Consider the following 51786-nt stretch of genomic DNA (forward strand, 5'->3'; position numbering starts at 1 on the left):
ACTGGCTGCGCCTGCATGACCTGCGGCACGCCTGCACGTTCCTGCTCGTCTCCGGTGCCTCGCCCCGGACCGTGATGAAGGTGCTCGGTCACAGCCAGATCGGGCTGACCATGAACACCTACGCCCACGTCCTGCCAGAGATTGAGCGGGCCGCCGTGGACGAGGCCGCGAAGCACCTCTTCGGCTGACTTGGCTGTACGAATGGCTGTACGGGAGCCATGGTGATTGACCGGGCCGGGAGCGACAGGCCGTTGACCTGGGGTGAGGGTGGTGCGCCCGGCAGGATTCGAACCTGCGGCCTTGGGATTAGAAGTCCCCTGCTCTATCCGCTGAGCTACGGGCGCGCGTGGACGTGTCGCGCCAAGAGGGTACCGCCGCCCCCGGGTTCGCCGGGGGAACGGGTGGTCGTCCGCCACTCCGATGCTCAGGGTCGCACGAGGTGTCCCACGCCGGCACCCCGGTTACGCCCCGGTGGCGGGCCGCTCGGCCCGGTTTGTACCCTCTGCGTCGTGCTGCTCGACCAGGAAACCGAGAACGAGATCGTCTACGAGCTGTGTCAGCTGCTCGGGCGTGCCATCCTGCCGGTGAGCCGGTTCGACCGCCCGGGGGCGTCCGCCGGCGGCTTCGGCACCGCCTTCTTCTACACCGAGCTGGTCGGCTCGACCGACGACGGGGAGGTGGTGCACGAGTGGCTGCTGACCGCGGACACGGCCACCCGGGCACCGTACGGGGAGATCGGTCTGCGGCCGAGCGTCACGGAACCGGCGGACGCGGCCTCGGAGCACATCCTGATGCCCGACTTCGCCAACCGGTGGCTGCACCTCCCGGAGGTCGGCGTGGCCGCCATGCCCACCGGCGGGTTGCACGGGTACGCCGAGGACCGGGGCTGGCGGTGGCGTACCCAGCAGGTGACCGACGCGGTGGCGGCGCGGGCCGACGCGATTGCCCGGGTCGGCGCGGACCCGAGCGCGGCGTTCGTGCTGGCGCTCGGCGTGGCCGACGACGGGTCGCGGCCACTGGAGGCGGTGATCGAGCGGGTGGTCCGGGACGGCGACGACCTGCGCGTCACCACCGAACTGCCGGCGGGGTACGTCGGCGCGCCCGTGTTCGGCGTCGAGCCGCCCGCCGAGGGGGAGCTGGCGCTGCACTGCCTCGGCCTGCTGTTGCCCGGTGACGGCGACGGTCACCGGGTCGCGAGGTTCGACCGGATCAGGTCGGCCCTCGCGGCGGCTGTCGCGTCCTGACGGTGCCGATCAACCTGACGGAACGGTGACAGCTGAGCAGGTCGACACGCCGGGGCGACCACAGCTGAGCCGCCAACGATCACGGACCGTGCTCCTCAGCCCTCGGCAGCGGCGCCGGCCGGGTCCTCCACCGGCTGGCGTGCGGACGGCGGGCCGGTCGGGGCCGGGTCGGTCGGCCCGGCGCCGAGGAACGCCTCCGCCCACCGTCCGGCCTCGGCGAAGACCCTCTCCCGCACGGCGGGGCCGGAGAGCGTCAGGTCGTGCAGCCCGCCGTCGAAGCGGGCCAGGGTGACGTGCCGGCCGAGCCGGGGCGCCCAGCGGACCATGTGCTCCACGTCCAGCACCGCGTCGGCGAGGGTGGCCGACTCGTGCCACTTGGTGCCCCGGTAGCTGCGGGTGGAGCAGGCCAGCAGCACCGGCACCGGGATCTCCAGCCCGGCCCGGAGCTGCCGCTGGCCGGTGCGGATCGCGTTGAGCCAGCCGGCCCGGACCGGGAACCCGGCGAGCGGCTTCCAGGCCAGGTCGTACCGCCACTCGCCGCGGTGGTCGGCGTGCAGGCTCTCGCCGTACACGGTGCCGAGCCCGAGCGGGAGAGCACGGTGCGGCGCCCGGCGGCCCAGCCGGGCGACGGCGGCCGCGAGGGGTCGACGGACCAGCCAGGGGGCGTTGAGGTCGAAGAACGGGCTGTTGAGGAAGAGCCCGTCGACCAGGCCGGCCTCCCGACGGGCGTGCGCCCAGAGCGAGATGATCAGGCCGCCGGTGGAGTGACCCATCGCGAGCAGGGTGTCGTGCCCCTCGTCGGTGCGGATGATCTCGGCGGCGGCGTCCAGCTCAGGGTAGTAGTCGCTCAGGTCGCGGCAGAAGTTGGGCGTCTGGTGGGGCAGCAGGCTGCGCCCGTACTTGCGCAGGTCGAGGGCGTAGAAGTCCCAGCCCCGCGCGGCGAAGAAGTCGGCGACGTGGGTCTGGAAGAAGTAGTCGACGAAGCCGTGCACGTAGAGCACGGCCCGGCGGGTCGGGCGCTCGGCCCGCCGGCGGACCAGGGTCGCGACGACCGGACCCTCGTCGTCGACGCCGAGGTCGATCGTCTGCCGCTCGTACGGCGGCCCCAGCACGTCGGGTTCCACGACCGCGACGGTACGCCGCGACGCTACCCGGCGGTAGCCCCCGCCCCCGTCCGGGCGAACCGCCCCGGACGGGGCGGGCCGTGGTCACGCCGGCTCCGCGTCGGCCCGCTGGTCAACCGCCCCGGCCTGGGCCGGTACGCCCTCGGCGTGGTGACCCTCACGCAGGTGCTGTTGTTGCACGGCTCCTGCCGGGTCTTCGCGTCGTTGAGCCGGCGCCGCAGGTCGCCGCCGTAGGGGCTCTGGTCCCTAGCAGACGGGACCTTGATCAGGCGGTTGTCCACAGCCCGGTCCGTCATCCACAGGCGCAGGTGGTGCGGCTGGTCATCGGGCCGCCGCCGGTCGAGGCTCGGTCCCGACAAGCCGAGTCTTCGTGGAGGGGCGATGTTCGACACCTATGTAACGATTGTCGGTAATGTTCTGACCGCGCCGGAGTGGCGCCGCACCACGCAGAGCAACACCCTGGTGGCCAACTTCAAGGTCGCCTCCACGGCGCGCCGTCTCGACCGCGACAGCGGCCGCTGGGTCGACGGCAACAGCCTGCGGGTGCGGGTGAACTGCTGGCGCAAGCTGGCCGAGGGGGTGGCCGCCTCGGTGATGGTCGGCGACCCGGTGGTCGTCGCCGGCCGGCTCTACACCCGCGACTGGACCGACGAAGCCGGCAACCACCGCACCCTCTACGAGCTGGAGGCGGTGGCGGTCGGCCACGACCTGGCCCGGGGCCGGGGTCGCTTCCTGCGCAACCGGCCCAGCACGACCACCAGCAGCGTCGAGGACGCCGAGGCGGAGCGCCGGGTGCACGGCGAGACGACCGAGCCGGTGCCGGTCGCGCAGGCGCCGGCCTCCCTCGACGAGCGGCCGTTCGACGACGAGTTCGAGCCGCCGGAGTTCACCGCCCCGCGTACCGGGTTCGGGCCGGCGGGCGGCCCGGACGGGCCGTCGGGTGACCTGTACCGGCCGGCGGGCGACCTGGACGGGCTGACCGACCCGTTCGACGAGCCGGTGGGCGGCGCCGGTGACGACGACGAGGGGGAGGACGAGCTGACGCCCGCGCCCGACGAGGGGGACGACGAGCTGACGCCCGCGCCCGACGAGGAGGGCGGCGAGGCGACGACCACCGCCGGCGACGTCGGTGGTGTCACCCCGACCGGTCCGGCTCGGCGCGGGCGGCGGCGGACGCCGGTGCCCGCCTGAGCCACCGGTTCGGGTACGGGGGAGCGGGGTGGCGACGCCGACGTGGCCACCCCGCCGTACGCACTAGGCTGACCGGCCGGAGGTGGTGACAGGTGCGGCAGGCGACCGCCATGGCGAACGCGGCGGGGCTGGCGGCGGGCTACGCGCTGGACTCGTGGTTCGGCGATCCCCGGCGGTGGCATCCGGTGGCCGGCTTCGGCCGGGCGGCCGGTGCGCTCGAGCAGCGGATCTACCGGCCGGAGCGGTCGGCGGGTGCGGCGTTCACCGCGCTCGCCGTCGGTGCGCCGGTGCTGCTCGGCGTCGCCGCCACGCTCGCCACCCGGCGTCGACCGCTCGCCCGCGCGGCGCTGGTGGCCACTGGCACCTGGACCGTGCTGGGCGGGCGCACGCTGCGGCACGAGTCGACGGTGATGGCCCGGGCGCTGCGCGACGGTGACCTGCCGGCCGCCCGCCGCCGGCTCAACCATCTCTGCGGGCGGGACCCCTCCGCCCTGGACGAGCCGGAGCTGGCCCGGGCCACCGTCGAGTCGGTTGCCGAGAACACCTCCGACGCGGTCGTCGCACCGCTGGTCTGGGGCGCCGTCGCCGGGCTGCCCGGCCTGCTCGGCTACCGGGCGGCGAACACGCTCGACGCGATGGTCGGGCACCGCTCGCCCCGCCACGCCCGCTTCGGCACACCGGCCGCTCGCCTCGACGACCTGCTCAACCTGGCTCCGGCCCGGCTGACCGGGCTGCTCACCATCGCGGTCGCGCCGGCCGTGCACGGCGACCGGACGGCCGCCTGGCGGATCTGGCGCCGGGACCGCAACGACCACCCGAGCCCGAACGCCGGCCAGTGCGAGGCGGCGATGGCCGGCGCGCTCGGCGTACGGCTCGGTGGGCGCAACGTCTACTTCGGGCGTTCCGAGACGCGGCCGTTCCTCGGCGACGGCCCCCGACCCGAGGCGCGGCACCTCGAGCGGGCCGCCCGGGTCTCCGGTGCGGTCGGCCTGGCCGCGCTCGGTCTCGCCGTGGCCTACCCGCTGACCGCGGGCCGCCTGGTCGACGCCGTTGCCCGGTCCGTCCTGCGCCGGATCGCGGGCAGCGGCATCGTCCGCCGTGCCGTGGGCGGCCCGGCCCGTGCCGTGGCTGGCCCGGTCCGTGCCTTAGCCGGTGGTGCGACGGCCGGTCGGGCCGGGGCGGCCGGCGGTCGGGCGCGACGGGGGAGCGGGCGGTGAGCGGCGGGCTGCTGGTCGCCGGCACCACCTCCGACGCGGGCAAGAGCGTGCTCACCGCCGGCATCTGCCGGTGGCTGCGCCGGCGGGGCGTCCGGGTGGCGCCGTTCAAGGCGCAGAACATGTCCAACAACTCGGCCGTGGTGGTCGGCCCGGACGGGCGCGGCGGTGAGATCGGCCGGGCCCAGGCGATGCAGGCCGCCGCCTGCGGGGTCGCCCCGGACCTGCGCTTCAACCCGGTGCTGCTCAAGCCGGGCAGCGACCACGCCAGCCAGGTCGTGCTGCTCGGCGAGGCCGTCGACACGGTCACCGCCGGCAACTACCGCAGGCTGCGCCCCCGGCTCGCCGAGACCGCGTACGGGGCGCTGGCCGAGCTGCGGGCGGCGTACGACGTGGTGATCTGCGAGGGCGCCGGCAGCCCGGCTGAGATCAACCTGCGGGCCGGCGACTACGTGAACATGGGCCTGGCCCGGCACGCCGGGCTGCCGACCATCGTGGTCGGCGACATCGACCGGGGCGGGGTGTTCGCCTCGATGTTCGGCACCGTGGCCCTGCTCGACCCGGCCGACCAGGCCCTCGTCGCCGGCTTCGTGATCAACAAGTTCCGGGGCGACCTGGGGCTGCTCCAGCCGGGGCTGGACATGCTGCACCAGCTCACCGGCCGGCCCACGTACGGGGTGCTGCCCTGGGAGCTGGACCTGTGGCTGGACGCGGAGGACTCGCTCGCGTACGGCCGGGTGCTCGGCCGACCGGCGGCGCCGCGGGGCACCGACTGGCTCGACGTGGCGGTGGTCCGGCTGCCCCGGATCAGCAACGCCACCGACGTCGAGGCGCTCGCCACCGAGCCGGGGGTGCGGGTGCGGCTGACCATCGAGCCGGCCGAGCTGGCCGCCGCCGACCTGGTGGTGCTGCCCGGCTCCAAGTCGACCGTGGCCGACCTGGCCTGGCTGCGGGAGACCGGGCTGGCCGAGGCCGTCACGGCGCACGCCGCCGCCGGGCGGCCGCTGCTCGGTATCTGCGGCGGGTTCCAGATGCTGGCCCGGTCCATCCACGATCCGGTGGAGAGCGGCCGGGGCAGCGTACCCGGGCTCGGGCTGCTGCCCATCGAGATCACCTTCGATCCGCGGAAGACGGTCCGTCGGGCCACCGGCACCGCCGCCGGTGACGTCCCCGTCGATGGCTACGAAATCCACCACGGGTACGTCTCCGCCGCGGATCCGGGCCTGCCGTCGTTGCTCCGGTACGCCGACGGCACCGGTGAGGGCGCGCGGCTCGGTGCCGTGCACGGCACCCACTGGCACGGGGCCTTCGAGTCCGACGAGTTCCGCCGGCGGTTCCTCACCGAGGTCGCCCGGCTGGCCGGACGGGCCGGCTTCAAGGTCGCCCCGGACACCGCGTTCGCCGCAGCCCGCGAGCGGACCCTGGATCTGCTCGGCGACCTGGTCGAGGAGCATCTGGACACCGACGCGCTCTGGCGGCTGATCGAGTCCGGACCGTCGCCGGCGCTGCCGTTCATACCGCCGGGCGCACCTCAGTAGCGCACGTCGGCGGGGCGGTCGGACATCGGCAGCCCCGACTCCCGCCAGCCCTGCACGCCCCCGACCATGTCGGTGGCCTGGCGCAGGCCGAGCGCCTGCAGGCCGGCCGCGGCCAGGCTCGAGCTGTAGCCCTCGGCGCACACCAGCACGATCTGCCGGTCGTAGCCGGTCGCCTCCGGGATGCGCCAGGCACTGGCCGGGTCCAGCCGCCACTCCAGCACGTTCCGTTCGATGACGATCGCCCCGGGCAGCTCGCCCTGCTGGCGCCGCTGTGCCTCGGGACGTGTGTCGACCAGCAGCGCGCCGCGGCGGACCGCCTCGACGGTCTCGTGCGGGGTGAGCCGGCGTAGCCCGGCCCGGGCCTGTTCCAGCAGGGCGTCGACGCCCGGACTCATCACGTCATGGAGCACCACCCGATGATGCCGGCGGGTACGCCGGCCCGCCCGGCGAACCCGGCTGCCGGGCACCAGGATCAAACGGACGGGGGATACTCGCTGACCAGCGAAGACTTCTACCCGCGGCCCCGCCACCCGACCGGCCCGGGCCGGGGACCGCGACGGTGACGGGTCGGCCGGCAGCGCTAGCGTCTGTCGGGTGACGGTGGCGGTGGTCGAGGCGTACGCCGACCTGGCCCGGCGGGTGCTCGCCGGGCCGGCGCGGCTGGGGCGTACCCGACTGGTGGCGGTGGACGGGCCGAGCGGAGCGGGCAAGAGCGTCTTCGCGACGCGCCTCGCGGACGCCTTCGCGGCGCTGCCCGGCGGCGACCGGCCACCGGTGGTCCGCACCGACGACCTGCTGGACGGCTGGGACGACCAGCTCACCTTCTGGACCCGGCTGGAGCGGTGGGTGCTCGACCCGGTTCGCGCGGGCCGGCCCGGCGGGTACCACCGGTACAGCTGGGTGCGGCACTGCTTCCTGGACCGGGAGGTGCCGGTTCCGGCCGGGCCGGTGCTGATCGTGGAGGGGGTGAGCGCCGCGCGTGCCACGATCCGGCCGGAGCTGACCCGGTCGGTCTTCGTCACCGCGCCGGCCGAGCTGCGACTGTCCCGGGCGCTCGCCCGCGACGGCGCGGAGATCCTGCCCGAGCTGCGCCGTTGGCACGCCGGCGAGCGGGCGCACTTCGCGGCCGACGACACCGAGGCCGCGGCGGACCTGGTGGTCGACGGCGCCGCCGCGCCCGCGGATCCTGAGCGCTACTACGTCCGCTGCCGCTGACGGCGGGGCGGCCCTGGGCGGGTGGCCTGCGGTAAGGCCGGCATACGATGCCGGTCATGACCACACCGATCATGTCCGAGTCCGAGGTGCGGGCCGCCGTCGAGCGTGAGCTGCCCGGAGTCCGTGCCGACCTGGAACGCCTCGTCCGTATCCCGGGCATCGCCTTCGAGGGCTTCGACCACTCGCACGTGGAGCGCTCCGCCGAGGCGGTGGCGGAGCTGCTGCGCGGCTGCGGCCTCGACACCAAGATCGTGCGCGCCGGCGGGCAGCCGGCGGTGATCGGAAAGAAGCCGGCCCCGCCCGGCGCGCCCACCGTCATGATGTACGCCCACCACGACGTGCAGCCGGTCGGCGACCTGTCGCTGTGGGAGTCCGACCCGTTCGAGCCGGTGGAGCGGGACGGCCGCCTCTACGCCCGGGGCGCCGCCGACGACAAGGCCGGCATCATGGCGCACCTCGCCGCGCTGCGCGCGTTCGGCGACCAGCTCCCGGTCGGCGTGGTCCTCTTCATCGAGGGCGAGGAGGAGTACGGCTCGGACTCGCTGGAGCGGCTGCTCGCCGAGCACCGCGAGGAACTGGCCTCGGACGTCATCGTGATCGCCGACTCGACCAACTGGGACGTCGGCGTGCCCGCCCTGACCACCTCGCTGCGCGGCATCGTCAACTGCTTCGTGGAGGTGCGCACCCTCGACCACGCCGTGCACAGCGGCATGTTCGGCGGCGCCGTGCCGGACGCCCTCACCGCGCTGGTCAAGCTGCTCGCCACCCTGCACGACGACGCCGGCAACGTGACCGTCGAGGGCCTCGTCGGCCGGGAGGGCGCGACCGTCGACTACCCGGAGGACCGGTTCCGCGCCGAGGCCGGCCTGGTCGAGGGGGGCCAGCTCTTCGGCACCGGCCGGATCACCGACCGGCTCTGGACCAAGCCGGCCCTGGCGATCCTCGGCATCGACGCCCCGGCCACCGCCGAGGCGCCGAACGCGCTCGTCCCGTCGGCGAAGGCGAAGCTGAGCGTACGGCTGGCGCCGGGCGACGACCCGAAGAAGGCGTACGCCGCGTTGATCACCCACCTGGAGAAGCACGCGCCGTGGGGTGCGCAGGTGACGGTGAGCTTCGAGCACGACGGTTCCCCCTGCGTCATCGACGCCACCGGGCCGATGTTCGCGGCGGCGCGGGCGGCCTTCCGGGCCGCCTGGGAGGGCACCGACCCGGTCGACATCGGCGTGGGCGGCTCCATCCCGTTCATCGCCACCTTCCAGGAGATGTTCCCGGAGGCGGCAATCCTGGTGACCGGCGTGGAGGACCCGCACGCCCGGGCGCACGGGCCGAACGAGAGCCTGCACCTGGGCGAGTTCGCCCGGGTCTGCCTGGCCGAGGCGTTGCTGCTGGCCAAGGTCGCCGAGGCGGGCGCGAAGTCGGAGTGAGGGTGTCGAAACCGTAACTCCGGGGCCGTTGCCGCAGTTTGCGGTGTGTCGGGCGCAACAGTGTTATAGCCTCTCGAACATGCGTACGAATGAGGAGATGGTGCGGCTCCAGGCCGCCGTCAGCGCACTGGGAGACTTCGACGTCTCCGCGTGGCCCGAGGACACGCTCAAGGATCAGCTCGGCCAGCTCTCCGCCGCGCTGGTGGCGCTCGACGCGCTGCTCACCCGGGTCGCCGACGACGTTCGCGCCCGCGGCCTGCGGATCGAGGAGCCGGTCTCGGCCTGACCGCCCGCTGCACGGAGCGCTCTGCGCGGCGGGCGGCGCCGCCGGCTTCCGGCCCGCGCGGTGATCCACTCGGGTTGTGGTATGTGGGCGGGGCCGGCGCTCGTCGGAATGCCGCGGCCTGCCGCAACTGGAGTGGATCACCCGTCGAGATGTGCCGCCGTGTCGGGGGCGGCTGGCAGGATGGGAATCGTGCGGTTCCTCGACCTGGCGGCCACCTCCGCCGCGGTGGGCGCCACCAGCGGCCGGCGGGCCAAGGTGGAGCTGCTCGCCGCCGCGCTGCGCTCGCTCGACCCGGACGAGGTCCCGGCGGGGGCCGGCTACCTCGCCGGTGAGCTGCGCCAACGGCAGACCGGCGTGGGCTGGGCCAGCCTGCGCGAGCTGCCGCCGCCGGCCGCCGAGCCGACGCTGACCGTGGCCGGGGTCGACGCGGCCGTCGACGAGATCGCCGCGGTACGCGGCCCCGGCTCGCAGGCCCGCCGCCGTGAGCTGCTGCACCGGCTCTTCGCCGCGGCCACGGCCGACGAGCAACGGCTGCTGGTCGGCCTGTTCCGCGGCGAGCTGCGCCAGGGCGCCCAGGCCGGCCTGCTCGCCGACGCCGTGGCCCGGGCCGCCGAGGTGCCGGTGACGGCGGTCCGCCGGGCCCTGCTGCTCGCCGGCGACCTGCGGACGGTGGCGGTGGCGGCGCTCTCCGGCGGTGCGGCGGCGCTGGCCGGGTTCGGCCTCCAGGTGGGCCGCCCGCTGGCACCGATGCTGGCGCAGAGCGCCTCGTCGGTCGACGAGGCGCTCACCGCCACCGGCGTCCCGGCGGTGGTCGACGTGAAGCTCGACGGCATCCGGATCCAGGTGCACCGGTCCGGCCAGGAGATCGCGGTCTTCACCCGTAGCCTGGACGACATCACCAGCCGGCTGCCCGAGGTGGTGGCCGCCGTCCGCGCCCTGCCGGCCCGGGAGTTGGTGCTCGACGGCGAGGCGATCGGGCTGGACGCCTCCGGCCGTCCCCTGCCCTTCCAGGAGACCTCCAGCCGGGCGGCCCGGCGCACCACGCCCAGCACCACCGGAGGTACGCCGGTGGCGCCGGCGGTGCTCGCCGCCGCCGAGCGCACCGGCGAGACGGTGCTGACGCCGTACTTCTTCGACCTGCTGCACCTCGACGGCGCCGACCTGATCGACCTGCCCGGCCGGGAGCGGTGGGCCGCGCTGGCCGGCGCGGTCGACGCGACGCTGCTGGTCGGCCGGCTGGAGGTGGACGGCCCGGAGCAGGCCGGGGCCGCCTTCGCGGCGGCGATCGAGGCGGGCCAGGAGGGGGTGGTGGTCAAGGACCCGGCCGCCCCCTACGACGCCGGCCGGCGGGGCTCGGCCTGGGTCAAGGTCAAGCCCCGGCACACCCTCGACCTGGTGGTGCTGGCGGTCGAATGGGGCAGCGGTCGGCGGCAGGGTTGGCTGTCCAACCTGCACCTCGGGGCCCGCGATCCACGTACCGGCGAGTTCGTCATGCTGGGCAAGACGTTCAAGGGGCTCAGCGACGAGTTGCTGCGCTGGCAGACCGAGCGGTTTCTCGACCTGGCCGTGGAGCGGGGCGACTGGGTGGTGCGGGTCCGCCCGGAGCAGGTCGTCGAGGTCGCCTTCGACGGGGTGCAGGCGAGCAGCCGCTACCCGGGCGGGATGGCGCTGCGCTTCGCCCGGGTGGTCCGCTACCGGGACGACAAGACCGCCGCGGAGGCCGACACCATCGACACGGTCCGCGCCATCCACGTCGGCCGGCCCACCGGCTAGCCTAGGGGACGGTCAGGGGCCAGCACCTTCGCCAACAGCTCGGACAACTGGCGCTGCTCCTGTTCGGTCAGCAGCCCAAGCCGCTCGGATGGGAATTCGAACGCCTGCCGGACGGTGCGGCGCACGCGACGCCCCGCCGTGGTGATCGACACGCGCTTGATCCGCCGGTCGGTCGGGTCGGGCACCCGGGCTACCAGGCCGCGGGCCTCCAGCCGGGACACGAGCTGGGTGACGTTCGAGGCGTCACACAGCAGTTCCTCGGCGAGATCCCCCATGGCACGGCCGTCTCCGGCCAGGTGTTCGAGCAGACATGCCTGCGCGGCGCTGAGCCCGGCGGTCTGCGCCGCACGGTCATACGCTGCGTCGTGGGCGTATACGAAGTCCCACACCTGCTGGGCAAGGGCGTCCGTCACCTCGGTCATGGTCTGAGATTAGTTGACTCACTCAGGTATAGGCGCTTAGCGTGGAGCGCGAAACTTTAGTCACTCAACCAAAGGGCGGTTCGACGTGAAGAGTTCGAGCTCCGCCGGGGCCGGTACGACCCGCGTGCTGGTGACCGGGGTCCGTGGCAAGACCGGGGTGCCGCTGGCAAAGCTGCTCCTCGCGCGGCAGGGCGTTGACGTGCTCGGCGGCAGCAGCAGTCCGAGCAAGGTAGGGATCGACGGCGTCCGCCCGACACCCTTCTCGTGGGACGACCCAGCCAAATGGTCAGCGGCGACCGACGGCGTGGATGCCGTGTACATCGTCCGACCGGATCGTGCGGACGCGCCGGACCTCATCGGCGCGCTGCTGACCGAGACGCCGCCCCAGGCCCGGATCGTTCTGCTGTCCGAGCAGGATGCAGATTACATGGGAGCCGACGGATGGGCGCCGCGCGCTGAGCGAGCAGTACGCGACAGTGGGCGTGCCTGGACGATTCTGCGGCCCAGCTGGTTCATGCAGGTCTTCACCGACCCGCGCTTCTACCGCGACCAGATCGCCGGTGGGGAGCTGCCGTTCTCCAGCGGTGGCGCCAGTGTGGCCTGGATCGATGCCCGGGACATCGCGGCCGTAGCCGAGCGGGCGCTGCTTGACGAGAGGCATGCCGGCCAGGTGTACGAGCTGACGGGCCCGGAGGCGCTCTCGCTGCCACGCACCGCAGAGCTGCTCTCCGCTGCGGCAGGACGTCCCGTGACCCTCCGAGAGATGACCATCGACGAGGCCGTGGCCGGGACCACGGGCTTCGAACGAGAGCTTTTCGCGCTGACCTTCGAGCGCGTGCAGGCGGGCAGCTTCGCGGAGGTGACCGACACCGTCGAGCGGGTGACCGGACGGCCGGCGCGGACACTGCGGGCCTTCCTTGCCGACGCCGAGCCGCCCTTGGGGCGGGCGGCCTGACAGCGAGGTGCCCCGGTCGCGTGCAGGCGCCGGAGGCGGTCGGTGGCCGCCTCCGGCGCCGCACCGGTCAGCCGACCGACAGCGAGCGGGCGTAGTTGACCTGGTTGTTGATGTGCTGCACCTGGCCCTGGTCGACCACCGGGATCCGGGCCACGTACTGGCGGCCGCCACTGGTCACCGTCACCTGCACGGTCCCGTGGTGCTTCGTCTCCTTGATCAAGAGGAAGAGGAGGCTGAAGATGGTCAGGCAGAAGAATCCGACGATGGCGCAGACCAGCGCCCAGGTCGCGATCTTCTCCTCCTTCTGCCAGTAGTCCATCACGTGCCAGGAGGCGCCGGCGAGCGGCAGCACGCCGGCCGGCGTACTGATCACCGGCGGGGTCACCATGATCTCGCCGATCTGCACGGCCACCACCGGCTGCGCGGGCGGCAGCGGTCCGGCCGGCGGGTACGGCCCGGGTCGGGGCACCAGTTCCCCGTACTGCGGCACTGGCGGCGCGGAGACGGCCGGCGGCGCGGAGAACTGCGCCGCGGCGGGTGGCGCGGAGAACTGCGCCGTGGGGGGTGGCGCGGCGACGGGCGGTGCGGCGGGCGGTGGCGCGGCGGGTGGTGGCGCGGCGACGGGCGGCGGTGCGGCGACGGGCGGCGGTGCGGCGGGTGGCATGCCGGCCCACGGGTCGTACGCCGGGTACGCCTGGGTCGGCGGGTCGGCGGGCGCCGGAGGCATCGTGGGATCAGAGGTCACCGGGACCCCTCACGGTTGCTGATCATGGTCGGACCCTACCCGCGATCCCGGTGCGCCGGGTGCCCGCCGAACGGCGGGCCACCGCTGGCCGGGGCGGTCAGGTCGAGGCGCTGGAGGCGGGTTCGGCGGCCCGGTCGACGGGCGTACGGGGCTGGTCCAGGCCGGCCGCGCGCCGGGCCTCCCGGCGCGCCACCCAGGCGTAGCCGACGAGGCTCATGCCGGCGAAGAGCCACCACTGCACCACGTACCCGAAGTTCTGCCAGTTGTTGGCGTGCCCGATCGGCACCGCCTGGAACGCCGGGTCGGCGGCGGGCGTCTGCTGATCCAGCAGCAGGTAGCCGCCGGCCACCGGGTACGGCAACTGGCTGGCGATCCGGGCGATGCTGATCCGCCGGGTCTCCAGCTTGCCGTTCCGCCGGTCGACCGTGCCCCCGCCGCTCTCGCTCGGCACCACCCGGCCGGTCACCGTCACGTCACCGGCCGGCGCGGCGGGCACCGGCGGCTGCGCGGTGGCGCCGCCGCCGGGCACCGGCGGGATCCAGCCCCGGTCGACCAGCACGGCGGTGCCGTCGGCGAGGACCAGCGGGGTGAGCACCTCGTAGCCGACCTCGCGGTCGACCGTCCGGCCGCGGACCAGGACGATGTTGGCGGCGTCGTACCGGCCGGTGGCGGTCGCCTTGCTCCAGGTGACCTGCTCGGCTGGGGCCGGGCCGGTGCTGCCGGGGCCGCCGGTCGGGGCCGGCAGGGCCTCGCGCAGCGGCACGGGGGCCATGCTGGCGCCGGCGTCGATCCGCTCGTTGACCGCCGTGCGACCGCGGTAGCGGTCCAGCTGCCAGTTGCCGAGGAACACCATCAGCGCGGCGGCGACCAGGGTCAGCGCGAGATAGCCCAGCCAGCGCGGGGTCAGCAGGAACCGGTACACGTTTGGAAAGGCTACCCGTACGGCGGGCGCCGCTGACCTGGGCCGGCCGGAACCGTCCGGCCGGCGGCCGTCGGGCGTCGGGCTGGACGGGTATGGTCACGCGGGCGGAAACCACCCCGGACCAGGAGTCGATGATGATGGTCGTGCCGCGCGTCGTGCTCGGCGCGCCCTCCTCGGGGCACGGCACCGGTGCCCTCGCCCTCGGACTGCTCGCCGCCCCCGCCGAACCGGGGCTGGCGGTGGCGGCCGGGGCGCCGGCGGAGGTCCCGGCGTGATCGGGCAGGTGGCGGTGCGCCGTTTCCCGTCGCTGACCGTGTCGACGCCGCGCACCGAGGTACGCCCGCTGCTGGCGAGGGACGCCGAGGCGGTCGACGAGGTGTTCGCGGACCGGCAGACCCAGCGCTGGCTGCCGCTGGCCGACGCGTCCGGGCAGATCGACGGGGCGGCGTGGTGCACCGAGCTGGCCCGGCAGCGGCGGGACAGCGGCGACGGCGACCACTACGGGGTGGTCCGCCGCGAGGACGAGCGGGTGGTCGGCTGCCTCTGGACCCGGCGGACCGACTGGGGTGCCCGGCTAACCGAGACCGTGGTCCTTCGTCGCCGCCGACCTCCACTGAGCCCGTGAAGCGATCAAGAGGTTCGCGGCAGCCGCCGCAAACCTCTTGATCAACTAGCCCGGGCGCACCCCCGGGCGGTCCGGCGACGGCTCCGGGTCGGGGCGCGGCGCCAGCGGCGCCGGGCCGGAGTCGTCGTGCGCTCAGCCGACGATCTGGTCGGACGGTGGGGTGAACTGGCGGACCGGCTGGTTCTTCAGGGCGTCGCGCAGGGTTTTCGCCACCGCCTCGACCGGCACCTGGGACTGCCCGTCACCCACCGCGTTGAACGGGTTGTCCGGGTCGGCGATGAAGCTCGCCGCCGCCAGCTCCGGCGTGTAGCCGACGAACCAGGCGGACCGGGTGCTGTCGGTGGTACCCGTCTTGCCCGCGACCGGGCGGCCGACCGTACCCCGCACGCTGTCGGCGGTCGACCAGCCGCCGCAGCTTCCCTTGGCCGGGGTGTCGCCGGTCGGGCAGCGGGCGGCGTCGGTGGCGGCCCGGGCCGCGTCCGCGCTGACCACCTGCCGGCAGCGCGGCTTGGCGACCTCCCGCTCCACCCCGCCGGCCGTTCTGTACATCGCCGGCGTGCCGTCCCGGTTCAGGATCGAGAGCACCGGGATCGCCTCACAGTACCGGCCGTCGGCCGCGACCGCGGCGTACGCGTTCGCCATCTCCAGCGGGGTGGCGTCGGAGACGCCCAGGGTGAACGCGCCCCACTTGTTCGCCTTGTCCGGTGCCGCGTGCTCACGGTCCACGTCGGTGCGCCAGCGCAGCCCGAGCTGCTCGGCCAGGCGCACCCCCTTCTCCGCGCCGATCCGCTCCTCCAGTTGTACGAAGAAGGTGTTGACCGACTTGCCGAAGCCGGACCACATGGTCTGCACACCGGTCATCGCGCCGCTGGCGTTGGACGGAGCCCACCCGTCGTAGATGGTCGACTGGTACTTGTACGGCGAGTTGATGGTGTCGGAGAGCTTCGTCCCGGAGTTGAGCGCGGCGAGCATCGGGAACATCTTGAACGTCGATCCGGCCTGGTAGCCCGGGAGGGTGCCGCCACCGAGCAGCGGCGCCACCGTGTTCGGGTAGTTCGCCTTGACGTTCGGGCCGGCCTCCGGGTTCGAGCTGTTCGGGTTCTCGCCCAGATCGAGCGAGTAGGTCCGGTTCACCGCCATCGCCTTGATCCGTCCGGTGCCCGGCTCGGCGACCACGATGCCGTTGGCGAACGGGCTGCCCGTGCCGTCCTTGGCACCCACGTTCTTCTCCGCCGCCTCCTGGATCTTCGGGTCGAGGGCGAGCACGATCCGGTAGCCGCCCCGGCGCAGCTTGTCCATCCGTTCCAGCCGGTTCTCCCCGAACGCGGGCTGCGTGCTCCACCAGTTCTTCAGGTAGTCGCAGTAGAAGCCCCAGCTCGCCCGGTACTTCTCCAGCAGCGAGGCGCAGTCGTTCGGCGGGTTGGTCAACTTCAGCTGGATCGGCTCGGCCTTGGCCTTCGCGGCGGCGTCGGGCGACATGTAGCCGAGGCGGGCCATGTTGTCGAGCACGTAGTTGCGCCGGGCGGTGGCGTCCTTCTGGTCGGACGTGATCGGGTCGTACTCGGACGGCGACTTGACCAGGCCGGCGAGGGTGGCCGCCTCGACCGGGGTGAGGGTGGCCGGGGTCTTGGAGAAGAAGATCTGCGCGGCCGCGTAGATCCCGTACGCCCGGTGGCCGAAGTAGGCCGAGTTCAGGTAGCGCTCCAGGATCTGTTCCTTGCTGAGCTCCTTCTCGATGTCCAGCGCCATGCGCATCTCCTTGACCTTGCGCAGGCTGGTCTGCTGGGTGGCTTCCTGGACCTCCTTCGGCGTCTTCGCGCTGTCCCGCAGGGCCATCCGGACGTACTGCATGGTGAGCGTCGAGGCGCCCTGGGACACGCCGCCGGAGCGGGAGTTGGCCACGAAGGCGCGGGCCACGCCCTTCGGGTCTACGCCGTGGTGCTGGTAGAAGCGGTTGTCCTCGGCGGCGACGATCGCCTGCTGGACGTTCGGCGACATGTCCTGGATCTTGGTGTACTGCCGGTACTCCTCGTAGAACATCGTCAGCATGGTCTTGCCGTCCGGCGCGTAGAGGTACGAGGTCTCGGCGGGTAGCGCGGTCTTCAGGATGTTCGTCTTCTGCTCCACTGCGTGTGCGGTGGCCTTGGCGCCGATGCCGGTGAGGGCGGCCAGTGGATACATCGCGGCGGCGACCACGATGCCGGCGATCAGCCCGGCGCGGAGGAGGGGAACGGCACGACCAGCGGAAGCAAAGGGTCGTTTGCTCACGAGGTCAAGCTATGACATTTCCGATTCGGAAATGAGAAAAACTCGTAAACGGGCCCGGCGGATCCGGTTGTGGTGACGCGACCCACGGCGGGATCGGCTGTCCCCGGCGGCGGCTTCCCGGCAGGATTCCGGGCATGCCTGCTCAGCTGACCGGAGCACCGGTCGAGTCCGGGGCGGCCGGGCCCGCCGAGCCCGACCTCGGGCACCACGGGGACGCCGAGGCCACTCCCGGGCTGGTCGACCTGGCGGTCAACGTCCGTCGCGCCCCGATGCCCGACTGGCTGGCCGACCCCTTGACCGCGGCCCTGGGCGGGCTGGCCGCGTACCCCGATCCCGGTCCCGCCCGGGCCGCCGTCGCCGCCCGGCACGGGCGTCCCCCGGAGGAGGTGCTCCTCACCGCCGGCGCGGCGGAGGGCTTCGTGCTGATCGCCCGGGCGCTGCGCGACGCCCGGCGACCGGTCGTGGTGCACCCGCAGTTCACCGAGCCGGAGGCCGCCCTGCGGGCCGCCGGGCACGCCGTCGACCGGCTGGTGCTCGACCCGGCCGACGACTTCCGGCTCGACCCGGCCCGGGTGCCCGCCGACGCCGACCTGGTGCTGGTCGGCAACCCCACCAACCCCACGTCCGTGCTGCACCCCGCCGGGGCGCTCGCCGCGCTGGCCCGCCCCGGCCGGGTGCTCGTGGTCGACGAGGCGTTCGCCGACACCACCCTCGCCCCCGGCGTCGACGGCGAGCCCGAGTCCCTGGCGGCCCGGCGCGACCTGCCCGGGCTCGTGGTGGTCCGCAGCCTCACCAAGACCTGGGGGCTGGCCGGGCTGCGGGTCGGCTACCTGCTCGGCGAGGCGCCGCTGCTCGCCCGGCTCGCCGCCGCCCAGCCGCTGTGGGCGGTCTCCACCCCGGCGCTCGCCGCCGCGACCGCCTGCGCGTCGCCGGTCGCCGTCGCCGCCGAGCGCCTCGTCGCCGCCGAGTTGGCCGCCCACCGCGAGCATCTGGTGGCCCGCCTGTCCGGCCTGCCCGGCGTACGCGTCGTCGGCCGCCCGGCCAGCGCCTTCGTGCTGGTCCACCGGCCCGGTGCCGCCGTCCTGCGGGAGCGGCTGCGCGAGCGCGGCTGGGCGGTGCGGCGGGGCGACACCTTCCCCGGGCTGGGCCCGGACTGGCTGCGGATCGCGGTGCGCGATCCGGCGACGACCGACGCGTTCGTCGACGCGCTGGCGGAGATCCTGGAGGCGTGATGCTGGAATCCACGGTGGCGGCGATCCGGCCGCTGGACGAGGCCGCGATGGCGGCGGCCCGCGACCTCCAGGGCCGGTTGACCAAGCCCGCCGGCTCGCTCGGCGCCCTGGAGCCCCTCTCCGTACGCCTCGCCGGGCTGGCCGGCGCCTGCCCGCCGCCGCTGCCCGAGCCGGCCGCGGTGGCCGTCTTCGCCGGCGACCACGGCGTGCACGCCCAGGGCGTCACCCCCTGGCCGCAGGAGGTCACCGCGCAGATGGTCGGCAACTTCCTCGCCGGTGGCGCGGTCGTCAACGCGTTCGCGCGGCAGGCCGGTGCCGCGGTCACCGTGGTCGACGTCGGCGTGGCCACCCCGGTCCCGGTCGACCCGGCGGGCCCCGCCGGCCTCCCGGTCGACCCGGCGGCTCTGGTCGACCCGGCCGGCCCCCGCCTGGTGGCCGCGAACGTGCGCGCCGGCACCCGTGACATGACGGTCACCGCCGCGCTCACCCGGGACGAGGCCCGGGCGGCGGTGGAGACCGGCATCCGGGTCGCCGGGGCGCTGATCGACGGCGGGGCGGGCATCCTGCTGACCGGGGACATGGGCATCGGCAACACCACCCCGGCCGCCGCGCTGGTCGCCGCGTTCACCGGGGGCGATCCGGCCGAGGTGACCGGGCGGGGCACCGGGGTCGACGACGCGACGTACGCGCGGAAGGTCGGCGTCGTGCGGGCCGCGCTCGACCGGCACGCGCCCGATCCGGCCGACCCGCTCGGCGTGCTGGCCGCGGTCGGCGGGCTGGAGCACGCGGCGTTGGCCGGGCTGATCCTGGGCGCCGCCGCCCGCCGGGTGCCGGTGCTGCTGGACGGGGTGATCGCGGTCAGCGGCGCGCTGGCCGCCGCCGCGTTCGCGCCGGACGCGGTCGGGGCGATGGTCGCCGGGCACCGCTCCGCCGAACCGGGGGCCACCGCGGCCCTGCGGCACCTCGGCCTCGACCCGCTGATCGACCTCGGGCTGCGCCTCGGCGAGGGGACCGGCGCGCTGCTCGCCCTCCCGGTCGTCACCGGCGCGGTCCGGGTGCTGCACGAGGTGGCCACCTTCGACTCGGCCGGGGTGGCCGAGAAGTGAGCGAGCGAACCGTTCGGCTCGGCGGTGTGAGCGGCAACCCGTATCCTCTCGGGCTCCGGCTGGCCGGCCGGCGGGTGGTCGTGGTGGGTGGGGGAGCCGTGGCCACCCGGCGGGTGCCAGCACTGCTCGACGCCGGGGCGGACGTCCTGCTGGTCGCGCCGGAGCTGACCCCGGCCCTGCGGTCCCACGCCGACGCCGGCCGGCTGCGCTGGGAGGCGCGCCGTTTCGTCCCCGCCGACCTGGCCGACGCCTGGCTGGTCCAGGTGGCGATCGACGACCGGGCCGCCGCGGCCGAGGTCAGCGCCGCCGCGGCCGAGCGCCGGATCTTCTGCGTACGCGCGGACGACCGGGCGGCGGCCACCGCGTGGACCCCGGCGGTCACCCGGCACGGCCCGGTCACCGTCGCCGTGCTCGGCGGCGGCGACCCCCGCCGCGCGATGGCCGTCCGCGACGCCGTCCGGACCCTGCTGAGTGCAAGGAAGGGTCCCCTGTTGACGCCTCCGGTAGAGCAGGGGCCCCCGGTTGACGCAGCCGGGCGGGTGGCACTGGTCGGGGCGGGGCCGGGCGACCCGGAGCTGATCACCGTGAAGGGATGGCGGCTGCTCACCGAGGCGGACGTCGTGGTCGCCGACCGGCTCGTCCCCGGGCTGCTGCTGGACGAGTTGCGCCCCGACGTCGAGCTGGTCGACGCCTCGAAGATCCCGTACGGGCCGGCCCGCGCCCAGGAGGAGATCAACCGGATCCTGGTGGACCGGGCCCGGGCCGGCAAGGCCGTGGTCCGGCTCAAGGGCGGCGACCCGTACGTCTTCGGGCGGGGCGGCGAGGAACTGCTGGCCTGCGCCGAGGCGGGCGTGCCGGTGACCGTGGTGCCCGGGGTGACCAGCGCGATCGCCGTGCCCGCGGCGGCCGGTGTGCCGGTCACCCATCGGGCCGTGGCGCACGAGTTCACGGTGGTCTCCGGGCACGTCGCGCCCGACTCGCCGGCTTCGCTCGTCCGCTGGGAGGCCCTCGCCGGCCTGCGCGGCACCCTGGTGATCCTGATGGGCCTGAAGAACCTCGCCGCGATCAGCGCGGCCCTGGTCGCCCACGGCCGCCCGGCCGACACCCCGGCCGCCGTGGTGCAGGAGGGCACGACCAGCGGCCAACGGGTGCTCCGCTCGACCCTGGGCACGGTCGCCGCCGACGTGGCAGCCGCCGCCCTCCGCCCACCGGCCATCGTCGTCATCGGCGACGTGGTCACCGCCCTGGAAGGCTGACCGGCCCCCAGGCGGGGGCTCGTGCGCGCATCGCCGTGTCAGCCGGCGCATCGCCGTCTCAGCCGGCCCACCGGGCGGTCCGGCGGATTGCCCGGACCTGACGGCGGCCCGAGACCTGTCGTCCCGGGCCGCCGTTGTCGTTGCTGGTCAGGTCACTGCTTGAGCATGTTGTCGAGCATCAGGGCGCAGCGGATGAGCCCCAGGTGGCTGTACGCCTGCGGGTGGTTGCCCAGGCCGCGCTCGGCGAGCGGGTCGTACTGCTCGGGGAGCAGCCCGGTCGGACCCGCCGTGTCGATCATCAGGGCGAACAGCTCCTCCGCGTCGGTCCGCCGGCCGGTGCGCAGGTACGCCTCGATCAGCCACGCCGTGCAGATGTGGAAGCCACCCTCCCGGCCGGGCAGGCCGTCGTCCCAGTGGTACCGGTAGACGACCGGGCCGCTGCGCAGGTCCGCCTCGATCTTGAGCACGGTCGACAGGAAGCGCGGGTCGTCCCCCGGGAGCAGCCCGGACAGGCCGATCCAGAGGGACGAGGCGTCCATGTCCTCGTGCCCGTACGCGACGCTGTACGCCTGGCCCTCCTCGTGCCAGCCGTACTCGAGCACGTTGGCGCCGATCCGGTCGCGCAGCTCCACCCACTCCGGCCGGTCCTCACCACCGTGCTGCCGCACCACGTGCAGCGCCCGGTCGACCGTCATCCACAGCATCACCTTCGAGTAGACGTGGTGCCGCGGGGGGAGGCGGGCCTCCCAGATGCCGTGGTCGGGCTCGTGCCAGCGGCGGCGGACCGCCTCGACCATGTTCTCCAGCACCCGCCACTCGTCGTCGCGGACCGAGCCGCGCGCGTCGGCCACCGCGGCGATCAGGTCGGCGACCGGGCCGAAGACGTCCAGCTGGAGCTGGTGGTTGGCGAGGTTGCCGACCCGGACCGGGCGGGAGCCCGCGTAGCCGGGCAGGGTGTCGATGACGGCCTCGGCGCCCAGCTCGTACCCGTCGACGGTGTAGAGCGGGTGGAGCCGTTCGGGGTGCCCGCCGGTGCGTTCGATCACGCCGTCGATCCAGCGCAGCAGCCCCTCCGCCTCCTCGGTCGAGCCGAGATCGACGAGCGCCCGGGCGGTCATCGCCGCGTCCCGTAGCCAGCAGTAGCGGTAGTCCCAGTTCCGGACGCCGCCCAGTTCCTCGGGCAGCGACGTGGTCGCCGCGGCGAGGATCGAGCCGGTCGGCTCGTGGCAGAGCCCGCGCAGGGTGAGCGCGCTGCGGGCGACCAGTTCCCGCTCGGTGCTGGGCAGCCGCAGCCCGGCCACCCAGTCCTTCCAGGGCTGCTCAGCGGCGGCCTGCCGCTCGTGGACCGGCACCCGGTGATGTTCGAGGCTCTGCGTGCCGAAGCGCAGCTCCAGCACCACCTGACCGCCGGCGGCGGAGAGATCCACCACGGCGTGGCCGCTCTCGTACCCGCCGTCGTTGGTGACCTCCCACTCCACCCCGGGGGAGTAGAGCGCGACCGGCTCGTTGGAGCCGAGCACCAACAGCCCGTCGTCCAGCGGCTGGAGCTGTACCGCCACCTGGCCGAACTCCGGGCGTGGCGCGAAGTCGATCCGGGCCCGTCCTCGGCCGGTGAGCACCCGGACCAGCGTCGAGTCACCGGTGACGATCGCCGGCCCGTCCGGGGTGGTCTCCTTGGCCGGCAGGTCCAGCCAGTCGGTCACGGTCAGCCCCGACCAGCGGGTCTCGACGGTCATCGTGCCGCTGCGGTAGCGCTGACCGAGCGGGAGGCCGCCGCGCTCGGGGCCGACGGTGAAGTGCCCGGCCGGGCTGCCCCCGACCAGGTCGGCGAAGATCGCCGCCGAGTCCGGCTTCGGGTGGCAGAGCCAGGTGATCTTGGCTTCCGGGGTGACCAGGGCGACCGTCCGCCCGTTGGCCAGCATCGAGTGCCGCTCGATCGGCACCGCCCGCTCGCCGAAGAGCCAGTGCCGGCGGGTCTCCAGCAGCAGGCCCAGCGCCCGGGCCGCCTCGATCGGCTCGGCCACCCGGTAGTCGGCCCGGGTGTCCCCCGGCCCGATCTTGATGCCGACGTCCGGGCCGTGCAGGTTGCCGAAGGCGTTCTCGTCGGTGACGTCGTCGCCGATGAAGAGCACGGCACTGGCCGCGAGCTGGGTCCGGAGCTGGTCGACCGCGGTGCCCTTGTGGGTGGCCACCACCGACAGCTCGATGACCTCCTTGCCCTGGGTGACGGTCACGTCCGGCCAGGTGGCGGGGCCGTTGCGGACCGCCTCGATGGCCGCGGCGGCGATCTGCGGGTCGACGCCGCGGGTGTGCACGGCGACGCTGGCCGGCTTGCGCTCCAGACGTACCCCCGGGTGGGCCGCGGCGATCTCGCGCAGCGCGTCGCGCAGCCGGGTGCGCACCGCGATCAGCTCGGGGGAGAGCCGCTCGACGAAGCCGATGTCGAACTCGGAGCCATGACTGCCGACCAGGTGTACCTCGCTGGGCAGGCGGGAGAGCGCGGCCAGGTCGCGCAGCGCGCGCCCCGAGACCACCGCGACGGTGGTCTGCGGCATCGAGGCCAGCGCGCGGATCGCCGCCACCGACTCGGGCAGCGGTACGGCCTTGCTCGGGTCCGCGACGATCGGCGCGAGGGTGCCGTCGTAGTCGCAGGCGATCAGGAGCTGCGGGACCCGGGCGATCCGGCCGATCGCGGCACGCAGCTCAGGATCCATCACCCCGGCGGGCGAGGTGGTGGTGGCGGGGGGGTTCACGCGGCCTCCGCATCGGGCACGCCGAGTTCGGTCAGGAAGGACGAGGCCCAGTGGCCGACGTCATGGGTACGCAGGTGGCGCTGCATTATCCGCATGCGCCGGCGGGCCTCCGGTCTCTCGACGTGCACGGCGCGCAGCAGCGCGTCCTTGACCGCGTCGGGGTCGTGCGGGTTGCACAGAAACGCCTGGCGCAGCTCTGTCGCGGCACCGGCGAATTCACTTAGCACAAGCGCGCCGCCCTGGTCGGCGCGCGATGCGACGTACTCCTTGGCCACCAGATTCATTCCGTCTCGCAGCGGGGTCACCATCATCACGTCCGCCGCGACGTACATCGCGGCGAGTTCGGAGCGACTGTACGACTGATGCAGATAATGCACGGCGGGCACGCCGACCCGTCCGAATTCGCCGTTAATCCTGCCCACCTCGCGCTCGACCTTCACTCGAAGCGCCTGGTAGTGCTCCACTCGCTCCCGGCTGGGCGTGGCGACCTGCACCATGACGGCGTCGGGAACTGTCAACTTTCCGTCAGCGAGGAGTTCGCGGAAGGCCTTCAGCCGCAGCTCGATGCCCTTGGTGTAGTCGAGCCGGTCGACGCCCAGGATGATCGTCCGCGGGTTGCCCAGCTCCGCGCGGATCTCCTTGGCCCGGGCCTGGATCGCCGGGTCGGCGGCCATCCGCTCCATCTCCTTCGTGTCGATGGAGATGGGGAAGGCACCGGCCTTGACCTGCCGGCCGTCGACCTGGATCATCTGCCCCTCGTAACGCAGGCCGAGCAGGTGCCGGGCGAGCCGGACGAAGTTCTGCGCCGCCAGCCGCTGCTGGAAACCGACCAGGTCGGCGCCGAGCAGGCCGCGCAGGATCTCGGTGCGGAACGGCATCTGCATGAACAGCTCGATCGGCGGGAACGGGATGTGCAGGAAGAACCCGATCCGCAGGTCCGGGCGCAGCTCGCGGAGCATCGCCGGGACGAGCTGGAGCTGGTAGTCCTGCACCCAGACCGTCGCGCCCTCGGCCGCGACGTCCGCCGCGGCCTCCGCGAACCGCGCGTTGACCAGCCGGTACGCCTCGCGCCAGCGGCGCTTGTAGGCCGGGGTCTCCACCGCGTCGTGGTAGAGCGGCCAGATCGTCGCGTTGGACTGCCCCTCGTAGTAGCGCTCCAGCTCCTCGGCGCTCAGCGGCACCGGGTGCAGCCGGATGCCCTCCAGGTCGAACGGCTCCGGAGCCGCGCCGGTGCCGCCCGCCCAGCCGACCCAGGTGCCGTGGTGCTCGGCGAGGACCGGGTGCAGCGCGGTGACGAGCCCGCCGGGGCTGCGCCGCCACTGCCGTCCCTCGGGTGTGCTCACCTCGTCGACCGGCAGGCGGTTCGCCACTACGACAAAGGAGCTACGGACGGTCACGATCGGCCACCTCCGGGTGCTGACGGGTACACCGCGATGAGCGTACTGAGCGTAGCTGCGGCGTCTGTTCCCCCGTGCCGGAGTCACCTACCCTTCCCAGAACCGCCGAACCTCGATCGTGATCTTGCCGACAGTCCCGACCGGCCGCGGCGCGCGGCGTGGGCGGGGTGATGTGGGCGGAGCGCGCCGTACCTGTCAGGATTGACGGTGGCGTGCGCGCGGCCGGCTCCGGCCGGCGGCGGCGGGTGGAGTCAAGGCCCGCGCCCGCGCGCCGCAAGCTCGCGATCGCAACCGACGGAGGTAGCCCGCACCGTGGCCCAGTTCATCTACGTCCTGGAAAAGGCGCGCAAGGCGCACGGCGACAAGGTCGTGCTCGACAATGTGACGCTGAACTTCCTGCCTGGGGCCAAGATCGGTGTGGTCGGTCCGAACGGCGCCGGTAAGTCCAGCCTCCTCAAGATCATGGCAGGCTGGGACCAGCCGAGCAACGGCGAGGCCCGGCTGATGCCCGGCTACACCGTCGGCATGCTGGCCCAGGAGCCGCCGCTGAACGACGCCAAGACCGTCCTCGGCAACGTCGAGGAGGCGGTCGCCGAGACCAAGGCCAAGCTGGAGCGGTTCAACAAGATCGCCGAGCAGATGGCCACCGACTACTCCGACGAGCTGATGGAGGAGATGGGCAAGCTCCAGGAGGAGCTGGACAACGCCGACGCGTGGGACCTCGACTCCAAGCTCGAACTGGCCATGGACGCGCTGCGCTGCCCGCCGCCCGACGCCGACGTCACCCAGCTCTCCGGCGGTGAGCGCCGCCGGGTGGCGCTGTGCAAGCTGCTGCTGGAGGCGCCGGACCTGCTGCTGCTCGACGAGCCCACCAACCACCTGGACGCGGAGAGCGTGCAGTGGCTGGAGCAGCACCTGGCCAAGTACGCCGGCACCGTCATCGCCATCACCCACGACCGGTACTTCCTCGACAACGTGGCCAACTGGATCCTCGAGCTGGACCGCGGCCGGACCTACCCGTACGAGGGCAACTACTCCACCTACCTGGAGAAGAAGGCCGCCCGGATGGCCGTCGAGGGGCGCCGCGACGCCAAGATGAAGAAGCGCCTCGACGAGGAGCTGGAGTGGGTCCGCTCCAACGCGAAGGCCCGCCAGACCAAGTCCAAGGCCCGGCTCGACCGGTACGAGGAGATGGCCACCGCGGCGGAGCAGACCCGGAAGCTGGACTTCGAGGAGATCCAGATCCCGCCGGGCCCGCGCCTGGGCAACACGGTCATCGAGGCCAGCAACCTCACCAAGGCCTTCGGCGAGCGGGTGCTGATCGACGGCCTCAGCTTCTCGCTGCCGCGCAACGGCATCGTCGGCGTGATCGGCCCGAACGGCGTCGGCAAGACCACCCTGTTCAAGACCATCGTCGGTCTGGAGGAGCCGACCACCGGCTCGGTCAAGGTCGGCGAGACCGTCTCCCTGTCGTACGTCGACCAGAGCCGGGCCGGCCTCGCCGGCGACAAGACGGTCTGGGAGACGGTCTCCGACGGGCTGGACCACCTCATGGTGGGCAAGGTCGAGATGCCGTCCCGGGCGTACATCGCCGCGTTCGGCTTCAAGGGGCCGGACCAGCAGAAGCCGACCAAGGTCCTCTCCGGCGGCGAGCGGAACCGGCTGAACCTGGCGCTGACCCTGAAGATCGGCGGCAACGTCATCCTGCTCGACGAGCCGACCAACGACCTCGACGTGGAGACGCTGTCCAGCCTCGAGAACGCGCTGCTGGAGTTCCCCGGCTGCGCCGTGGTCATCTCGCACGACCGGATGTTCCTGGACCGGGTCGCCACGCACATCCTGGCCTGGGAGGGCGACGACCAGAACCCGGCGAAGTGGTTCTGGTTCGAGGGCAACTTCGAGGCGTACGAGAAGAACAAGATCGACCGGCTCGGCGCCGAGGCGGCCCGCCCGCACCGGGTGACCTACCGCAAGCTCACCCGCGACTGAGCGGTGCTGATCCTTGTCTGACCGGTTCGTCTACCACTGCGCCCTGCGCTGGTCCGACCTGGACGCGTACGGCCACGTCAACAACGCGCGCTTCCTCACCCTGTACGAGGAGGCGCGGGTGGCGCTGATGTTCACCGGCGGCCGGGCGTGGGGGGTGGGCTCGTTCTCCGACGGGGTGGTCATCCGCCGGCACGAGGTCGACTACCTGCGTCCGGTGGACTACGCGCTGGGCCGGGCCACCGCGGAGGCGGCCCCGACGGTCCGGATCGAGCTGTGGGTCGAGGAGATCCGGGCGGCGTCGTTCACCGTCGCCTATGAGCTGTACGACGGCGACGTGCTCGCCAGCCGGGCCCGTTCGGTGCTGGTGCCGTTCGACCTGGCCGCGCAGCGGCCCCGCCGGGTCACCCCGGAGGAGCACGCCTTCCTGCTCCGGTACGCGCCCGGGCTGGCGGCATGACCACCGGGCACGGGCTGGACGGGGTGGCCGACGCCGGTGCCTTCCTGTCCCGGCTGGTCCGGCTGGATCCGGCCACCCTGGTCCGGCTCCGGCCGGACCCGGAGGCGGGGCGTACCGCGCTCTGGGCCCGGCTGCCCTGGGACGTCCTCGTGGTCCGGACGGTCACCGGGGTCGCCCCCGGTGACGTCACGGTCGCCGCCGGCGACCTGCTGGCCGAGCTGGCGGCCGGCGGGGTGGCGTTGCCCCGGCGGCGCGACGACGGGTGGCGCTGGCCGCTGCCCCCGCCGGCGAGCCGGGCGGTCGAGACGCTGCCCGCCGAGGAGCTGTCCCGGATCGCCGCCGCGGCGGCCGGGACGCTGCGCGAGGCCGCCACGCACGGCGTCGCGGGCCGGGCGGTGGGGCAGCGCGCGCTGCGGGACGCGCTGCTGGATCATGTCGCGGTCGTGGTCACCACGGACGACGCGCCGGACGTGCCGGTGGAGGTACGGCAGCGGCTGGTCCAGGGGCTGGTCCGGATGGGGTTCCTCGGCAGCGGCGACGTTCAGGTGCGAGTCGCCGGCCGATGGGTCGGTCTGGTCGGACCGTATGGAGCGGCATGGTCGCGGAAGGTCGCGGAACTTGCTCTCACTCCCGTGAGCGTTCATCCGAACGGATGACCCCCACTCATCCTTCCGGCTCGGGGCGGCCGTTGGGGGGATGCCCTATCCCGGCTGTCCGGGTACCGTCCATCCTCGGATCCAACGCACTGTAGGCGGGTGGATCCGCTGGGGAGTGAGGTGCGCGAGCGATGCCGTGGTGGTCATGGCGCCCAGGTTCCGCCGCTGGCGGCGACCCGGAAACTCGAAGCGGGACCACAGTGGATGACAGCGTCCGGGTCGGACCACCGGCCCCCCGCCAACCGGAGGACGACACGCCGGCCGTCGAACGGCCGGTGATCGCGGAAATGCCGGCGACCGTGGCCCCGGTCACCCTCCGCCGGGTCTGCGACGCGCTCGACCTGCTCGACGTGCGCTACCTGGCCGATGGCGACGGCAACCTGCTGGCCATGTGGGAACGGCACGCGGTGCTGGTCACCCTGGAGGGCCCGGACGACGAGATCCTGGTGATGCGGGCTCGTCCACACGCGACGGTGCCGCCGGACTGGGCCGACCGGGCCTACCGGGTGGTCAACGAGTGGAACCACACCCGACGGTTCTGCAAGGCGTACATCGGCGACCCGACCGAGCGGGGTCAGCTCCCGATCTACGCGGAGCTCCAGGTCCCGCTCGGCGCCGGCACCCACGACGCGCTGCTGGTCGAGATGCTCGACTGCGGGGCGGCGGTGGCCACCACCTTCGTGGACTGGCTGCACGACGAGGGCGCCCTGCTCTGACCATGCCCGGCCGGGGCCCAGGCCCCGGCCGCGCCGCACGGTGGGCCGGCGTCAGGCCCCGGCCGCCGGGTCCTCCATCACGTTGACCATGAAGTACGCGGCCCGCTCCAGGTAGTTCCAGAGTTCGGCGGCGATCTCCGGCGGCAGGTCCAGTCGATCCACGGCCCGGCGCATGTGGCGCAGCCAGGCGTCCCGCTCGGCCGCGCCGATCCGGAACGGGGCGTGCCGCATCCGCAGCCGGGGGTGGCCGCGCTGCTCCGAGTAGGTGCGCGGGCCGCCCCAGTACTGCATGAGAAAGAGGGTCAGCCGGTCAGCCGCCGGGCCGAGATCCTCCTCCGGGTACATCGGCCGCAGCAGCGGGTCGGTGGCGACGCCGGCGTAGAACTCGTCCACCAGCTTGCGGAAGGTGGGTTCGCCGCCGACCGCCTCGAAGAGGGTCATCGACTCGCCTGAGGATGTCACCGTTCCATCCTGCCAGGTACCGCCGGCCGGTCGCCGCCGCCCATCGCCCGGGCGGGAGCCAGGTCACCGCCGGGGAGAGTCAGGTCACCGCCTGCCGGCTCCGCTCGCCGATCGTCGTGCGCTGCGCGGGCGCGGGAGGGTGCGGGTCGCGGTCCTCGGCCCGGGCCGAGGCAGCCTCGACGGCCGCCTCCACCGTCTCCGCCCGCGGCCAGGTGATCACCGCAACGACCATCAGGATCACTCCGGCGGCGCTCCACGCGCCCACCACCGAGGGAATGGCGAACCGCTCGGCGAGCGCCCCGGTGGCCAGCACCGCCGCACCCTGGATGATCTGCGTCCCGCTGGCCATCACGCCGAACGCCCGGGCCCGGTAGCCGTCCGGCAGGGCGCGGACGAAGAGGCCGTTGGCCAGCGGCAGCAGCCCGCCCACCGCGAAGCCGCAGGCGGCCGCGAGGAGCGCCACCACGAGCGGCGGCGGGTCGAGGAACGCGGGGATCAGCACCGCGGGGGCGAGGATGGCCAGCGGCCGGATCAGCCCCAGCCGGCGGGACGGTGCGACGAGCCGGCCGATCAGCAGCCCGCCGAGGATGTAGCCGACCGGGTTCGCGGCCATGATGACCGCCTGAGCGGTGCCGGCGTTCAGGTTGTCGCCGCTGCGCTCGGCAGCCCACGCCGCGGCGAGCCCTTCCGGCACGATCGAGAAGACCATCGCGCTGAACACCAGCACGGCGATGGCGCGTAGCACCGGCCAGCCGAAGACGATCCGGAAGCCCTGCGCGGTCTCCCGTAGCAGGTGGCTGCGGTGCGCGGCGGTCATCGTGGGCGGCCGGTCCCGCAGCCCGAGCCGGACCAGGGCCGCCGACAGGGCGAACGTGGCCGCGTTGATCAGCAGGGCGGTGGTGGGGCTGGCCACGGCGATGGCCGCGCCGACCAGGTAACCGACCACCTGGGCGGCCTGGCTGGAGCTCGTGGAGACCGACAGGCCCACCACCAGCCGGTCGCCGGTGAGGATGTGCGGCATCAGCGCGGACCGGGCGGCCTGGCTCGGCGGATTGGCCAGCGTGGCGGCGAAGATCAGGGCGAGGATGGCCCAGGGCGGCATCCCGGGGACGGCCACCAGCAGCATCATCGCCATCCGGACCACGTCGCAGGCCACCATGACCTGCCGGTACCGGTGCCGTTCGGCGACCGCAGAGAGCAGCGGGCCACCGAGCAGCCAGGGCAGATAGCTGGCGGCGAACGCGGCGGCGGAGAGCGCCACCGACTCGGTCTCCCGGAGCATCAGTACGGTGACCGCGGCCTTGGCGATGTAGTCGCCGACCCAGGACAGGGCGTTGGCCGCGAAGAGGGCGCGGAACTCCGCCAGGCTGAAGACTTCGCGAAAGGTGGCCGGGCCCTCCTGGGCGGGTCGCTCGTCGGACACCGTCGCCTCCATCGTCCCCGGGGCCCACCACTCGTGATGGCCCGACCGGGAACCGTCGTCAGATCTACGGATCAGCGAGGACACGAGCACGCCCCCACGGGGAGCGCGTCCACCGGATTCTGCCCGATCGTCGGATGACTGGCTAGGGTGAACGGGTTGAACGTCGCATCTCCGACTGAACGAACGGACGATACCCGAGGGGTCGGCCGGGGCGCGACCCCCGAAATCGTCCCCCCGAAGTGGGACTGATGGCGACGGTCAGGTCGGTCCTCCGGTGCCCGTCTCGCCCGCGGCCCTGGGCGGCGCCCCCGGATACAGCCGGGCCGCCGCGATCTGGGCGGTGATGCCGGAGTTCTCCAGCGCCTCCGCCAGCCGGCGGCGCAGCTCGCGACCGACCGCGAACTGCCCCTCCGCGGTCGTCTTGACCACCGTACGGATCACCGTGCCGTCCACCGTGATCTGCTCGACGCCGAGGACCTCCGGCTCCTCGACGATCTGGGCCGCCAGGTCCGGATCCATGGCCACCGAGGCCGCCGCCGTACGCAGCACCGCCGTCGCCTCCTCGGTGCTGGCGAAGCCGATCGGCAGGTCCACCACCACCACGGCCCAGCCCTGGCTCTTGTTGCCGACCCGGATGATCTCGCCGTTGCGGATGTACCAGAGCACCCCGCGCCCGTCGCGGACGGTGGTGACCCGCAGTCCGACGGACTCGACCACGCCCGTGGCCTGGCCCAGGTCGACGGTGTCGCCGACGCCGTACTGGTCTTCGATCAGCATGAACAGGCCGGCTATCAGGTCCTTGACCAGGCTCTGCGCGCCGAAGCCGAGGGCGACGCCGGCGATGCCGGCGCTGGCCAGCAGCGGGGCCAGGTCGAAGCTGAACTCCTTCAGCACCATCAGCAGCGCGATGCCGAAGACGAACGCGGTGACCAGGCTGCGCAGCACGGAGCCGATCGCCTCGGCCCGCTGCCGCCGGCGCTCCGGCATGAACTGCTCGGGGTTCAGCGCGGCGCTGGGGATCCGCTCGCGCAGCGGCTTGAGCAGGGTGGGCACCGCGCCCTCGGTGGTGCTCCGGACCAGCCGGTTGATCGTCCGGTGCAGCGCCCAGCGGGCGGCGAAGGCCAGCAGCACGATCAGGACGATCCGCAGCGGCTTCAGCAGGATCCAGTAGCTGCCCTCGGCGAACCAGGTCGAGCCGGTGACCTTCCAGGTCCACTTGCAGAGCGGCTCCTGGAGGCATTCGGGGCTCGGCGGGTCGGCGTCGGTCGCGGCGGCCAGGGCGTGGAGCATCAGGTTGGTGGCACTCACCCTGAATTCGTACCGCACGGCGGCTGGGCGTCCGCTGCTGCCCCTCCTCGGGAGCGTACGGGCCGGCGGGGCGGGCGGCCGTGCGGGGCGGAACCGGTCATCGTGGCACAGTCGGCCAGCGCTTCATGAGGGTACCCCGGATTAGTGCGTGCAATCCGGGGCCCGATCAGGGACGATTGGCGCAACGGACGTCGGTGATCCGGCCGGTGTCGGCGGTGCCCCGCTGCCCGTGGGGCCCTTGCCGGCACGGCGGCGACAGGAGCGGCTGGACCGGGAGGGTGAGCACGATGCCTGACATACGACTTGCGGCGGGCTCCGGTGCGCTGGTTCTCAACGCCACCTACGAGCCGCTGTGTGTCGTGTCGGTGCGTCGCGCCGCGATCCTCGTGCTGTCGGCCAAGGCGGTCTGCGTCGCCGACGGCGACGGCATCCTGCACAGCGCGCGCAACGCGCTCCCGGTCCCCTCGGTGGTCCGGCTCACCCGCTACGTCCGGGTCCCGTATCGCACCCACGTCGGGCTCTCCCGCCGAGCGATCTTTGCCCGGGACGGTTGGCGCTGCGCGTACTGCCGGGGTCCGGCGGAGACCATCGACCACGTCTTCCCCCGCAGCCGCGGCGGCCGGCACGCCTGGGAGAACGTGGTGGCCGCCTGCGCCCGCTGCAACCACACCAAGGGCGACAAGACCCCGGCCGAGCTGGGCTGGCGGCTGCACAGCCTGCCGGCCGCCCCGAAGGGCACGGCGTGGCGGGTGCTCGGGCACCGCGCGCCCGATCCCCGCTGGGCGGACTGGCTGGACCTGCGCGAGCCGGAGCCCGAGGCGGCCTGAGCCCCGTCACGGGCCAGCGGCCTGAGCCCGGGTCAGGGGCCACGGGAGTCGACCAGCGATGCGTAGACCACGAGGTTGTCGGCGTACCCGGTGGCTCCGCCCACCCACCGGCCACCGCAGGTGATCAGGCGCAGGTTGGGCCGGCTGAAGTCGCCGTAGACCTGGTCCGCCGGCAGTCGCTCCTTGTCGTACCGCTGCACCGAGGTGACCTCGAAGACGGCCACCGAGTGGTCCTCGCGGGTCACCTCGACCCGGTCGCCGTCGTCCAGCTTCCGCAGGTCGTGGAAGACGGCCGGCCCCGTGGTGGTGTCGACGTGCCCGACGATCACCGCCGGGCCGTACTGCCCGGGGGTCGGCCCCTGGTCGTACCAGCCGGCCTCGCCCGCCTTCTCCAGTTCCGGTACGGCGATGCTGCCGTCCGGCGCGATGCCGACCCGGTGCACCGGCGCCCGCAGGTCGAGCTTTCTGATCGTGATGTCCGTCGGCGGGCTCGCCGGCAGCACCGGAAACCCCTTCGGTGGCGGCCGGACCCCGGCGAAGAGCCGGTCCGGCAGCACGGTGACGCCGGTCACCCGCTCGACGCCGAGCATCGCCACGATCAGCACCATCAGTGTGGCGATCACCAGCACCGGGGCGCCAGGGCCGCGCCGGGCGGCGTACCGCCAGCGGGCAGCGGCGGCGGTACGCCGTACCGGCACCGGGTGAACCGACGTGCCCGCGGTGGCGACGCTGGCCGTGGAGGCGTGGCCCGCGGCGTGGACGAACCGGCGGGACGCCCGGGCCGCCAGCCGGAGCGCGCTCCGGAGCCGGCGGCTGGTCCAGCCACGGCTCGCGGCGGCGGCGAGGCCGCTCCACCGCCCGGTGCCAGACTTCGCGGTTACCAGGTCCTTGCGGAGCCCCGGCCGGTGGCCGTCGCCGTGGAGGCGGTTGGTGTGGCTGCGCGCGGCGGTCGGGGTGTGGCGGCGTTTCGGCCGGTGGCCGTCGCCGTGGAGGCGGTTGGTGTCGCTGTGCGCGGCGGTCGGGGTGTGGCGGCGTTTCGGCCGGTGGCCGTCACCGTGGAGGCCGCTGGTGCCGGCGCTGGCGCGGCTCGCGGCGCTCGGGTCGTTCCCGCCCGGCAGGGGGCCGGCCGGGTCGAGCCGGGTGGTGGTACGACCGTCGCCGTGGAGCCGGGTGCCGCCGTCCCGGTGGTCCGGCTGTCGGCCGACTCGGACTCGGGTCGCTGGGCGGGCCATGGGCCGCACCTCGTCAGACGCGCGGCCCGGTCCTGCGGCGGGCCCCGACGCCGGCCGCCACCGCCACCGCGACCAGGCCGCCGATCAGCAGCAGCGAGCCCGCGCCGCGACCGTCCGCGGTGCCGCCCCCACCGGTGGCCGGGCCCTTGCTCGGCTGGGCCATGTTCAGCACGGTGAGCACGGTCGACGCAGTCTGGCCGTTGGCGCAGCGCAGGTCGACCGGGAAGTCACCGGCCTGCTTGTTGGCGGGGATGGTCACCGCCCCGGTGAGGAAGCCGTTGTCCGGCCGGAGCATCACCCGCCCGAAGGCGTCCGAGTTCACCTCGGCCTGCCGGTTGTTCGCGTTGTCGCAACTGGCCCGGATGCTCACCCGGGAGCCGGCCTGTGCGGGATTCGGCGTGACCTCGACGAAGACGTTCTCCCCGGCGCGCGCCGGGGCGACGGACATCAGGACGACCATCGCGACCAGTCCGAAGACGCTCAGGACGGCAGACAAGGCGCGGTGCCACACGAGCCCTCGCATGATTCCCCCCTCCCGGTGCGGCGCACCGGAATCCTGCTGACGGGCAGGGCTCATGCTTTCCCGATCCGACCCCACCAAACCCGGACGTCCCCGGGGTGGTTGACGGGGTTCCCTGCTCTGCGTGAGGCGATGACAGGGGGCCCTTCCTCGCACCTCAGCGGCGGCGACCGGCCGACGCCGGGCCGGCGGGCGGGAGCGGGGTGACCGGGTGCCATTCCAGCGGGGTGGAGAGGACCATCGTGCTGGACGGCTGGCCGTACGGGGCGAGCCGGTCGATGACCCCCTCGAACTCGTCGATCGAGCCGGCCGCCACCTTGAGCATGCTGCACGCGTCGCCGGTGATCCGGTGGATCTCCATGATCTCCGGCCAGCCGGCCACCTGCGGGTCGTTGAGGATGCAGCGTGACCCGTAGCAGGACATCCGGATCAGGGCGACCACGGTCCGCCCGGCCCGGGTCAGGTCCACGTGGGCGTGGTAGCCGGTGATGACCCCGGACTCCTCCAGCCGGCGGACCCGCTCGGCCACGGCCGGCGGCGACAGGTGCACCCGCCGGGACAGCTCGCTGTACGAGAGCCGAGCGTCGGCCTGGAGTTCGCGCAGCAGCGCCCAGTCCATGTCGTCCACTGCGTGGCCTTTCGTTCGTGAACCCGTGGGCCGTTCCGCCTTCAAGGCGGCAGGTCCCACCACCGTATCGCCGTTGAACAGGCATTCCATCGGCGGATCCGGTAGCGGGATCATGTCGTCTACCGCGAGTACGGAGGGAGCTGACGGTGGAACAGACCATGGCGGTACGTCCGGCCACGCCGAGTCAGCGGGCGGCCCGGGCAGCGCGCAACGGCGGCGAGCCGACGCTGGAGTTCGCCGACCGGGTGCCCTACGACGCATACGTGCGGGCGAGCACGCTGCACCGGTTGCAGCAGCCGCTCAGCGATGACCCGGGCGAGATGTCCTTTTTGATGGTCAGCCAGATCATGGAGCTGTACTTCGGCCTGACCTGCCACGAGCTGCGGCACGCCCAGCGGGAGCTGCGGGCGAACCGGATCTGGGAGGCACTGCCCCCGCTGCGCCGCGCCGCCCTGCACCTGGAAGGGCTCAACGCCGCCTGGCAGGGGCTGCGCTGGATGACCCCGGCCGACTTCAACCGCTTCCGCGACCGGCTCGGCGAGGGCTCCGGCTTCCAGTCGGCGATGTACCGGCAGCTGGAGTTCCTGCTCGGCCTCCGCGACCCGGCGCTGATCCGCCCCTTCCGCCGGCAGGCGGAGGTGTACGCGGAGCTGACCGAGGCCCTCGCCGCGCCGAGCCTCTGGGACGACGTGGTCGCCCTGCTCGCCCGGCGGGGCTTCCATCTCCCCGCCGAGCTGCTGGACCGCGACGTGTCCGGCGAGCACGAGCCGCATCCGGAGGTCGAGGCGGCCTGGGTGCGGATCTACGCCGACGGCGGCCCGGACAACCACCTGCGGCTGCTGGGCGAGGCGTTGACCGAGGTTGCCGAGCGGTTCGGCGACTGGCGCTGGCACCACATCAAGGCGGTGCAGCGGACCATGGGCGCCAAGGTCGGCAGCGGCGGCTCGGCCGGGCTGGCCTGGCTGCAGCGCAGCATGGCCCGGGTGGTCTTCCCGGAACTCTGGTCGGCCCGCACGGCGATGTGAGCGAGAGAGAAGGACATGCACACCGAAGCAGAGGCGCGTCAGCTCGACGCCGCCGACCCCGGGCACCGGCACCTCTTCCACGTGCCTCCCGCCGAGGGCGGCCGCTACCCGGAGGTGGCCTACCTGGCCGGCAACTCGCTGGGCCTGCAACCCCGGGCCACCCGGGACGAACTCCTCGCCGACCTGGACGCCTGGCACCGGCTGGGCGTGGAGGGGCACCTGGAGGCGGAGCGGCCCTGGCTGCCGTACCACGAACTGCTCACCGCACCCGCCGCGCGACTGGTCGGCGCGCTCCCCGCGGAGACCGTGGTGATGAACTCCCTCACGGTCAACCTGCACCTGCTGATGGTGAGCTTCTACCGGCCGGCGGGGGAGCGGACCCGGATCGTCATCGAGGACACCGCCTTCCCCTCGGACAGCTACGCGGTGCGCAGCCAGGCCCGCTTCCACGGCCTGGACCCGGACGTCACCGTGGTCCGACTGAAGCCGCGCCCCGGCGAGGACACCCTGCGGACCGCCGACGTGTGCGACTTCCTCGCCGCCGAGGGGCACACCGTCGCGCTGGTGCTGCTCGGCGGGGTCAACTACCTGACCGGCGAGCTGATGGACATCCCGACGATCACCGCCGCCGGGCGGGCCGCCGGCGCGGTGGTCGGGTGGGACCTGGCGCACGCGGCCGGCAACGTCCCCCTCGCGCTGCACGACTGGGACGTCGACTTCGCCGCCTGGTGCTCGTACAAGTACCTCAACTCGGGGCCCGGCGCGCTGGCCGGCGTCTTCGTCCACGAGCGGCACCTGGGCGACCCCGCCCTGCCCCGCTTCGAGGGCTGGTGGAGCACCGAGGCAGCCACCCGGTTCGAGATGACTCCGGTGTCCCGGCCGCCGGCCACCGTCGAGGCGTGGCAGATCTCCAACCCGCCGATCTTCGCGATGGGCCCGGTGCGTACCTCGCTGGAGCTGTTCGACTCGATCGGCATGCCCGCGCTGCGGGAGCGCAGCCTGCGGCTCACCGGGTGGCTGGAGCGGCTGCTGGACGAGGTGACCGTCGACCGGCCGCTCACCGTGATCACCCCGCGCGACCCGGCCCGCCGGGGCTGCCAGCTCTCCGTGCGGATCGGGGCGGGCAGCGCGGACGAGCTGACCAAGCGGCTGCGGCACGAGCACGGGGTGATCGCCGACGCCCGGGAGCCGGACATCGTCCGGTTCGCCCCGGTGCCGCTCTACTCGACGTACCACGACTGCTGGCGGGTCGCCGACGCGCTGGCCGCGACGGTGGAGGCCACCTCATGACCGTGGAACGGGAGGAGATCGCCGTCGTCGGGGCCGGGCTGGCCGGCTGCCTGCTGGCCTGCTACCTGGCCCGGCGCGGCTACCCGGTGGCCCTCTACGAGCGCCGGCCGGACCCGCGTACCGGGAAGGTGGAGCGGGGCCGCTCGATCAACCTGGCGCTCTCCGAGCGCGGCCTCGACGCGCTGCGCCGGATCGGGCTGGAGCAGCAGGTGATGGCGGACGCGCTGCCGATGCGCGGCCGGATGATCCACCCGGTCGCGGGGGAGTCGCAGTTCCAGTCGTACAGCGGTTCCGGCGACCGGGCGATCAACTCGATCAGCCGGGGCGCGCTGAACAACGCGCTGCTCGACGCCGCCGCCGCGCGGCCCGGCGTGCGGACCGCCTTCGACCACCGGCTGGTCGGGCTCGACCCGGCCACCGGCGAGATGACCTTCGAGACCCCGCAGGGCAAGGTCACGGCCACGGCCTCGGTCGTGCTCGGCACCGACGGCGCCGGCTCCGCCGTGCGCGGGCAGCTCCTCGGGTACGGCGCGCTGACCGAGAGCCTGGACTTCCTCGACTACGGCTACAAGGAACTCACGATCCCGCCGCTCGGCGGTGACTTCGCCCTGGATCCCGGCGCGCTGCACATCTGGCCGCGCGGCACCTCGATGATGATCGCGCTGCCCAACCCGGACCGGTCGTTCACCTGCACGCTCTTCTGGCCCACCCACGGCACCGCGAGCTTCGCGTCGCTGGGCAGCCCGGCCGCCATCGAGCGGTACTTCGCCACCCACTATCCCGACCTGATCCCGCTCGCCCCGAACCTGGTCGACGACTACCAGCACAACCCGGTCGGCGTGCTCGGCACGGTCCGCTGCACCCCGTGGCAGGTGAACGGAAAGGTGGGCCTGCTCGGCGACGCGGCGCACGCCATCGTGCCGTTCTACGGCCAGGGCGCGAACTGCGCGTTCGAGGACGTGGTCGAGCTGGACCGCTGCCTGGACGAGTGCGGCGACGAGTGGGCGGCGGCGCTGCCGCTGTTCCAGCAGCGGCGGCAGGCCAACGCCGAGGCGATCGCCCGGATGGCGCTGGCCAACTTCGTGGAGATGCGGGACAAGGTCGCCTCGCCGGTGTTCCAGACCCGCAAGCGGATCGAGCACGCCCTGGAGCGGGCCCTGCCCGACCGGTACGTGTCGCAGTACGAGCTGGTCTCCTTCTCCACCACCCCGTACGCGGAGGTACGCCGCCGGGTGCGTCGGCAGTACCAGGTGGTCGGGGCGCTGGCGGCCGGCGCGGTGGCGGCGCTGGCCGGCGCGGCGGTGGCGCTCGGGCGGGGGAGGCGGCGATGACTCTCTGGGATCCCCGGCTGATGGCCGGGCACGCGCCGGACGGCCCCGGCCTGCTGCGCAACTTCGTCGGCGGCGAGTTCGTCGACGCCGGCACCCGGTTCACCAAGCGCAGCCCGGTCACCGGCGAGCCGGTCTTCGAGGTGGTCGAGGCATCCTCGTCCACCGTGGATGATGCGGTCGCCGCCGCCCGGGCGGCCCTGCGCGGGCCGTGGGGCCGGATGGGGGAGCGGGAGCGCGCCGAGGTGCTGCGCCGGGTCGCCGACGAGCTGGAACGCCGCTTCGACGACCTGGTCGCCGCCGAGGTGGCGGACACCGGCAAGTCCATCTCCCAGGCCCGCACGCTGGACATCCCGCGCGGCGCGGCCAACTTCCGGGCGTTCGCCGAGATCGTCGCGACCGCCCCGACCGAGTCGTTCACCACGGTCACCCCGACGGGTGGCCGGGCGCTGAACTACGCGGTCCGCAAGCCGGTCGGCGTGGTCGCGGTGATCGTGCCGTGGAACCTGCCGCTGCTCCTGCTCACCTGGAAGGTCGCCCCGGCGCTGGCCTGCGGCAACGCCGTGGTGATCAAGCCCAGCGAGGAGACCCCGGCGTCGGCCACCCTGCTCGCCGAGGTGATGGCCGCCGCGGGCGTACCGGCGGGCGTGTTCAACCTGGTGCACGGCTTCGGCCCGGACTCGGCCGGGGAGTTCCTCACCCGGCACCCGGGTGTGGACGCGATCACCTTCACCGGGGAGTCCGCCACCGGCAGCGCCATCATGCGGGCCGCCGCCGACGGGGTGAAGGCGGTCAGCTTCGAGCTGGGCGGCAAGAACGCCGGCCTGGTCTTCGCCGACGCCGACCTGGACGCGGCGGTCGCCGGGTCGGTCCGGTCCAGCTTCACCAACGGCGGCCAGGTCTGCCTCTGCACCGAGCGGATCTACGTGCAGCGGCCGGTCTTCGAGGAGTTCACCGCGCGGCTGGCCAAGCGCGCCGACGAACTGGCGTACGGCTGGCCGGCCGACGAGGCCACGGCGAACATGCCGCTGATCTCGCACGCCCACCGGGACAAGGTGCTCGGCCACTACGAGCTGGCCCGGGCCGAGGGCGCCGAGGTACGCGCCGGGGGCGGGGTGCCGCGCTTCGGCGACGCCCGAGACGGCGGCGCGTACGTGCGGCCGACCGTGCTGACCGGGCTCGGGCCGGACGCCCGCACCAACCGGGAGGAGATCTTCGGCCCGGTGGTCCACGTCGCCCCGTTCGACACCGAGGAGGAGGCGTACGCCCTGGCCAACGGCACCGACTACGGCCTGGCGGCGACGGTCTGGACCCGGGACGTGGGCCGGGCGCACCGGGCCGGGTCCAGACTGGACGCCGGCATCGTCTGGGTGAACACCTGGTTCCTGCGCGACCTGCGCACCCCGTTCGGCGGGGTGAAGGCGTCCGGCATCGGCCGGGAGGGCGGAATCCACTCGCTCGACTTCTACTCCGAGCTCACCAACGTCTGCGTGGACCTCTCATGAGCGGGCGCAACGGGCAGAATGCACCACGGCGTCGTCAGCGAGCGCAGCGAGGAGCGAGGATGACCACGGTCGACATTGAGGCCGCCAACCGGGAACTGGCGGTCGCCCGGCAGGATGAGAAGCCCTGCCCGCCCCTGCGCGGCCGGCTGTTGCCGGAGGGCGACATCGAGTCGGCCTACCAGGTGCAGCAGGTCTACACCCGGCAGCGGCTCGGCAAGGGCCACCGCCGGGTGGGGGCGAAGATCGGGCTGACCTCCCGGGCGGTGCAGGAGAGCTTCGGGGTCTTCCAGCCCGACTTCGGGGTGCTCTTCGACGACATGGCGGTCGGCGACGGCGTCGAGGTGCCGATGGGCCGGCTGCTCCAGCCCCGGGTGGAGGCGGAGATCGCCTTCGTGCTCGGCGCGGACCTGACCGACGACCGGGTCACCACCGTCGACCTGATCCGGGCCGTCGACCACGTGCTGCCGGCCATCGAGATCGTCGACTCGCGGATCGCCGGCTGGGACATCTCCATCGTGGACACCGTGGCGGACAACGCCTCCAGCGGGCTCTTCGTGCTCGGCACCGCGCCCCGCCGGCTCGCCGACCTGGACCTGCGCCTGGCGGGGATGGTGCTGGAGCAGGCCGGGGAGCCGGTGTCGGTCGGCGCCGGGGCGGCCTGCCTCGGCAACCCGCTGCACGCGCTGGAGTGGCTGGCCGGGACGATGGCCCGGGCCGGCGACCCGCTGCGCGCCGGCGACGTGGTGCTCTCCGGTGCGCTCGGCCCGATGGTGCCGGTCACCCCCGGGGCGGCGTACGAGGCGCGGATCTCCGGGCTCGGCTCGGTGCGGACCTGCTTTTCGAAGGAGACGCGATGAGCGAGCGTCAGCGAGCGAATCATCGACGCGGCCTGATGGTGCCTCATGGCGGCACGGAGCGAAGTGGAGTGTCGGCATGAGTGTCGGCGTGGCGGTGCTCGGGTCGGGCAACATCGGCACCGACCTGATGATCAAGGTGCTGCGGCTCAGCACGGAGCTGCGGATGGTGGCCATGGCCGGCATCGACCCGGCGTCCGACGGCCTGGCCCGGGCCCGGCGGCTCGGCGTGGCGACCACGGCCGAGGGCGTGGACGGGCTGGTGGCGCTGCCCGAGTTCGCCGACGTCGAGCTGGTCTTCGACGCCACCTCGGCCGGCGCGCACCGGCGTCATGACGAGGTGCTGCGGGCGCACGGCCGGAGCGTGGTCGACCTGACCCCGGCCGCCGTCGGCCCGTACGTGGTGCCGCCGGTCAACCTCGACGAGCACCTGCACGAACCGAACGTCAACATGGTCACCTGCGGCGGGCAGGCCACCGTGCCGATCGTGCACGCCGTCGGCCGGGTCACCCCGGTCGCGTACGGGGAGATCGTCGCCTCGATCGCCTCGAAGTCGGCCGGGCCGGGCACCCGGGCCAACATCGACGAGTTCACCGAGACCACCGCCCGGGCGATCGAGGTGGTGGGCGGCGCCGAGCGCGGCAAGGCGATCATCGTGCTGAATCCGGCGGACCCGCCGCTGCTGATGCGCGACACCGTCTACTGCCTCTGCCCGGACGCCGACGCCGACCGCGCCGCCGTCGCCGCCTCGGTGGCCGAGATGGTGGCCACCGTGCAGGAGTACGTCCCGGGCTACCGGCTCAAGCAGGACGTGCAGTTCGACCGGGTCGACGCGTACGTGCCGGCACTGGGCCGGCACTTCACCGGGCTCCAGGTCTCGGTCTTCCTGGAGGTCTCCGGGGCCGGGCACTACCTGCCCGCGTACGCCGGGAACCTGGACATCATGACGTCGGCCGCACTGCGTACCGCCGAGCGGCTGGTCGCCCTGCGGGCGAAGGGAGTCCCGGCATGACCGACCTGTACATCCAGGACGTGACGCTGCGGGACGGCATGCACGCCATCGCGCACCGGTACACGGTGGACCAGGTGCGGACCATCGCCGCCGCGCTGGACGCGGCCGGGGTGGCCGCGATCGAGGTGGCCCACGGCGACGGTCTGGCCGGCTCCAGCGTCAACTACGGCCACGGCGCGGCCGGCGACGCCGACTGGATCTCGGCCGCCGCCGAGGTGCTGACCAACGCGAGGCTCACCACCCTGCTGCTGCCCGGGATCGGCACCATCGCCGACCTGAAGGCGGCGAAGGCGCTCGGGGTGACCAGCGTCCGGATCGCCACCCACTGCACCGAGGCGGACATCTCCGCCCAGCACATCTCCTGGGCGCGCGAGAACGGCATGGACGTCGCCGGGTTCCTGATGATGTCGCACATGAACGACCCGGCCGGGCTGGCCGCCCAGGCCAAGCTGATGGAGTCGTACGGGGCGCACTGCGTCTACGTCACCGACTCGGGTGGCCGGCTGCTGATGTCCGACGTGGCCGAGCGGATCGACGCGTACCGGCAGGTGCTCGCGCCGGAGACGCAGATCGGCATCCACGCGCACCACAACCTGTCGCTCGGGGTGGCCAACAGCGTGATCGCCGTCGAGCACGGCCGGATCCTCGGCGCCACCCCGGCCGGCCCGGACGCCGCGCACGGGCGGACCGTCCGGGTGGACGCCTCCCTGGCCGGCATGGGTGCCGGGGCCGGCAACGCCCCGCTGGAGGTCTTCGTCGCGGTCGCCGAGCTGCACGGCTGGAAGCACGGCTGCGACGTGTTCGCGCTGATGGACGCGGCCGACGACCTGGTCCGCCCGCTGCAGGACCGGCCGGTCCAGGTGGACCGGGAGACGCTCTCCCTCGGGTACGCGGGCGTCTACTCCAGCTTCCTCCGGCACGCCGAACGCGCGTCGGCGAAGTACGGGGTGGACGTCCGCTCGATCCTGGTCGAGCTGGGCCGGCGCCGGATGGTCGGCGGCCAGGAGGACATGATCGTCGACGTGGCGCTGGACCTCGCGAGCAAGGAGAACTCATGATCGGGCCGGACATCGCGGGGATCGCCGAGAAGCTGGGCGCGGCCGCCGACACGGCCAGCGCCGTCCCGCAGCTCGCCGCCGAGACCGGCCTCGACGTCGACGCCGCGTACGCCGTGCAGACCGCGCTGCTGCAGCGCCGCCTCGACCGGGGCGAGCGGCTGGTCGGGCTGAAGATGGGGCTGACCAGCAAGGCGAAGATGGCCCAGGTCGGCGTGGACGAGGTGATCTGGGGACGGCTCACCGACGCGATGCGGGTCCCGGACGGCGGCACGGTCGACGTGTCCGACTTCATTCACCCCCGGGTCGAGCCGGAGGTGGCGTTCCTGCTGGACCGCCTGCCCGAGCCCGGCGAGCCGGTCGGCGCGTTCACCGACGCGGTCCGCGCGGTCGCCCCGGCACTCGAGCTGATCGACTCCCGGTACGCCAACTTCACCTTCTCCCTGCCGGACGTCATCGCCGACAACGCCTCGGCCGCCGCGTTCGTCGTCGGGCCCTGGTCGCCGGTGCCCGACGGGCTGGACAACCTCGGTGTGCTGCTGGAGATCGACGGGCGGGTGGCGCAGGTCGGCTCGACCGCGGCGATCCTCGGCGACCCGCGTCGGGCCCTCGACGAGGGGCTGCGGCTGGCCGGCCGGCACGGGGTGCGACTCCGCTCCGGTTGGGTCTTCCTCGCGGGGGCGGCCACCGCCGCCGTGCCGCTGCGCCCCGGTGCGCACGTCCGGGCCGTGCTGGAGAAGCTCGGCACCGCCTCGCTGCGGGGTTCGTCGTGAGCGTCGTGATGGGGGTTCCGGGCAGCCCGGGCGGCTCCGGACGGTCAGACTTGATCCCTCCGCCGACCGGGCTGCCCGGAACCCCCGACGTGGTCCGGCTGGTTCCGTGCGTCACGGTCCGGGGGTGGTGGTCGTGAGCGGGGAGGCGCGGGTGGTGGCCGGGAAGGCCGTGCCGCGGGGGGCGTTCCCGCACGTCAAGGTGGCCGGGGGATTCGTCTTCGTCTCGGGTACGTCCTCCCGGCGGCCGGACAACACCTTCGCGGGTGTGTCCGTGGACGAGTTCGGCACGACGGACCTCGACATCCGGGCGCAGACCCGGGCCGTGATCGAGAACATCCGGGACCTGCTGCGGTCGGTCGGGGCCGACCTGTCCGACCTCGTGCAGGTCACCAGCTACCTGGTCAACATGAATGACTTCGGTGGATACAACGAGGTGTGGGCGGAGTTCTTCGACGCCACCGGGCCGACCCGGACCACGGTGGCGGTGCACCAGCTGCCGCATCCGCACCTGCTGATCGAGATGCAGGCCGTGGCCCTACTTCCGTCAGGAGGTCATCGTGAGTGAGATCGCCGAGCCGTTCAGCTTCCAAGGCTGGATCGGGGAGAACCAGCACCTGCTCAAGCCGCCGGTGGGCAACAAGGAGATGCTGCCGGGCAGCGACGACTTCATCGTCATGGTGGTGGGCGGGCCCAACCAGCGCACCGACTTCCACGTCGACCCGTACGAGGAGTTCTTCTATCAGGTCAAGGGCAACATGCACATCAACCTGATGCTCCCGGAGGGCCCGCGTACGGTGCACGTCCGCGAGGGTCAGATGTGGATGCTGCCGCGGAACACCCCGCACTCGCCGCAGCGCCCCGAGGCCGGCTCGATCGGCATGGTGATCGAGCGGGTCCGCGAGGAGGGCACGCTGGAGAAGTTCCAGTGGTACTGCCCCGAGTGCAGTCACAAGGTGCACGAGGTGGAGCTCCAGGTCCGGGACATCGCGGCCGACCTGCCCCCGGTCTTCTCGGCGTTCTACGCCGACGAGAAGGCCCGCACCTGCACCAACTGCGGCGCGCTGCACCCGGGCAAGGGCTGATGTCGCACCCGGTCGTGGACGTGCACACGCACGTCGTGCCGAAGGGGTGGCCGGACCTCGCCGCGGCGTGCGGCGGGTCCGGCTGGCCCTGGCTGCGGGTGGACTCCGAGCGCGCCGCCATGATCATGGTGGGGGAGACGGAGTTCCGGCCGGTCGGCGCGGAGTGCTGGGACGCGGAGACCCGGCTGGCCGACATGGCCGCCGACGGCGTGGACGTGCAGGTGGTCTCGCCCACCCCGGTCTTCTTCAGTTACGACCGCCCGGCCGAGCAGGCGGTCAAGGTGGCCCGGATCTTCAACGACCTCACCCTGGCGGTCACCGCCGGTGGTGGCGACCGGCTGGTGCCCTTCTGCCAGGTGCCGCTGCAGGACCCGGACCTGGCCTGTGCGGAGCTGGACCGCTGCCTCGCGGCCGGCCATACCGGTGTGGAGATCGGCAACCACGTCGGCGACCGCGACCTCGACGACGCGGGCGTCGTGCAGTTCCTGACCCACTGTGCGCAGGTCGGCGCCCCGGTCTTCGTGCACCCCTGGGACATGCCGGGCGGCCCGCGGCTGGACCGCTGGATGGCCCGCTGGCTGACGGGGATGCCGGCCGAGACGCACCTGTCGGTGCTGGCGCTCATCCTCGGCGGGGTCTTCGACCGGGTGCCGGAGACGCTGCGGATCTGCTTCGCGCACGGCGGCGGGAGCTTCCCGTTCTGGCTGGGCCGCGCCGACAACGCCTGGCACCGCCGGGGCGACCTGGTACGCGGTGCCTCCACCGCCCCGCCCAGCTCCTACGTCGACCGGTTCTGCGTCGACTCCGTGGTCTTCGACCCGGCCGCGCTGCGGCTGCTGGTCGACACCATGGGGGAGGACCGGGTGCTGGTCGGCAGCGACTACCCGTACCCGCTGGGGGAGCGCCCGGTCGGTCAGGTGGTCCGTAAGGCGGACTTCCTCACCGCCGACCAGCGCGACAAGCTCCTCTCCCGCAACGCCCTGCGCTTCCTGCACGGCTGAGCTGGCGGCGGAGTCCGCCGCGGCACCACCGCCCCACCGCCCCACCGCCTTCGCTCCGCGGCCGCAGGCACGCCGCAGGTGATGAGTGCGATGACCCTGGCCAACGGACAGGATGGGGGCATGGCCGAGCCGCACGACCTGACCGCGCTGGAGCAGGCCGCCGCGATCCGCCGGGGCGAGCTGTCCAGCGTGGAGCTGGTCGAGCACCACCTGCGCCGGGTCGACGCGCTCGGCGACACCGTCGGCGCGTTCGTCACCGTCACTCCGGAGCGGGCGCGGGCGGCGGCCCGGGCCGCCGACACGGTGCCGGCGGACGAGCGCGGGCCGTTGCACGGCGTGCCCACCGCCGTCAAGGACCTGACGCTGACCGCCGGGGTACGCACCACCTTCGGCTCGGCCGCCTTCGCCGACTTCGTGCCCCCGGTGGACGCCGACGTGGTCCGGTTCATGGCCGCGGCCGGGCTGGTCAGCCTCGGCAAGACCACCACCTCCGAGCTGGGCTGCTCGCTCTACTCGGAGGGCCTCGTCGCGCCGCCCGCGCGCAACCCGTGGGGCCTCGCGTACACCGCGGGTGGCTCCAGCGGTGGGGCGGCGGCCGGGGTGGCGGCGGGGCTCGTGCCGGTGGCGCAGGGCTCCGACGGCGGCGGCTCGCTGCGCATCCCGGCGTCGCTCTGCGGCCTGGTCGGCTACAAGCCCAGCCGGGGTCTGGTCTCCGGCGGCCCGCTCGGTTTCGGCGCGTTCGGGCTGCCCACCAACGGCCCGCTCGGCCGGACCGTCGCCGACGTGGCCGCGCTGCTCGACGTGCTGGCCCGGCCGGTCCCCGGCGAGCCGTACCTGCCGCCGGCCGCGCCCGCCGGCGGCTACCTGGGCGCCGCCCGCGACGCTGCTCCCGGCCGGCTGCGGATCGGCCGCTTCACCACCCCGATGCTCGCCGACGTGCCGGTGCATCCCGACTGCGTCGCCGCCGTCGACCGGGCCGCCGCGCTGCTCACCGCCGCCGGCCACGAGGTGGTCGAGGTTCCCGCGCCGCTCGGCCCCGAGGCGTGGCCGCTCTTCGAGACCATCTGGTACGTGCTGGCGCTCTCCCCGGTGCCGCCGGAGCGGGAGAGCGAGCTGCTGCCGCTCACCCGGTTCCTGCGCGCCCGGGCGGCGGCCGTCGGCGCCGGCCAGCTGATGGCCGCCCTCGGCGAACTCCAGGCCCAGGTACGCCGCGGCGTGCGCCGGACCGCCGGCTGCGATCTGCTGCTCTGCCCGACCCTGGCCGCGCCGCAGGCGCCGGTGGGCGCGTTCGCCGCCCGCGACCCGGCCGAGGATTTCGACCGGCAGCGCCGCTTTTCGCCGTACTGCGCCATTTTCAACGTGACCGGCGACCCGTCCGTTTCCCTCCCGCTCGGCCGGACCGGCGACGGTCTGCCCGTCGGGGTGCTGCTCACGGGCCGGTACGGCGACGACGGGACATTGATAGCCACTGCCGCGCAACTGGAGCACGGCTGTGGCGGATGGGATCAGCACCCCGCAATTTGGCGGGCGGTCGACTCCGCTAACGTGAACCTCACAAGCGGAGTCGGGCGCTCGTCGTCATGATCGTCCACCCGACCCGGAAAATCGTGGTCTCTCTTTCCGCCTGGGGGCGTTGGGATTGTCTGTTACCGAGACGGTGCTGATCTTCGTCGGCATCCCGTTGGCTGCGGTGCTGGTGATCGCCGGACTGGCCGCCGCCGGCAACCGTGGCGGCGGTGGCGGCGCGAAGCGCTACCGGCCGGGCCGGCCCTTCGACTTCACTCCGGTCTGGTTCCTGGGCCGTCCGGAGCAGCTGGCCGACTCGGCCGGCACCGCGCTGGCCGCCGGGGCGCAGGCGCCGGCGCTGAGCAGCCGCAAGCAGCAGCAGGCCGGCCGGGAGGCCCCGGCCGGTGGAACCGGAGGCGCAAGTGACCGTTGGTGAGACGCAGGCCGTGACGGGGACGGGGGTCCCGCCCCAGGTCCTGGACGGGCCCTTCTCGACCCGTCAGCTGCTCCGCATCGACGAGGCGCTCCGCCTGGCCGACCAGGGCACCGGCCTGGTCTTCTCGGTCTACGTGGGCGGCCTCGACGAGCCGATCCGGGAGCACGCCGAGCGACTGCACCGGCAGCTCGCCGAGCCGGACAAGTCGGTGCTGATTGCGGTGTCGCCCAACCAGCGGCAGCTGGAGATCATCACCGGCCGGTACGCCCGCAAGCGGATCCCCGACACGTACGCCAAGCTCGCCGCGCTCTCCATGGTGGCGTCCTTCGGCGGTGGCGACCTGGCCGGCGGCATCATCCAGGGCCTCGACCAGCTCGCCACCCACGCCGGCAAGGGCTGACCCCCCCCGTACCACGAAGCCCGCCCCGCAACCAAGCGGGGCGGGCTTCCTCGTACCCCGCCCCGCCCCTCCCCGCCCCCCGCGAGGGGCGGACGGGGTGGGAGGGGTGGGGGGACGGGGGGTCAGGCGGTGCGGGCGTCTCGGGTGCGGGCCTTCAGGGCGCGGACCACGCCGTCGCGGCCCTCCGCGACCAGCCGGCGCAGCGGTGCCGGGTGGCCCTCCTGCGCCAGCCACGCGTCGGTGGCCGCCACGGTGTCCTCGTCGACCAGGTACGCCGGGTAGGCGAGCTGGACGAACTCCTGCGCCGGCTCGCTGTCCCGCTGCGCCCACACCTGCGCCACGGTGGCGAAGTACCGCTCCCGGTACGGCGCGACGAGGTCGACCTGCGCGGGGTGGGTGAAGCCCTGCAGCAGCGCCCGGTTGCGCCAGTTCGGCAGCGCCTCCGGGCCGGTGAGCTGCGCCCACACCGCCGCCTTGTTCTCCACCGTCGGCACCAGCGCGTGCGCGTACGCGGCCTCCCGCTCACCGCTGGCGGTGCGGTCCCGGGCCAGCTCGGCGTCCACCTCGGCCGCCCCGGCCGCGCCGTTGGCGACCAGCGACTGGAGGACCGTCCAGCGCAGCTCGGTGTCCACGATCAGCCCGGCCGGCACCTCGCCGCCGTCCAGCCAGCCCCGCAGCGCGGCCAGGTCCTCGTCCGAGCGGGCCGCGGAGGCGTACGCCCGGGCCCAGGCGAGCTGGAAGCCGCTGCCCGGCTCGGCCGCGGCCAGCGCCGTCCGGGCGGTACGGGCCAGCTCGGCCCAGCCGGTCGGCGCCCACGCCGGATCGACGTAGTAGACGAGCGTGGTGGTGGCCTGGCGGAGGGTGGCGGTGACCAGGTTGATGTCGGTCTCCGCGGGCAGCCCGGCGAGCACCAGTGCCAGGTAGTCCCGGCCGGACAGCTCGGCGTCCCGGGTCATGTCCCAGGCCGCGGTCCAGCACAGCGCCCGGGCCAGCGACGACTCGAAGCCGGCGATGTGCTGCACCACGGTCGCCATGGACTGCTCGTCCAGCCGCAGCTTGGTGTACGTGAGGTCGTCGTCGTTGAGCAGCAGCACGTCGGCGACGGGCTTGCCGTGCAGCGCGGACAGCTCGGTCGCCTCACCGGTCACGTCCACCTCGACCCGCTCGCGGCGGACCAGCCGGCCGTCGGTCAGGTCGTAGAGGCCCACGCCGATCCGGTGGGTACGCAGCGTCGGGTGCCCGGCCGGTGCCTCCTGGCGGACCACCACCCGCTCGTACGCGCCGTCGGCGCCGACGGTGACCTCGGGGCGCAGCGTGTTGACCTGCGCCGTCTCCAGCCACTGGGCGGCGAACTTGCGCAGCTCCCGGCCGGAGGCCGCCTCCAGCTCCGAGAGCAGGTCGTCGAACGTGGCGTTGCCCCAGGCGTGCTTGCCGAAGTACGCCCGCAGCCCGGCCAGGAACGGCTCCTCGCCCACGTACGCGACGAGCTGCTTGAGCACGCTGGCGCCCTTGGCGTAGGTGATGCCGTCGAAGTTGACCTCGACCGCCTCCAGGTCCGGCATCTCGCAGTAGACCGGGTGGGTGGAGGAGAGCTGGTCCTGCCGGTAACCCCAGTTCTTCCGGATCGACAGGAAGGTCGTCCACGCCTCGGTGAACCGGGTGGCGTGGGTGTTGCACCAGTGGCTGGCCCACTCGGCGAACGACTCGTTCAGCCACAGGTCGTTCCACCAGCGCATGGTGACCAGGTCGCCGAACCACATGTGCGCCATCTCGTGCAGGATCGTGTTGGCGCGCTGCTCGTACTCGAAGTCGGTGACCTGGGAGCGGAAGATGTAGTGCGACTCGGCGTGCGTGACACAGCCGAAGTTCTCCATCGCGCCGGCGTTGAAGTCCGGCACCCAGAGCTGGTCGTACTTGGGCAGCGGGTAGCGGACGCCGAACTGCTCGTGGAAGAAGTCGAAGCCCTGCTTGGTGATCAGGTCGAGATCCTCGACGTCGAGATGGGCGGCCATGCTCGCGCGGCAGAAATACCCCAGGTCGATGCCGTCGTGGCTGTCCCGCACCTCGTGGTACGGGCCGGCGCAGAGCGCGGTGATGTAGGTGCTCATCCGCACCGACTCGGCGAAGTGGATGGTCTTGAGCGCCTCGCCGGCCGGCTCCTCCCGCTCCACCGGCATGTTCGAGATCACCCGCCAGTGGTCGGGGACGGTCGCGTGCCAGGTGTAGACGCTCTTCAGGTCCGGCTGGTCGAAGCAGGCGAAGACCCGCTGCGCGTCGGCCGTCTCGAACTGGCTGTAGAGGTAGGTCTCGCCGTCGACCGGGTCGACCGTGCGGTGCAGCCCCTGCCCGCTGTTCGAGTACGCGAAGTCCGCGTCGACCACCAGGACGTTCTCGGCCGCCAGGTCGGGCAGGGTCAGCCCCTTCTCGGCCGACCAGCCGGCGATGTCGATCGGCGTCCCGTTCAACGTCGCGGAGCGCACGGACTCCGCCGCCGCCTCGATGAAGGTGGTCGCCCCGGGCTCGGTGCAGCGGAACCGGACCTCGGTCACCGAGCGGAACGTGCGGCCGTCGGCCTGCACGGCGGTGGACAGGTCAAGGCTGATGTCGTACCCGATCACCTCGAGCAGGCGGGCCCGCTCGGTGGCCTCGACCTGAGTCAGGTTGCGCACTCCCGGCACTGTTCGTCTCCATCCCACTCTTCATCGCCGCGCACCTGCGGCACCGGCCTCGCCGGCCCGCTCGTTCCGGCCGGTAGAACCCGAGTCTTCCATGCACCGACACCCCTCGGTGGTCGAGGTCACGCTCTCATTCCCGCGCCGGTCGATGCCGGTCGGGGTGAGGATCGGGAGGAGGGCGCCGAGGGTCCGGCGCCGCCGAGTCGTGAAGGGATATCACCGTGACCGAACGTGCCGCCGTGGACATGTGGTTCGACCCCCTGTGCCCCTGGGCGTGGATCACCTCCCGCTGGCTGCTGCAGGTCGAGCAGGTCCGGGAGGTGGACATCCACTTCCACGTGATGAGCCTTTCCGTGCTCAACGAGGGCCGGGACCTGCCCGAGAAGTACCAGGACCTGATGACGAAGGGCTGGGGTCCGGTCCGGGTCTGCATCGCCGTCGAGCAGGCGCACGGCGCGGCGACGCTGGCGAAGCTCTACACGGCCATGGGCACCCGGATCCACCTCGGCAAGGAGCCGCTCAACCGGGAGATGCTGGCCGGCGCGCTGACTGATGTCGGGCTGGATCCCGTGCTGGCCGACGCCGCCGAGTCCACCGCGTACGACGACGCGCTGCGGGCCAGCCACGAGGCCGGCATGCGGCCGGTCGGCACCGACGTCGGCACCCCGGTGATCCACGCGCCCGGCCCGGACGGCGAGAAGGTGGCCTTCTTCGGCCCGGTGATCACCCCGGCGCCCAGGGGCGAGGCCGCCGGCCGGCTGTGGGACGGCGTCCTGCTGGTCGCCGGCACCCCCGGCTTCTACGAGCTGAAGCGCACCCGCGAGCTGGGCCCCATCTTCGACTGACCCGTAAGGAAGGGCACCTTCTTAACGCCTCCGGTACCGGCCTCGACCAGCGCCTCCAGTGCCCGGTCGACGTCCTGCTCGCGGATCAGGA

At 73.4% G+C, this 51786-nt stretch carries 48 protein-coding genes, 1 tRNA gene and 2 pseudogenes; 35 read left to right on the forward strand and 16 right to left on the reverse strand.

The window, feature by feature from the left end:
- Positions 1 to 188: tyrosine-type recombinase/integrase (locus ABZ570_RS19760; RefSeq protein ID WP_358065288.1), on the forward strand; the 188-nt coding region annotated here is incomplete at its 5' end.
- Between the two features lie 80 nt (positions 189 to 268).
- Here the strand turns inward: ABZ570_RS19760 and ABZ570_RS19765 are convergent.
- Positions 269 to 344: transfer RNA gene (locus tag ABZ570_RS19765), tRNA-Arg, on the reverse strand.
- A gap of 165 nt (positions 345 to 509) precedes the next feature.
- Between ABZ570_RS19765 and ABZ570_RS19770 the strand changes: the two genes are divergently transcribed.
- Positions 510 to 1244, forward strand: a complete 735-nt coding sequence (locus tag ABZ570_RS19770) for a hypothetical protein (protein ID WP_358065291.1) — start codon at positions 510 to 512, stop codon at positions 1242 to 1244.
- 95 nt (positions 1245 to 1339) lie between these two features.
- On the opposite strand, the gene ABZ570_RS19775 is transcribed toward ABZ570_RS19770, so the two are convergent.
- Entirely contained in the window at positions 1340 to 2368 is a 1029-nt protein-coding gene (locus tag ABZ570_RS19775) for an alpha/beta hydrolase (protein ID WP_358065294.1), read from the reverse strand.
- A gap of 381 nt (positions 2369 to 2749) precedes the next feature.
- Here ABZ570_RS19775 and ssb point away from each other — a divergent pair, with 381 nt between their 5' ends.
- The 3 genes and pseudogenes from ssb (at position 2750) to ABZ570_RS19790 (ending at position 6311) form a co-directional block, all read left to right on the forward strand.
- The gene (ssb, locus tag ABZ570_RS19780) at positions 2750 to 3559 is read left to right on the forward strand and encodes a single-stranded DNA-binding protein (RefSeq protein ID WP_358065297.1); all 810 of its coding nucleotides are present in this window, start codon (positions 2750 to 2752) and stop codon (positions 3557 to 3559) included.
- Positions 3560 to 3651: 92 nt separating this feature from the next.
- Positions 3652 to 4602, forward strand: a pseudogene (locus ABZ570_RS19785) (cobalamin biosynthesis protein); the annotation flags it as partial.
- A 170-nt stretch (positions 4603 to 4772) separates the two neighbouring features.
- Positions 4773 to 6311: a cobyric acid synthase gene (locus tag ABZ570_RS19790; RefSeq protein ID WP_358065300.1), complete on the forward strand. Its 1539-nt coding sequence runs from the start codon at positions 4773 to 4775 to the stop codon at positions 6309 to 6311.
- Here ABZ570_RS19790 and ABZ570_RS19795 read toward each other — a convergent pair.
- On the reverse strand, positions 6305 to 6706 hold the full coding sequence (locus ABZ570_RS19795; protein ID WP_358065401.1) for a rhodanese-like domain-containing protein: 402 nt from the start codon (positions 6704 to 6706) through the stop codon (positions 6305 to 6307). The genes ABZ570_RS19790 and ABZ570_RS19795 overlap by 7 nt on opposite strands.
- A 199-nt stretch (positions 6707 to 6905) precedes the next feature.
- Here ABZ570_RS19795 and ABZ570_RS19800 point away from each other — a divergent pair.
- The 4 genes and pseudogenes from ABZ570_RS19800 (at position 6906) to ABZ570_RS19815 (ending at position 11009) form a co-directional block, all read left to right on the forward strand.
- A pseudogene (locus tag ABZ570_RS19800) lies at positions 6906 to 7635 on the forward strand (hypothetical protein).
- Positions 7598 to 8950: a dipeptidase gene (locus ABZ570_RS19805; RefSeq protein ID WP_358065405.1), complete on the forward strand. Its 1353-nt coding sequence runs from the start codon at positions 7598 to 7600 to the stop codon at positions 8948 to 8950. The pseudogene ABZ570_RS19800 and the gene ABZ570_RS19805 overlap by 38 nt, the downstream one beginning before the upstream one ends.
- 79 nt (positions 8951 to 9029) lie before the next feature.
- Positions 9030 to 9236 carry a hypothetical protein gene (locus ABZ570_RS19810; protein WP_358065303.1) on the forward strand — a complete coding sequence of 69 codons (207 nt, stop codon included), beginning with the start codon at positions 9030 to 9032 and terminating at the stop codon, positions 9234 to 9236.
- 180 nt (positions 9237 to 9416) lie between these two features.
- Entirely contained in the window at positions 9417 to 11009 is a 1593-nt protein-coding gene (locus ABZ570_RS19815) for an ATP-dependent DNA ligase (RefSeq protein WP_358065306.1), read from the forward strand.
- Here ABZ570_RS19815 and ABZ570_RS19820 read toward each other — a convergent pair.
- Positions 11006 to 11431, reverse strand: coding sequence for a MarR family winged helix-turn-helix transcriptional regulator (locus ABZ570_RS19820; RefSeq protein WP_358065309.1), 426 nt, complete (start codon positions 11429 to 11431; stop codon positions 11006 to 11008). The genes ABZ570_RS19815 and ABZ570_RS19820 overlap by 4 nt on opposite strands.
- Before the next feature lie 85 nt (positions 11432 to 11516).
- Here ABZ570_RS19820 and ABZ570_RS19825 point away from each other — a divergent pair, with 85 nt between their 5' ends.
- The gene (locus ABZ570_RS19825) at positions 11517 to 12386 is read left to right on the forward strand and encodes an NAD(P)H-binding protein (RefSeq protein ID WP_358065312.1); all 870 of its coding nucleotides are present in this window, start codon (positions 11517 to 11519) and stop codon (positions 12384 to 12386) included.
- 67 nt (positions 12387 to 12453) lie between these two features.
- Here ABZ570_RS19825 and ABZ570_RS19830 read toward each other — a convergent pair whose 3' ends face one another.
- Positions 12454 to 13113: a hypothetical protein gene (locus ABZ570_RS19830; protein WP_358065316.1), complete on the reverse strand. Its 660-nt coding sequence runs from the start codon at positions 13111 to 13113 to the stop codon at positions 12454 to 12456.
- A gap of 115 nt (positions 13114 to 13228) precedes the next feature.
- Positions 13229 to 14053: an SURF1 family protein gene (locus ABZ570_RS19835; protein ID WP_358065319.1), complete on the reverse strand. Its 825-nt coding sequence runs from the start codon at positions 14051 to 14053 to the stop codon at positions 13229 to 13231.
- Between the two features lie 92 nt (positions 14054 to 14145).
- Here ABZ570_RS19835 and ABZ570_RS19840 point away from each other — a divergent pair, with 92 nt between their 5' ends.
- Complete coding sequence (locus ABZ570_RS19840; RefSeq protein WP_358065322.1) at positions 14146 to 14328, forward strand: hypothetical protein; 183 nt, start codon at positions 14146 to 14148, stop codon at positions 14326 to 14328.
- Entirely contained in the window at positions 14325 to 14678 is a 354-nt protein-coding gene (locus tag ABZ570_RS19845) for a hypothetical protein (RefSeq protein WP_358065325.1), read from the forward strand. Before ABZ570_RS19840 ends, ABZ570_RS19845 begins: the two co-directional genes overlap by 4 nt.
- A gap of 132 nt (positions 14679 to 14810) precedes the next feature.
- Here ABZ570_RS19845 and ABZ570_RS19850 read toward each other — a convergent pair whose 3' ends face one another.
- Complete coding sequence (locus ABZ570_RS19850; RefSeq protein ID WP_358065328.1) at positions 14811 to 16946, reverse strand: transglycosylase domain-containing protein; 2136 nt, start codon at positions 16944 to 16946, stop codon at positions 14811 to 14813.
- Positions 16947 to 17080: 134 nt separating this feature from the next.
- On the opposite strand from ABZ570_RS19850, the gene cobC reads away from it, so the two are divergent.
- The 3 genes from cobC to cobA are packed head-to-tail and all read left to right on the forward strand — an operon-like array spanning position 17081 to position 20540.
- Positions 17081 to 18178: an Rv2231c family pyridoxal phosphate-dependent protein CobC gene (gene cobC, locus ABZ570_RS19855; RefSeq protein ID WP_358065331.1), complete on the forward strand. Its 1098-nt coding sequence runs from the start codon at positions 17081 to 17083 to the stop codon at positions 18176 to 18178.
- Positions 18178 to 19284 carry a nicotinate-nucleotide--dimethylbenzimidazole phosphoribosyltransferase gene (gene cobT / locus ABZ570_RS19860; protein WP_358065333.1) on the forward strand — a complete coding sequence of 369 codons (1107 nt, stop codon included), beginning with the start codon at positions 18178 to 18180 and terminating at the stop codon, positions 19282 to 19284. Before cobC ends, cobT begins: the two co-directional genes overlap by 1 nt.
- 26 nt (positions 19285 to 19310) lie before the next feature.
- Positions 19311 to 20540 (forward strand): uroporphyrinogen-III C-methyltransferase, encoded by a 1230-nt coding sequence (cobA, locus tag ABZ570_RS19865; protein WP_358065408.1) that lies wholly within the window; start codon positions 19311 to 19313, stop codon positions 20538 to 20540.
- A 152-nt stretch (positions 20541 to 20692) separates the two neighbouring features.
- Here the strand turns inward: cobA and otsB are convergent, their stop codons facing one another.
- Together otsB and ABZ570_RS19875 are read right to left on the reverse strand one after the other, a co-directional pair.
- Positions 20693 to 23254 carry a trehalose-phosphatase gene (otsB, locus tag ABZ570_RS19870; protein WP_358065410.1) on the reverse strand — a complete coding sequence of 854 codons (2562 nt, stop codon included), beginning with the start codon at positions 23252 to 23254 and terminating at the stop codon, positions 20693 to 20695.
- A 35-nt stretch (positions 23255 to 23289) separates the two neighbouring features.
- On the reverse strand, positions 23290 to 24690 hold the full coding sequence (locus tag ABZ570_RS19875; RefSeq protein WP_358065336.1) for a trehalose-6-phosphate synthase: 1401 nt from the start codon (positions 24688 to 24690) through the stop codon (positions 23290 to 23292).
- Between the two features lie 312 nt (positions 24691 to 25002).
- Between ABZ570_RS19875 and ettA the strand changes: the two genes are divergently transcribed.
- The 4 genes from ettA (at position 25003) to ABZ570_RS19895 (ending at position 28508) form a co-directional block, all read left to right on the forward strand.
- Complete coding sequence (ettA, locus tag ABZ570_RS19880) at positions 25003 to 26679, forward strand: energy-dependent translational throttle protein EttA (protein WP_358065339.1); 1677 nt, start codon at positions 25003 to 25005, stop codon at positions 26677 to 26679.
- Between the two features lie 13 nt (positions 26680 to 26692).
- Complete coding sequence (locus tag ABZ570_RS19885) at positions 26693 to 27136, forward strand: thioesterase family protein (RefSeq protein WP_358065342.1); 444 nt, start codon at positions 26693 to 26695, stop codon at positions 27134 to 27136.
- A complete protein-coding gene (locus ABZ570_RS19890) occupies positions 27133 to 27792 on the forward strand; it encodes a hypothetical protein (protein WP_358065345.1) in 660 nt (219 codons plus the stop codon). The genes ABZ570_RS19885 and ABZ570_RS19890 overlap by 4 nt, the downstream gene beginning before the upstream one ends.
- 131 nt (positions 27793 to 27923) lie before the next feature.
- The gene (locus ABZ570_RS19895; RefSeq protein WP_358065348.1) at positions 27924 to 28508 is read left to right on the forward strand and encodes a YbjN domain-containing protein; all 585 of its coding nucleotides are present in this window, start codon (positions 27924 to 27926) and stop codon (positions 28506 to 28508) included.
- A gap of 51 nt (positions 28509 to 28559) precedes the next feature.
- Here ABZ570_RS19895 and ABZ570_RS19900 read toward each other — a convergent pair whose 3' ends face one another.
- From ABZ570_RS19900 to ABZ570_RS19910, 3 genes are all read right to left on the reverse strand, one after another.
- The gene (locus ABZ570_RS19900; RefSeq protein ID WP_358065413.1) at positions 28560 to 28949 is read right to left on the reverse strand and encodes a globin; all 390 of its coding nucleotides are present in this window, start codon (positions 28947 to 28949) and stop codon (positions 28560 to 28562) included.
- A gap of 100 nt (positions 28950 to 29049) precedes the next feature.
- Positions 29050 to 30405 (reverse strand): MFS transporter, encoded by a 1356-nt coding sequence (locus ABZ570_RS19905; RefSeq protein ID WP_358065350.1) that lies wholly within the window; start codon positions 30403 to 30405, stop codon positions 29050 to 29052.
- Positions 30406 to 30651: 246 nt separating this feature from the next.
- The gene (locus tag ABZ570_RS19910) at positions 30652 to 31683 is read right to left on the reverse strand and encodes a mechanosensitive ion channel family protein (protein ID WP_358065416.1); all 1032 of its coding nucleotides are present in this window, start codon (positions 31681 to 31683) and stop codon (positions 30652 to 30654) included.
- Positions 31684 to 31988: 305 nt separating this feature from the next.
- Here ABZ570_RS19910 and ABZ570_RS19915 point away from each other — a divergent pair, with 305 nt between their 5' ends.
- Positions 31989 to 32528 carry an HNH endonuclease gene (locus ABZ570_RS19915; protein ID WP_358065353.1) on the forward strand — a complete coding sequence of 180 codons (540 nt, stop codon included), beginning with the start codon at positions 31989 to 31991 and terminating at the stop codon, positions 32526 to 32528.
- Between the two features lie 32 nt (positions 32529 to 32560).
- On the opposite strand, the gene ABZ570_RS19920 is transcribed toward ABZ570_RS19915, so the two are convergent.
- From ABZ570_RS19920 to ABZ570_RS19930, 3 genes are all read right to left on the reverse strand, one after another.
- Entirely contained in the window at positions 32561 to 33316 is a 756-nt protein-coding gene (locus ABZ570_RS19920) for a class F sortase (RefSeq protein WP_358065419.1), read from the reverse strand.
- A 457-nt stretch (positions 33317 to 33773) separates the two neighbouring features.
- Entirely contained in the window at positions 33774 to 34283 is a 510-nt protein-coding gene (locus tag ABZ570_RS19925) for a hypothetical protein (protein ID WP_358065356.1), read from the reverse strand.
- 154 nt (positions 34284 to 34437) lie between these two features.
- Positions 34438 to 34908: an Lrp/AsnC family transcriptional regulator gene (locus ABZ570_RS19930; protein WP_358065359.1), complete on the reverse strand. Its 471-nt coding sequence runs from the start codon at positions 34906 to 34908 to the stop codon at positions 34438 to 34440.
- A 158-nt stretch (positions 34909 to 35066) separates the two neighbouring features.
- Between ABZ570_RS19930 and ABZ570_RS19935 the strand changes: the two genes are divergently transcribed.
- From ABZ570_RS19935 to ABZ570_RS20000, 14 genes are all read left to right on the forward strand, one after another.
- Entirely contained in the window at positions 35067 to 35933 is an 867-nt protein-coding gene (locus ABZ570_RS19935) for a tryptophan 2,3-dioxygenase family protein (protein WP_358065422.1), read from the forward strand.
- A 15-nt stretch (positions 35934 to 35948) separates the two neighbouring features.
- A complete protein-coding gene (gene kynU, locus ABZ570_RS19940; RefSeq protein ID WP_358065362.1) occupies positions 35949 to 37223 on the forward strand; it encodes a kynureninase in 1275 nt (424 codons plus the stop codon).
- Positions 37220 to 38554: an NAD(P)/FAD-dependent oxidoreductase gene (locus ABZ570_RS19945; protein ID WP_358065365.1), complete on the forward strand. Its 1335-nt coding sequence runs from the start codon at positions 37220 to 37222 to the stop codon at positions 38552 to 38554. Before kynU ends, ABZ570_RS19945 begins: the two co-directional genes overlap by 4 nt.
- A 20-nt stretch (positions 38555 to 38574) precedes the next feature.
- Positions 38575 to 40056: a 2-hydroxymuconic semialdehyde dehydrogenase gene (locus ABZ570_RS19950; RefSeq protein WP_358065425.1), complete on the forward strand. Its 1482-nt coding sequence runs from the start codon at positions 38575 to 38577 to the stop codon at positions 40054 to 40056.
- Between the two features lie 59 nt (positions 40057 to 40115).
- Complete coding sequence (locus ABZ570_RS19955) at positions 40116 to 40913, forward strand: fumarylacetoacetate hydrolase family protein (RefSeq protein ID WP_358065368.1); 798 nt, start codon at positions 40116 to 40118, stop codon at positions 40911 to 40913.
- Positions 40914 to 40989: 76 nt separating this feature from the next.
- Positions 40990 to 41922, forward strand: coding sequence for an acetaldehyde dehydrogenase (acetylating) (locus ABZ570_RS19960; protein ID WP_358065371.1), 933 nt, complete (start codon positions 40990 to 40992; stop codon positions 41920 to 41922).
- Positions 41919 to 42980, forward strand: coding sequence for a 4-hydroxy-2-oxovalerate aldolase (gene dmpG / locus ABZ570_RS19965; protein ID WP_358065374.1), 1062 nt, complete (start codon positions 41919 to 41921; stop codon positions 42978 to 42980). The genes ABZ570_RS19960 and dmpG overlap by 4 nt, the downstream gene beginning before the upstream one ends.
- Positions 42977 to 43750: a fumarylacetoacetate hydrolase family protein gene (locus tag ABZ570_RS19970; RefSeq protein ID WP_358065377.1), complete on the forward strand. Its 774-nt coding sequence runs from the start codon at positions 42977 to 42979 to the stop codon at positions 43748 to 43750. Before dmpG ends, ABZ570_RS19970 begins: the two co-directional genes overlap by 4 nt.
- Positions 43751 to 43883: 133 nt before the next feature.
- Positions 43884 to 44315, forward strand: a complete 432-nt coding sequence (locus ABZ570_RS19975; protein ID WP_358065380.1) for a RidA family protein — start codon at positions 43884 to 43886, stop codon at positions 44313 to 44315.
- A complete protein-coding gene (locus tag ABZ570_RS19980; RefSeq protein ID WP_358065383.1) occupies positions 44308 to 44832 on the forward strand; it encodes a 3-hydroxyanthranilate 3,4-dioxygenase in 525 nt (174 codons plus the stop codon). The genes ABZ570_RS19975 and ABZ570_RS19980 overlap by 8 nt, the downstream gene beginning before the upstream one ends.
- Positions 44832 to 45833 (forward strand): amidohydrolase family protein, encoded by a 1002-nt coding sequence (locus tag ABZ570_RS19985; RefSeq protein ID WP_358065386.1) that lies wholly within the window; start codon positions 44832 to 44834, stop codon positions 45831 to 45833. The genes ABZ570_RS19980 and ABZ570_RS19985 overlap by 1 nt, the downstream gene beginning before the upstream one ends.
- Positions 45834 to 45953: 120 nt before the next feature.
- Complete coding sequence (locus tag ABZ570_RS19990; RefSeq protein ID WP_358065389.1) at positions 45954 to 47417, forward strand: amidase; 1464 nt, start codon at positions 45954 to 45956, stop codon at positions 47415 to 47417.
- A 73-nt stretch (positions 47418 to 47490) separates the two neighbouring features.
- A complete protein-coding gene (locus tag ABZ570_RS19995) occupies positions 47491 to 47775 on the forward strand; it encodes a hypothetical protein (RefSeq protein WP_358065428.1) in 285 nt (94 codons plus the stop codon).
- On the forward strand, positions 47762 to 48175 hold the full coding sequence (locus tag ABZ570_RS20000) for a DUF5130 family protein (RefSeq protein WP_358065392.1): 414 nt from the start codon (positions 47762 to 47764) through the stop codon (positions 48173 to 48175). The genes ABZ570_RS19995 and ABZ570_RS20000 overlap by 14 nt, the downstream gene beginning before the upstream one ends.
- Before the next feature lie 122 nt (positions 48176 to 48297).
- Here ABZ570_RS20000 and pepN read toward each other — a convergent pair whose 3' ends face one another.
- A complete protein-coding gene (pepN, locus tag ABZ570_RS20005; RefSeq protein ID WP_358065395.1) occupies positions 48298 to 50844 on the reverse strand; it encodes an aminopeptidase N in 2547 nt (848 codons plus the stop codon).
- A 227-nt stretch (positions 50845 to 51071) separates the two neighbouring features.
- Between pepN and ABZ570_RS20010 the strand changes: the two genes are divergently transcribed.
- Positions 51072 to 51695 carry a disulfide bond formation protein DsbA gene (locus ABZ570_RS20010; RefSeq protein WP_358065398.1) on the forward strand — a complete coding sequence of 208 codons (624 nt, stop codon included), beginning with the start codon at positions 51072 to 51074 and terminating at the stop codon, positions 51693 to 51695.
- Positions 51696 to 51786 lie beyond the last annotated feature (91 nt).

The sequence above is a fragment of the Micromonospora sp. NPDC007271 genome, from assembly GCF_040634005.1.
Classification (GTDB): domain Bacteria; phylum Actinomycetota; class Actinomycetes; order Mycobacteriales; family Micromonosporaceae; genus Micromonospora.

Coding starts and splice junctions, on each gene's coding strand:
- ABZ570_RS19970 (WP_358065377.1), top strand. CDS start 42,977: ATGATCGGGCCGGACATCGCGGGGATCGCCGAGAAGCTGGGCGCGGCC.
- ABZ570_RS19890 (WP_358065345.1), top strand. CDS start 27,133: ATGACCACCGGGCACGGGCTGGACGGGGTGGCCGACGCCGGTGCCTTC.
- ABZ570_RS19955 (WP_358065368.1), top strand. CDS start 40,116: ATGACCACGGTCGACATTGAGGCCGCCAACCGGGAACTGGCGGTCGCC.
- ABZ570_RS19990 (WP_358065389.1), top strand. CDS start 45,954: ATGGCCGAGCCGCACGACCTGACCGCGCTGGAGCAGGCCGCCGCGATC.
- ABZ570_RS19830 (WP_358065316.1), bottom strand. CDS start 13,113: ATGCCTCCGGCGCCCGCCGACCCGCCGACCCAGGCGTACCCGGCGTAC.
- cobT (WP_358065333.1), top strand. CDS start 18,178: ATGCTGGAATCCACGGTGGCGGCGATCCGGCCGCTGGACGAGGCCGCG.
- ABZ570_RS19950 (WP_358065425.1), top strand. CDS start 38,575: ATGGCCGGGCACGCGCCGGACGGCCCCGGCCTGCTGCGCAACTTCGTC.
- ABZ570_RS19935 (WP_358065422.1), top strand. CDS start 35,067: ATGGCGGTACGTCCGGCCACGCCGAGTCAGCGGGCGGCCCGGGCAGCG.
- ABZ570_RS19820 (WP_358065309.1), bottom strand. CDS start 11,431: ATGACCGAGGTGACGGACGCCCTTGCCCAGCAGGTGTGGGACTTCGTA.
- ABZ570_RS19795 (WP_358065401.1), bottom strand. CDS start 6,706: ATGAGTCCGGGCGTCGACGCCCTGCTGGAACAGGCCCGGGCCGGGCTA.
- ABZ570_RS19895 (WP_358065348.1), top strand. CDS start 27,924: ATGCCGTGGTGGTCATGGCGCCCAGGTTCCGCCGCTGGCGGCGACCCG.
- ABZ570_RS19840 (WP_358065322.1), top strand. CDS start 14,146: ATGGTCACGCGGGCGGAAACCACCCCGGACCAGGAGTCGATGATGATG.
- dmpG (WP_358065374.1), top strand. CDS start 41,919: ATGACCGACCTGTACATCCAGGACGTGACGCTGCGGGACGGCATGCAC.
- ABZ570_RS19985 (WP_358065386.1), top strand. CDS start 44,832: ATGTCGCACCCGGTCGTGGACGTGCACACGCACGTCGTGCCGAAGGGG.
- ABZ570_RS19915 (WP_358065353.1), top strand. CDS start 31,989: ATGCCTGACATACGACTTGCGGCGGGCTCCGGTGCGCTGGTTCTCAAC.
- ABZ570_RS19815 (WP_358065306.1), top strand. CDS start 9,417: ATGGGAATCGTGCGGTTCCTCGACCTGGCGGCCACCTCCGCCGCGGTG.
- ABZ570_RS19805 (WP_358065405.1), top strand. CDS start 7,598: ATGTCCGAGTCCGAGGTGCGGGCCGCCGTCGAGCGTGAGCTGCCCGGA.
- ABZ570_RS19910 (WP_358065416.1), bottom strand. CDS start 31,683: ATGCTCCACGCCCTGGCCGCCGCGACCGACGCCGACCCGCCGAGCCCC.
- cobC (WP_358065331.1), top strand. CDS start 17,081: ATGCCTGCTCAGCTGACCGGAGCACCGGTCGAGTCCGGGGCGGCCGGG.
- ABZ570_RS19925 (WP_358065356.1), bottom strand. CDS start 34,283: ATGCGAGGGCTCGTGTGGCACCGCGCCTTGTCTGCCGTCCTGAGCGTC.
- ABZ570_RS19945 (WP_358065365.1), top strand. CDS start 37,220: ATGACCGTGGAACGGGAGGAGATCGCCGTCGTCGGGGCCGGGCTGGCC.
- kynU (WP_358065362.1), top strand. CDS start 35,949: ATGCACACCGAAGCAGAGGCGCGTCAGCTCGACGCCGCCGACCCCGGG.
- ABZ570_RS19810 (WP_358065303.1), top strand. CDS start 9,030: ATGCGTACGAATGAGGAGATGGTGCGGCTCCAGGCCGCCGTCAGCGCA.
- ssb (WP_358065297.1), top strand. CDS start 2,750: ATGTTCGACACCTATGTAACGATTGTCGGTAATGTTCTGACCGCGCCG.
- ABZ570_RS19900 (WP_358065413.1), bottom strand. CDS start 28,949: ATGACCCTCTTCGAGGCGGTCGGCGGCGAACCCACCTTCCGCAAGCTG.
- ABZ570_RS19905 (WP_358065350.1), bottom strand. CDS start 30,405: ATGGAGGCGACGGTGTCCGACGAGCGACCCGCCCAGGAGGGCCCGGCC.
- ABZ570_RS19960 (WP_358065371.1), top strand. CDS start 40,990: ATGAGTGTCGGCGTGGCGGTGCTCGGGTCGGGCAACATCGGCACCGAC.
- otsB (WP_358065410.1), bottom strand. CDS start 23,254: ATGGATCCTGAGCTGCGTGCCGCGATCGGCCGGATCGCCCGGGTCCCG.